This window comes from Aeromonas sp. R6-1 (assembly GCF_040908165.1).
Taxonomy (GTDB): Bacteria; Pseudomonadota; Gammaproteobacteria; order Enterobacterales; family Aeromonadaceae; genus Aeromonas; species Aeromonas caviae.
In genome coordinates this window covers 1-57,101 of sequence record NZ_JBFODF010000039.1, presented here as the reverse complement: position 1 = coordinate 57,101, position 57,101 = coordinate 1, and the positions used below count along the sequence as shown (strand labels likewise).

54 protein-coding genes (1 of these 54 running past the window's edge) are annotated in these 57,101 nt (G+C 60.9%); 31 read left to right on the top strand and 23 right to left on the bottom strand.

Features of this window, described 5'->3' with window-relative positions; all coding sequences use genetic code 11:
• Both gltB and AB5Y68_RS11760 read left to right on the top strand, forming a co-directional pair.
• Positions 1-3,650, top strand: the 3' portion of a protein-coding gene (gene gltB, locus AB5Y68_RS11765; protein WP_039040370.1) for a glutamate synthase large subunit. The gene continues 808 nt to the left of window position 1, outside the view; the window shows 3,650 of its 4,458 coding nt (coding positions 809-4,458); the start codon falls outside the window, past its left edge; it ends in the stop codon at positions 3,648-3,650.
• Positions 3,651-3,662: 12 nt separating this feature from the next.
• Positions 3,663-5,078, top strand: coding sequence for an FAD-dependent oxidoreductase (locus tag AB5Y68_RS11760; protein ID WP_039040371.1), 1,416 nt, complete (start codon positions 3,663-3,665; stop codon positions 5,076-5,078).
• Positions 5,079-5,160: 82 nt separating this feature from the next.
• Here AB5Y68_RS11760 and AB5Y68_RS11755 read toward each other — a convergent pair whose 3' ends face one another.
• Positions 5,161-5,739 carry an O-methyltransferase gene (locus AB5Y68_RS11755; RefSeq protein WP_039040372.1) on the bottom strand — a complete coding sequence of 193 codons (579 nt, stop codon included), beginning with the start codon at positions 5,737-5,739 and terminating at the stop codon, positions 5,161-5,163.
• A 61-nt stretch (positions 5,740-5,800) separates the two neighbouring features.
• Here AB5Y68_RS11755 and AB5Y68_RS11750 point away from each other — a divergent pair, with 61 nt between their 5' ends.
• Positions 5,801-5,995, top strand: a complete 195-nt coding sequence (locus tag AB5Y68_RS11750) for a hypothetical protein (RefSeq protein WP_039040373.1) — start codon at positions 5,801-5,803, stop codon at positions 5,993-5,995.
• Here the strand turns inward: AB5Y68_RS11750 and AB5Y68_RS11745 are convergent.
• The 5 genes from AB5Y68_RS11745 to AB5Y68_RS11725 all read right to left on the bottom strand — a co-directional run bounded on the left by AB5Y68_RS11745 (position 5,992) and on the right by AB5Y68_RS11725 (position 10,703).
• Entirely contained in the window at positions 5,992-6,423 is a 432-nt protein-coding gene (locus AB5Y68_RS11745) for a hypothetical protein (protein WP_039040374.1), read from the bottom strand. The genes AB5Y68_RS11750 and AB5Y68_RS11745 overlap by 4 nt on opposite strands.
• Positions 6,424-6,466: 43 nt before the next feature.
• Positions 6,467-7,507 carry a M35 family metallo-endopeptidase gene (locus tag AB5Y68_RS11740; RefSeq protein ID WP_029314738.1) on the bottom strand — a complete coding sequence of 347 codons (1,041 nt, stop codon included), beginning with the start codon at positions 7,505-7,507 and terminating at the stop codon, positions 6,467-6,469.
• A 253-nt stretch (positions 7,508-7,760) separates the two neighbouring features.
• A complete protein-coding gene (locus AB5Y68_RS11735) occupies positions 7,761-8,396 on the bottom strand; it encodes a DUF2913 family protein (protein ID WP_039040375.1) in 636 nt (211 codons plus the stop codon).
• A gap of 115 nt (positions 8,397-8,511) precedes the next feature.
• Entirely contained in the window at positions 8,512-9,807 is a 1,296-nt protein-coding gene (locus AB5Y68_RS11730) for a DEAD/DEAH box helicase (RefSeq protein ID WP_039040376.1), read from the bottom strand.
• A gap of 245 nt (positions 9,808-10,052) precedes the next feature.
• Complete coding sequence (locus tag AB5Y68_RS11725) at positions 10,053-10,703, bottom strand: DedA family protein (protein ID WP_039040377.1); 651 nt, start codon at positions 10,701-10,703, stop codon at positions 10,053-10,055.
• A 332-nt stretch (positions 10,704-11,035) separates the two neighbouring features.
• Here AB5Y68_RS11725 and AB5Y68_RS11720 point away from each other — a divergent pair, with 332 nt between their 5' ends.
• The 3 genes from AB5Y68_RS11720 (at position 11,036) to AB5Y68_RS11710 (ending at position 13,425) form a co-directional block, all read left to right on the top strand.
• A complete protein-coding gene (locus tag AB5Y68_RS11720; protein WP_039040378.1) occupies positions 11,036-12,004 on the top strand; it encodes an autotransporter domain-containing protein in 969 nt (322 codons plus the stop codon).
• A gap of 242 nt (positions 12,005-12,246) precedes the next feature.
• Positions 12,247-13,104, top strand: a complete 858-nt coding sequence (locus tag AB5Y68_RS11715) for a nuclease-related domain-containing protein (protein WP_039040379.1) — start codon at positions 12,247-12,249, stop codon at positions 13,102-13,104.
• Between the two features lie 81 nt (positions 13,105-13,185).
• Positions 13,186-13,425 carry a hypothetical protein gene (locus tag AB5Y68_RS11710; protein ID WP_052224769.1) on the top strand — a complete coding sequence of 80 codons (240 nt, stop codon included), beginning with the start codon at positions 13,186-13,188 and terminating at the stop codon, positions 13,423-13,425.
• 67 nt (positions 13,426-13,492) lie between these two features.
• Here the strand turns inward: AB5Y68_RS11710 and AB5Y68_RS11705 are convergent, their stop codons facing one another.
• From AB5Y68_RS11705 to dapB, 6 genes are all read right to left on the bottom strand, one after another.
• Positions 13,493-14,656: a DUF1615 domain-containing protein gene (locus tag AB5Y68_RS11705; RefSeq protein ID WP_052258860.1), complete on the bottom strand. Its 1,164-nt coding sequence runs from the start codon at positions 14,654-14,656 to the stop codon at positions 13,493-13,495.
• A gap of 145 nt (positions 14,657-14,801) precedes the next feature.
• A complete protein-coding gene (locus tag AB5Y68_RS11700; RefSeq protein ID WP_052130408.1) occupies positions 14,802-15,707 on the bottom strand; it encodes a GGDEF domain-containing protein in 906 nt (301 codons plus the stop codon).
• A 244-nt stretch (positions 15,708-15,951) separates the two neighbouring features.
• Positions 15,952-17,610 (bottom strand): 2-isopropylmalate synthase, encoded by a 1,659-nt coding sequence (gene leuA, locus AB5Y68_RS11695; protein WP_010675187.1) that lies wholly within the window; start codon positions 17,608-17,610, stop codon positions 15,952-15,954.
• A 503-nt stretch (positions 17,611-18,113) separates the two neighbouring features.
• On the bottom strand, positions 18,114-21,338 hold the full coding sequence (gene carB, locus AB5Y68_RS11690) for a carbamoyl-phosphate synthase large subunit (RefSeq protein ID WP_010675188.1): 3,225 nt from the start codon (positions 21,336-21,338) through the stop codon (positions 18,114-18,116).
• 16 nt (positions 21,339-21,354) lie between these two features.
• A complete protein-coding gene (carA, locus tag AB5Y68_RS11685; protein ID WP_010675189.1) occupies positions 21,355-22,491 on the bottom strand; it encodes a glutamine-hydrolyzing carbamoyl-phosphate synthase small subunit in 1,137 nt (378 codons plus the stop codon).
• Positions 22,492-23,150: 659 nt separating this feature from the next.
• Positions 23,151-23,963: a 4-hydroxy-tetrahydrodipicolinate reductase gene (dapB, locus tag AB5Y68_RS11680; RefSeq protein WP_039040392.1), complete on the bottom strand. Its 813-nt coding sequence runs from the start codon at positions 23,961-23,963 to the stop codon at positions 23,151-23,153.
• Between the two features lie 316 nt (positions 23,964-24,279).
• Between dapB and AB5Y68_RS11675 the strand changes: the two genes are divergently transcribed.
• The 4 genes from AB5Y68_RS11675 to serA all read left to right on the top strand — a co-directional run bounded on the left by AB5Y68_RS11675 (position 24,280) and on the right by serA (position 28,621).
• A complete protein-coding gene (locus AB5Y68_RS11675) occupies positions 24,280-25,626 on the top strand; it encodes a Na+/H+ antiporter NhaC family protein (protein WP_039040381.1) in 1,347 nt (448 codons plus the stop codon).
• A 104-nt stretch (positions 25,627-25,730) separates the two neighbouring features.
• Positions 25,731-26,327, top strand: a complete 597-nt coding sequence (locus AB5Y68_RS11670; protein ID WP_039040382.1) for a 5-formyltetrahydrofolate cyclo-ligase — start codon at positions 25,731-25,733, stop codon at positions 26,325-26,327.
• Positions 26,328-26,469: 142 nt separating this feature from the next.
• Positions 26,470-27,123: a ribose-5-phosphate isomerase RpiA gene (gene rpiA, locus AB5Y68_RS11665; protein ID WP_039040383.1), complete on the top strand. Its 654-nt coding sequence runs from the start codon at positions 26,470-26,472 to the stop codon at positions 27,121-27,123.
• A 265-nt stretch (positions 27,124-27,388) separates the two neighbouring features.
• Positions 27,389-28,621 carry a phosphoglycerate dehydrogenase gene (serA, locus tag AB5Y68_RS11660; protein WP_039040384.1) on the top strand — a complete coding sequence of 411 codons (1,233 nt, stop codon included), beginning with the start codon at positions 27,389-27,391 and terminating at the stop codon, positions 28,619-28,621.
• 78 nt (positions 28,622-28,699) lie between these two features.
• On the opposite strand, the gene AB5Y68_RS11655 is transcribed toward serA, so the two are convergent.
• Complete coding sequence (locus AB5Y68_RS11655; RefSeq protein ID WP_039040385.1) at positions 28,700-29,080, bottom strand: diacylglycerol kinase; 381 nt, start codon at positions 29,078-29,080, stop codon at positions 28,700-28,702.
• Positions 29,081-29,221: 141 nt separating this feature from the next.
• On the opposite strand from AB5Y68_RS11655, the gene AB5Y68_RS11650 reads away from it, so the two are divergent.
• Positions 29,222-30,289 carry a 3-deoxy-7-phosphoheptulonate synthase gene (locus tag AB5Y68_RS11650; RefSeq protein WP_041213104.1) on the top strand — a complete coding sequence of 356 codons (1,068 nt, stop codon included), beginning with the start codon at positions 29,222-29,224 and terminating at the stop codon, positions 30,287-30,289.
• Positions 30,290-30,529: 240 nt separating this feature from the next.
• Here the strand turns inward: AB5Y68_RS11650 and AB5Y68_RS11645 are convergent, their stop codons facing one another.
• The 3 genes from AB5Y68_RS11645 to AB5Y68_RS11635 form a co-directional block, all read right to left on the bottom strand.
• The gene (locus tag AB5Y68_RS11645; protein WP_039041214.1) at positions 30,530-31,303 is read right to left on the bottom strand and encodes an ATP-binding cassette domain-containing protein; all 774 of its coding nucleotides are present in this window, start codon (positions 31,301-31,303) and stop codon (positions 30,530-30,532) included.
• Entirely contained in the window at positions 31,290-32,297 is a 1,008-nt protein-coding gene (gene btuC, locus AB5Y68_RS11640; RefSeq protein ID WP_039041213.1) for a vitamin B12 ABC transporter permease BtuC, read from the bottom strand. The genes AB5Y68_RS11645 and btuC overlap by 14 nt, the downstream gene beginning before the upstream one ends.
• A 75-nt stretch (positions 32,298-32,372) precedes the next feature.
• Entirely contained in the window at positions 32,373-33,104 is a 732-nt protein-coding gene (locus AB5Y68_RS11635) for an ABC transporter substrate-binding protein (protein ID WP_039041212.1), read from the bottom strand.
• Positions 33,105-33,216: 112 nt separating this feature from the next.
• Between AB5Y68_RS11635 and AB5Y68_RS11630 the strand changes: the two genes are divergently transcribed.
• Together AB5Y68_RS11630 and tapW are read left to right on the top strand one after the other, a co-directional pair.
• Positions 33,217-33,573, top strand: a complete 357-nt coding sequence (locus AB5Y68_RS11630; RefSeq protein WP_010675200.1) for a DMT family protein — start codon at positions 33,217-33,219, stop codon at positions 33,571-33,573.
• Positions 33,574-33,629: 56 nt separating this feature from the next.
• Positions 33,630-34,766: a type IVa pilus ATPase TapW gene (gene tapW / locus AB5Y68_RS11625; RefSeq protein ID WP_039041211.1), complete on the top strand. Its 1,137-nt coding sequence runs from the start codon at positions 33,630-33,632 to the stop codon at positions 34,764-34,766.
• A gap of 61 nt (positions 34,767-34,827) precedes the next feature.
• Here tapW and AB5Y68_RS11620 read toward each other — a convergent pair whose 3' ends face one another.
• From AB5Y68_RS11620 to AB5Y68_RS11610, 3 genes are read right to left on the bottom strand one after another with little or no spacing between them, the layout of a single operon-like run.
• Complete coding sequence (locus AB5Y68_RS11620; RefSeq protein WP_039041210.1) at positions 34,828-35,070, bottom strand: FeoC-like transcriptional regulator; 243 nt, start codon at positions 35,068-35,070, stop codon at positions 34,828-34,830.
• 46 nt (positions 35,071-35,116) lie between these two features.
• Positions 35,117-37,387, bottom strand: a complete 2,271-nt coding sequence (feoB, locus tag AB5Y68_RS11615; protein WP_039041209.1) for a Fe(2+) transporter permease subunit FeoB — start codon at positions 37,385-37,387, stop codon at positions 35,117-35,119.
• Positions 37,384-37,611 (bottom strand): FeoA family protein, encoded by a 228-nt coding sequence (locus AB5Y68_RS11610; RefSeq protein ID WP_010675204.1) that lies wholly within the window; start codon positions 37,609-37,611, stop codon positions 37,384-37,386. Before AB5Y68_RS11610 ends, feoB begins: the two co-directional genes overlap by 4 nt.
• A gap of 119 nt (positions 37,612-37,730) precedes the next feature.
• Between AB5Y68_RS11610 and AB5Y68_RS11605 the strand changes: the two genes are divergently transcribed.
• The 7 genes from AB5Y68_RS11605 (at position 37,731) to AB5Y68_RS11575 (ending at position 42,991) form a co-directional block, all read left to right on the top strand.
• On the top strand, positions 37,731-38,060 hold the full coding sequence (locus AB5Y68_RS11605; protein WP_039041208.1) for a translation initiation factor: 330 nt from the start codon (positions 37,731-37,733) through the stop codon (positions 38,058-38,060).
• 253 nt (positions 38,061-38,313) lie between these two features.
• Positions 38,314-38,871, top strand: coding sequence for a TMEM165/GDT1 family protein (locus AB5Y68_RS11600; protein WP_010675206.1), 558 nt, complete (start codon positions 38,314-38,316; stop codon positions 38,869-38,871).
• A 217-nt stretch (positions 38,872-39,088) separates the two neighbouring features.
• A complete protein-coding gene (locus tag AB5Y68_RS11595; protein ID WP_039041207.1) occupies positions 39,089-40,027 on the top strand; it encodes a DUF2157 domain-containing protein in 939 nt (312 codons plus the stop codon).
• Positions 40,020-41,027, top strand: coding sequence for a DUF4401 domain-containing protein (locus tag AB5Y68_RS11590; RefSeq protein ID WP_039041206.1), 1,008 nt, complete (start codon positions 40,020-40,022; stop codon positions 41,025-41,027). The genes AB5Y68_RS11595 and AB5Y68_RS11590 overlap by 8 nt, the downstream gene beginning before the upstream one ends.
• A complete protein-coding gene (locus tag AB5Y68_RS11585) occupies positions 41,024-41,518 on the top strand; it encodes a GDYXXLXY domain-containing protein (RefSeq protein WP_039041205.1) in 495 nt (164 codons plus the stop codon). The genes AB5Y68_RS11590 and AB5Y68_RS11585 overlap by 4 nt, the downstream gene beginning before the upstream one ends.
• Before the next feature lie 191 nt (positions 41,519-41,709).
• On the top strand, positions 41,710-42,432 hold the full coding sequence (locus tag AB5Y68_RS11580; protein ID WP_039041220.1) for an ABC transporter substrate-binding protein: 723 nt from the start codon (positions 41,710-41,712) through the stop codon (positions 42,430-42,432).
• A gap of 280 nt (positions 42,433-42,712) precedes the next feature.
• Complete coding sequence (locus AB5Y68_RS11575; RefSeq protein ID WP_029314742.1) at positions 42,713-42,991, top strand: hypothetical protein; 279 nt, start codon at positions 42,713-42,715, stop codon at positions 42,989-42,991.
• 102 nt (positions 42,992-43,093) lie between these two features.
• Here the strand turns inward: AB5Y68_RS11575 and AB5Y68_RS11570 are convergent, their stop codons facing one another.
• Positions 43,094-43,381: a hypothetical protein gene (locus tag AB5Y68_RS11570; protein ID WP_039041204.1), complete on the bottom strand. Its 288-nt coding sequence runs from the start codon at positions 43,379-43,381 to the stop codon at positions 43,094-43,096.
• Positions 43,382-43,467: 86 nt separating this feature from the next.
• Entirely contained in the window at positions 43,468-44,526 is a 1,059-nt protein-coding gene (locus AB5Y68_RS11565) for a sensor domain-containing diguanylate cyclase (RefSeq protein WP_052258922.1), read from the bottom strand.
• Positions 44,527-45,443: 917 nt separating this feature from the next.
• Here AB5Y68_RS11565 and AB5Y68_RS11560 point away from each other — a divergent pair.
• The 4 genes from AB5Y68_RS11560 (at position 45,444) to AB5Y68_RS11545 (ending at position 49,988) form a co-directional block, all read left to right on the top strand.
• Positions 45,444-46,094, top strand: a complete 651-nt coding sequence (locus AB5Y68_RS11560) for a hypothetical protein (protein ID WP_039041203.1) — start codon at positions 45,444-45,446, stop codon at positions 46,092-46,094.
• A 476-nt stretch (positions 46,095-46,570) separates the two neighbouring features.
• Positions 46,571-47,743, top strand: coding sequence for an ABC-three component system protein (locus AB5Y68_RS11555; RefSeq protein ID WP_368207164.1), 1,173 nt, complete (start codon positions 46,571-46,573; stop codon positions 47,741-47,743).
• 18 nt (positions 47,744-47,761) lie between these two features.
• The gene (locus AB5Y68_RS11550) at positions 47,762-48,181 is read left to right on the top strand and encodes a three component ABC system middle component (protein ID WP_368207173.1); all 420 of its coding nucleotides are present in this window, start codon (positions 47,762-47,764) and stop codon (positions 48,179-48,181) included.
• 1 nt (position 48,182) lies between these two features.
• Complete coding sequence (locus tag AB5Y68_RS11545; RefSeq protein WP_039041202.1) at positions 48,183-49,988, top strand: DUF3732 domain-containing protein; 1,806 nt, start codon at positions 48,183-48,185, stop codon at positions 49,986-49,988.
• Positions 49,989-50,074: 86 nt separating this feature from the next.
• Here the strand turns inward: AB5Y68_RS11545 and AB5Y68_RS11540 are convergent, their stop codons facing one another.
• Positions 50,075-50,689 (bottom strand): hypothetical protein, encoded by a 615-nt coding sequence (locus AB5Y68_RS11540; protein WP_039041201.1) that lies wholly within the window; start codon positions 50,687-50,689, stop codon positions 50,075-50,077.
• Positions 50,690-50,784: 95 nt separating this feature from the next.
• On the opposite strand from AB5Y68_RS11540, the gene AB5Y68_RS11535 reads away from it, so the two are divergent.
• On the top strand, positions 50,785-51,144 hold the full coding sequence (locus tag AB5Y68_RS11535) for a lysozyme inhibitor LprI family protein (RefSeq protein WP_039041200.1): 360 nt from the start codon (positions 50,785-50,787) through the stop codon (positions 51,142-51,144).
• Positions 51,145-51,379: 235 nt separating this feature from the next.
• Here the strand turns inward: AB5Y68_RS11535 and cysS are convergent, their stop codons facing one another.
• Entirely contained in the window at positions 51,380-52,756 is a 1,377-nt protein-coding gene (cysS, locus tag AB5Y68_RS11530; RefSeq protein WP_039041199.1) for a cysteine--tRNA ligase, read from the bottom strand.
• A gap of 191 nt (positions 52,757-52,947) precedes the next feature.
• Here cysS and AB5Y68_RS11525 point away from each other — a divergent pair, with 191 nt between their 5' ends.
• The 6 genes from AB5Y68_RS11525 (at position 52,948) to AB5Y68_RS11500 (ending at position 57,065) form a co-directional block, all read left to right on the top strand.
• Complete coding sequence (locus AB5Y68_RS11525; protein WP_039041198.1) at positions 52,948-53,445, top strand: peptidylprolyl isomerase; 498 nt, start codon at positions 52,948-52,950, stop codon at positions 53,443-53,445.
• Positions 53,435-54,121, top strand: a complete 687-nt coding sequence (locus AB5Y68_RS11520; protein WP_080770103.1) for a DUF4269 domain-containing protein — start codon at positions 53,435-53,437, stop codon at positions 54,119-54,121. The genes AB5Y68_RS11525 and AB5Y68_RS11520 overlap by 11 nt, the downstream gene beginning before the upstream one ends.
• 13 nt (positions 54,122-54,134) lie before the next feature.
• Entirely contained in the window at positions 54,135-54,860 is a 726-nt protein-coding gene (gene lpxH / locus AB5Y68_RS11515; protein WP_039041197.1) for a UDP-2,3-diacylglucosamine diphosphatase, read from the top strand.
• A 128-nt stretch (positions 54,861-54,988) separates the two neighbouring features.
• Entirely contained in the window at positions 54,989-55,237 is a 249-nt protein-coding gene (locus AB5Y68_RS11510; protein ID WP_010675223.1) for a GlsB/YeaQ/YmgE family stress response membrane protein, read from the top strand.
• Positions 55,238-55,394: 157 nt separating this feature from the next.
• Entirely contained in the window at positions 55,395-56,030 is a 636-nt protein-coding gene (locus AB5Y68_RS11505; RefSeq protein ID WP_039041196.1) for a TetR/AcrR family transcriptional regulator, read from the top strand.
• Between the two features lie 51 nt (positions 56,031-56,081).
• Positions 56,082-57,065, top strand: a complete 984-nt coding sequence (locus AB5Y68_RS11500) for an MDR family oxidoreductase (protein WP_039041195.1) — start codon at positions 56,082-56,084, stop codon at positions 57,063-57,065.
• Positions 57,066-57,101 lie beyond the last annotated feature (36 nt).

Sequence of the window (57,101 nt, the reverse complement as noted above, 5' to 3'; positions counted from 1 at the left end):
CCCCCTTCGTCAACACCACGGGGTCGGACTCCTCCAGCCTCGACAACATGCTGGATCTCTTCCTGGCCGGCGGCATGGACCTGTTCCGTGCCATGCGCCTGCTGATCCCGCCTGCGTGGCAGAAGCACCCGAACATGGATGACGACCTGCGCGCCTTCTACGACTTCAACTCCATGCACATGGAGCCCTGGGACGGCCCGGCCGGCATCGTCATGACCGACGGTCGCTACGCCACCTGCGCACTCGACAGAAACGGTCTGCGTCCGGCACGTTACGTCATCACCAAGGACAAGTTCATCACGCTGGCCTCCGAAGTGGGCACCTGGGACTACACCCCGGACGAAGTGCTGGAGAAGGGCCGTGTCGGCCCGGGGGAGCTGTTCGTGGTCGATACCAGCAACGGCAAGATCTGGACCAGCTTCGAGATCGATGACGATCTCAAGAGCCGTCACACCTACAAGCAGTGGATGGACAAGCACTGCAAGCGCCTGGTGCCCTTCGAGCAGATGGACGATGCCAGCACGGGATCGCGGGAATTCCCGGATGACCGGCTCAAGACTTACCAGAAGCTGTTCGGCTACTCCTTTGAAGAGCTGGATCAGGTGATCCGCGTGCTCGGCGAGAATGGCCAGGAGGCGGTGGGCTCCATGGGGGATGACACCCCGATGGCGGTGCTCTCCTCCAGCCAGCGCACCCTGTACGACTACTTCCGCCAGATGTTCGCCCAGGTGACCAACCCGCCCATCGATCCCCTGCGGGAAAATCACGTCATGTCCCTGGCCACCTGTATCGGCCGCGAACAGAACGTGTTCAACGAGACCTTCGGTCACGCCCACCGGGTGCTGTTCCAGTCGCCGATCCTGCTCTACTCCGACTTCCATCAGTTGCTGGCCCTGGAAGGGGAGCACTACCGCCATGCGGTGCTGAGCCTCAACTACCTGCCCGAAGAGGGGCTGCAAGCCGCCCTCGAGCGTCTCTGCCACGAGGCAGCTGAAGCGGCCCGCAGCGGCGCCGTCCTGCTGGTCCTGTCAGACCGGGACATCAGCCCGGATACCCTGCCCATCCCGGCCGCCATGGCGGTGGGGGCGGTGCAGCGTACCCTGGTGGACAACAACCTGCGCTGCGACGCCAATATCCTGGTGGAGACCGCGAGCGTGCGCGACCCGCACCACTTCGCCGTGCTGCTGGGCTTTGGCGCTACCGCCATCTACCCCTATCTCGCCTACGAGACCCTCGCCAAGCAGGTAGAAGAAGGCGTGCTCAAGATGAGCCTGCGCCAGGCCATGCTCAACTACCGCAACGGCATCAACAAGGGCCTCTACAAGGTGATGTCCAAGATGGGCATCAGCACGGTGGCAAGCTACCGCTGCTCCCAGCTGTTCGAAGCCGTCGGCCTCTCCAGGGCCGTGGTCGAACTCTGCTTCCGCGGCGTATCGAGCCGCATCCAGGGTGCCGACTTTGCCGACATCCAGCAGGATCAGATCAATCTGTCCCGTCTGGCCTGGCTCGGCCGCAAGCCGCTGACCCAGGGCGGCCTCTTGAAATTCGTCCACGGTGGCGAGTACCACACCTACAACCCGGACGTGGTGCAGACCCTGCAAGTGGCAGTGCGCTCCGGCAACTACGCCGATTACAAGGAGTATGCCCGTCTGGTGAACGAGCGGCCGGTCGCCACCTTGCGGGATCTGCTGTCGATCAAACAGGGCACCACCCCGGTTGCGCTGGATCAGGTGGAGCCAGCCGCTAGGCTGTTCCCCCGCTTCGACTCCGCGGCCATGTCCATCGGCGCCCTCGGCCCTGAAGCCCACGAGGCCCTGGCCATCGCCATGAACCGCCTCGGCGGTCAGAGCAACTCCGGCGAAGGCGGTGAAGATCCCAAGCGTTTTGGTACCGAGAAGAACTCTCGCATCAAACAGGTGGCTTCCGGTCGCTTTGGCGTCACCCCGCACTACCTGATGAACGCGGACGTGGTGCAGATAAAAGTCGCCCAGGGCGCCAAGCCCGGCGAAGGGGGCCAGCTGCCCGGTGACAAGGTCACCGCGCAAATCGCCCAGCTGCGCTACTCCGTGCCCGGCGTGACCCTGATCTCCCCGCCGCCGCACCACGACATCTACTCCATCGAGGATCTGGCCCAGCTCATCTTCGACATCAAGCAGATCAACCCGAACTGCCTGGTGTCGGTGAAACTGGTGTCCGAACCTGGCGTCGGCACCATCGCCTGTGGCGTGGCCAAGGCTTATGCGGACTTCATCACCGTCTCCGGCTACGACGGCGGCACCGGCGCAAGCCCGCTCACCTCGGTCAAATACGCCGGCTCTCCCTGGGAGCTGGGCCTGGCCGAAACCCAACAGGCGCTGGTGGCCAACGGCCTGCGCCACAAGGTGCGTCTGCAGGTGGATGGCGGTCTCAAGACCGGTCTGGACATCATCAAGGCGGCCATCCTCGGCGCCGAGAGCTTTGGCTTCGGTACCGGCCCCATGGTGGCGCTCGGTTGCAAATACCTGCGTATCTGCCACCTGAACAACTGCGCCACCGGCGTCGCCACCCAGGATGAGAAGCTGCGCCGCGAACACTTCACCGGCCTGCCGGAGATGGTGATGAACTACTTCAAGTTCATCGCCGAGGAGACGCGCGAGCTGATGGCCGAGCTTGGCGTCACCCAGCTCACCGACCTCATCGGTCGTACCGACCTGCTGGAAGCCCTGCCCGGCCTCACCGCCCGTCAGGCCAAGCTGGACTTGTCCGGCATCCTGGCGGCCCCGGTTGCACCGGCAGGCTCCAGTCTGTTCAGCCAGCAGCACAACCCCACCTTCGACAAGGGGCCCTTGAACCTCAAGATGGTGGAAGACCTGCTGGACGCGGTGGAAAACATGAGTGGCGGCGAGTTCCGCTACGACATCCGCAACACCGACCGCTCCGTGGGTGCGCGTCTGTCCGGCGAAATCGTCAAGCGCCACGGCAACCAGGGCATGGCGGCCGATCCGGTCAAGGTGCACTTCAACGGCACCGCCGGCCAGAGCTTCGGCGTCTGGAACGCCGGTGGCCTTGAGATGATCCTCACCGGGGATGCCAACGACTATGTGGGCAAGGGGATGACCGGCGGCAAGCTGGTGATCAAACCCCACGTCGGCGTGGCGTTCAAATCCCACGAGGCGGCCATCATCGGCAACACCTGCCTCTATGGCGCCACCGGCGGCAAGCTCTATGCCGCAGGGACCGCCGGCGAGCGGTTCGCGGTGCGCAACTCAGGGGCCTTGGCGGTGGTCGAGGGGATTGGCGACAACGGCTGTGAATACATGACAGGCGGCATCGTCACCGTGCTCGGCAAGACCGGTGTCAACTTCGCGGCGGGCATGACAGGCGGTTTCGCCTACGTGCTCGACGAGTGCGGCAACTTTGCCAAGCGCACCAACCCCGAGCTGGTCGAACTGCTGGAGGTGGCGGATCTGGCCATCCACCAGGAGCACCTGCGCGGTATCATCACGGCGCACCTCAACGAGACAGGCAGCTCGCGTGCCGAGGAGATCCTGGCCAACTTCGACTCCTATGTGCCCAAGTTCAGGCTGATCAAACCCAAGTCCAGCGACGTCAAATCGCTGCTTGGCCACACCAGCCGTTCCAGTGCAGAACTCAGAATCCAGGCGCAATAAGGAGGGAACCCTATGAGCCAGAACGTATTCCAGTTTATCGATGTCCAGCGGGTCGACCCGCCCAAGAAGCCGCTCAAGATCCGCAAGATCCAGTTCGTGGAGATCTACGAGCCCTTCAACCAGGCCCAGGTCGGCATGCAGGCTGATCGCTGCCTCGACTGCGGCAACCCCTATTGCGAGTGGAAGTGCCCGGTACACAACTACATCCCCAACTGGCTGAAGCTGGCCAACGAGGGACGCATTCTGGAGGCGGTGGAGCTCTCCCACCAGACCAACAGCCTGCCGGAGGTGTGTGGCCGCGTCTGCCCGCAAGACAGACTGTGTGAGGGTGCCTGCACCCTCAACGACAGATTCGGCGCCGTGACCATCGGCAACATCGAAAAATACATCACCGACAAGGCGTTCGAGATGGGCTGGCGCCCGGATCTCTCCAAGGTGGTCAAGACCGGCAAGCGGGTCGCCGTCATTGGCGCGGGCCCCGCGGGCCTTGCCTGTGCCGACGTGCTGGCACGCAATGGCGTCACCCCTGTGGTGTTCGACAAGTACCCGGAGATCGGCGGCCTGCTCACCTTCGGCATCCCCTCCTTCAAGCTGGAGAAAGAGGTGATGCAGCGCCGCCGCGAGATCTTCGAGGGGATGGGAGTGGAGTTTCGTCTCGAGACCGAAGTGGGCCGTGACGTCACCTTCGCCGATCTGCTCGGTGAGTTCGATGCGGTCTTCCTCGGGGTCGGCACCTACAAGTACATGAAGGGCGGCTTTGCCAACGAAGAGGCGCCGGGGGTCTACGACGCCCTGCCCTACCTCATCTCCAACGCCAACCGGCTGCTGGGCTTTGAGAAGGCGCAAGCCGATTACATCGACTTCGCCGGCAAGCAGGTAGTGGTGCTGGGGGGCGGCGACACCGCCATGGACTGCGTGCGCACCGCCATCCGCCAGGGGGCCGATCGGGTGATCTGCGCCTACCGCCGGGATGCCGAGAACATGCCAGGCTCCAAGCGGGAGGTGAAAAACGCCCAGGAGGAAGGGGTGGAATTCATGTTCAACCTGCAACCTGTCGGGGTCGAACTGGACGCCCACGGCCGCACCTGCGGCATCAAGGTGGTGAGCACCGAGCTCGGCGCCCCCGATGCCAATGGCCGCCGCAATCCGGTAGTCATTGAAGGCTCCGAGCAGGTGCTGCCCGCCGATGCGGTGGTGATGGCGTTCGGCTTCCAGCCCAACCCCCAGCCCTGGATGGCAGAGCACGGCGTCGAGCTCGACGGCCGGGATCGCATCAAGGCGCCCGAGAAGGCCGAGTACGCCTTCCAGACCAGCAACCCCAAGGTGTTCGCCGGTGGTGACGCGGTGCGCGGCTCGGATCTGGTGGTGACCGCCATTTATGAGGGTCGCAAGGCGGCCGAAGGGATCATGGACTACCTAGCCGTGTGATCTGCCGTCGCAACCACGCTGTCATGCAAACAGCCCCGCTCGTGCGGGGCTGTTTTTTTATGCCTGGCTTTGGTGGTGCGCTCTAGCACCGCACCACCAGCCACTCCCCCTTGCCCACCGGCACCAGGGAAGTCAGGAAATCGGGGTCACGCCGCACCTGTGCCATCCACTCCCTCATCTCGTCCTCATGGGAGATGGCATTGTCCACCACTAGCAGGCCACGAGGGGCAAGCAGGCGCTGGATCTCTGGCCACCAGGCCTGGTAATGGCGGCGATCGGAGTCCAGAAAAATGAGCTGATAGCCCGCCGTCGGCAGGCAGGGCAACAGGCTGCCGGCATCCCCCGCCAACTGCTCAATCCAGGGAGTGAGCCCGGCCCGCTCAAAGTTGGTCGCCGCCATGGTCCGTTTGCCCTCGTCCAGCTCGATGGTGGTGACCCGGCCCCCCAGCCGTTTCACTGCCTCGGCCAGCCAGAGGGTGGAGTAACCGTTGGAGGTGCCGATCTCCAGCACAGCCTGCGCCCCCCTCGTCTGCACCAGCACCGCCAGCAGTTCGCCGGTGTCGCGGGTAATGTTGAGCATCTTGCTGCCACGGGAGTGTTGCGCGCCGTCATTCTGCTCGCCAAAGCGCTCCAGCTCCCGTTTCAGTTGTTCCAGTGCCATGTCTCCTCCTTGACGGTGTAAACGAGTCGGCCCGGTGCATGGCATGGCTGGACCGCCCCTCATGTTCATCATTTTGCTATCGACCCACTCGGTGGCCCATCCCCTGCGTCATCCGGATAAAGACAACACCCTGGCTCACCATGTGATCACGCTGGTGCACTGCTGCTGGCGGGAAAGCCAATCGTCACGCGGTCTGGCGGGGGCCCCCCGCGCCGTCGGGCAGCTGGATACCAAGGGCAAGCCGCAGATCGCCTAGGGGGCCACCCGGGTAAAGTCGATGGCGGGGCAGCTGGGCGCCACGCCCTTGGTGAGCGTCAGGGGCTGGGCACGATAGCTGAGCCGGTAGCGGCCCGGTTGGGACAGATCGTAGGCCTGCGCCAGATCCGCATCGGCCTGGCTCTGCTCCCCCGCCCCCAGGTGCAAGAAGTCGCCGTCCCCGGGGGTACCTCGCTTGGCAAGCGGCCCTCGATAGTCCAGCGGCTGCCCATCGCGGGTCAGGTCGATGACATCGGCAAACCACCCCTCGAAGGGGGTGAACCAGGTCAATACCTCGAGGGGCGTCTCCCCCCGGTTGGTCAGGGTCATCACCAGGGGCAGGGGTTCGTTCACCCCGCTCTCTGCGCTGACCGACAGCTCGCACTGCAAGGGCGCCAGTGCCAGGGTGGTGAGCAAGAGTGTCATCATGGTGCCTCCGTCAAAAAGGGGCCATCCGGCCCCTGTTTGCAACTCAATTTTCGCTCGGGGTATTCTCGGCGAAATATTCGTGGTTGTCGGCATTGTTCAGGGCCTTCTGGGGATCCGTGCTCGCCAGATTGCGCGCATTGGCCTGACCGTATCCCAGATCGTCGGTGCCCGCCACCACGTTGAAGTGGCTCAACTCGTGGACAATGGTGCCGGCGCGGGAATCGGTCCCGGTGACCGGCGCTGTCCAGAAGCTCTTGCACAGATAGACCTTGTAGGGCTGGTCCGGATAGACATAGGCAAAGTAGCTCTGCTTGCAACCGCAGTCGAAGGTGAGCGGCTTGTTGTCGATGGCATCCTTGATCTTGCTGAAGTTGGTCTCGGCCTGGTTCCAGCGGGTGGCGTCATAGGCGCCAAACCAGCTGCGGTAGCGCTGCCCATTCGGCTTGTCCACCGCGAGGTAGCTGCTGGAGTTGTTGGCGATGCCACTCGCGGCATCGAGCGCCGCCAGGATGTCGCTCTTCTGGGTGTTGGTGCAACGGCCGCTGAAGCTGACCGAGGCGCTCACCGCCTGGGGCTCGGCCACCGCAGCCTTGGCCAGTACCCGATCGTCGCTCACCCCGTCCACCCAGAGGGTCACGGCATTGGACTCGCTCGCCTGGGCCTGTTTGGCCTTGGCCGCTTTCCCCTCCTGCGCCACGGTCGGCAGCAGGTAACGGATGCTGTACTGGCCCTGGGCGCTCATGTCGTAGAGACCGGAGACCTCCGCCTGCACTGTCAGGCTCTGGCCCGCCTTGAGCAGTTGGTAGTCCTTGTCACTCGGTGCGGCCCGTTTGATCAGGGCCCCTTCGTAATCCACCGGCTGGCCGTCACGCTCCACCTGGAACAGGGGAGCATCCTCGCTACCCGGCAGTTGCCATTTGAGCAGACGAACCGGCTTCTCCCCGGTGTTGGTCAGGGTCAGGTTGACGCGCACATCGTCTGTGCTGCCCTCCACCAGGGTGAGCCGGGCATCGAGTCCGGCGGCGCAGAGCGGGGACGCCAGCACGCCGGCCAGCAACAGGGCAATTGGAGTCGCTTTCATCATGTTTCCTCATTCATTGAGTGTCGCCTTGTCAGGCGGTCTGCTTCCTTTAAGGCCCTCTTTGGGGCCCATCTACCCTAGAGCAGAAGCACCACCCCACCATCCCTCCATATGGGGGACGCCCCCCATCAGAGGGGGAGCCCCTTGGCTGCGACAAAGATTGCCCGCCCGGCCCGGGCGTGCAGGCAACCCCGTGGGGTGCATTTGCCATAAAAAAACCCGGCGCAGGGCCGGGTGACGGGATGAGAAGGCGGGATCAGGAGGCCAGCAGCGCCAGGGCCGGCTGCGCGTTGCCCGGCATCAGCCGATAGGCCTTGTGGTGCTTGACCAAGGTGGTTTTCTTGTTGCCCTGGCTCAGCAGCAGGCCCCGGGCAAATGCCGCCTCGGCCAGTACCTGCTCGTCCCCGCGCACATAGAGGGTGAGGGGCTTGACCAGCTCACCCCCCTCGATATGACCCTGATACTCGCTGGCCGAGATGATCAGGCTGGATTGCCCCTGGCTCAGCAGCCGCTGCCGGGTGTTCAGTTCGCTGTCGGTGAACACCAGCCAGCCCGCCCCCTCCAGCGCCAAAAGCAGATCGGCCAGGCGCGCCCCCAGCTGTACCGGCTCATACATGGCACGCTCATACTGGCGCTGCACCCGCTCAAGCAGCCCCTTGAGATCGGCCCCCGCCCCCAGCGTCCGCCCCAGTTGCACCCAGGTCTTGAGATCCTCCATCACCAGCCGGGAGAAGCGTTTTTCCTTGAGAGAATCCGCCATCCAGGTACAGAGAAAGTGGCTCTCCTGAGCGGGGGTGCGTTTGCCCGTTTTCTGGGCGGCGGTGCGCTCCAGCTCCGCCAGGCTCTGGCGGGCCATCTCGAGCAGGGCCTGATTGTAAGCAGGAAGGGTCATCTCGGATCCTCTGAAACGGGGCGGCCAAGGGGCCGCGTCATCGACAGCACAAAGGCGCCAGTGGCGCCTTTGGAGAGTAAACGCCCCTCCCCGACCGGGAGGGTGCGACGTTGCCTTATTTCGGCTGACGGGGCTTCTTGGCCGCCGCCAGACGCTTGAGGCGCTGACCTTGCAGTTTCGCCTCGGCCATGGCCTGGGCGGCGGCATTGTCTTCACGCTGCGGGCGCTTGCCGAAGCGGCGGCGCTCCTGCAACTGCTTGATGAGGTCGTCACGGCTGCTCACCTCGTAACCCGGCACCATGATGCGGCGGATCTTCTGGCCGATGAGGGCCTCGATCTCCAGCAGGGTGCGCTCCTCCTCGCGACTGACGAAGGAGATGGCCATGCCGCTCTTGCCAGCGCGACCGGTTCGGCCGATACGGTGCACGTAATCTTCCGCGAGGAACGGCAGATCATAGTTGACCACGTATTCCAGGCTCGGAATGTCCAGGCCGCGGGCGGCCACCTCGGTGGCCACCAGCACCCGCAGCTTGCCTTCGGTGAATTCACGCAAGGCGCGGCGACGGCTCCCCTGGGCCTTGTCACCGTGCACCACGGCAGATTTGATGCCGTCGAGGTTGAGCTCCTCCACCAGTTCATCGCAGCTCTCGCGGGTGCTGGCAAACACCAGCACCTGCTGCCAGTTCTGCTTGCCGATAAGCTCGGAGAGCAGCTCGCGTTTGCGCTTCTGTTCCACCGGATAAACGGTGTGGCTCACGGTGTCGGCGGTGGAGTTCTGCTTGTCGACGGCCACCACCTGGGGTTTGTCCAGCATGAGGTTGGCCAGCTTTTTCACCGCCTCGGAGAAGGTGGCGGAGAAGAGCAGGTTCTGGCGAGTCTTGTTGACCGCCTGCAGGATCTGCTGCACATCGGCGCTAAAGCCCATGTCGAGGATGCGATCCGCCTCGTCCAGCACCAGAGTCTCGACCCCGGAGAGGCTCAGGTTGCAGGCGGTGAGGTGCTCGAGCAGACGGCCAGGGGTGGCCACTATGATGTGTGCGCCCGCTTTGAGCTTCTTGGCCTGCACATCCTGTTTGCCGCCACCCACGATGGTGAGGGTAGTGATATCAAGATACTTGGCGAAATCGTTGATATTGCTCGCCACCTGGGCCGCCAGCTCGCGGGTCGGGGTCAGGATCAGCACGCGGGCATTGGAAGGCTGCACCGGTGCCGGGTTGTCTACCATGCGTTGCAGGATGGGCAACGCAAAGGCGGCGGTCTTGCCGGTACCGGTCTGGGCACTGGCCAGCACATCGCGGCCACGGCGAATGGCCGGGATGGCCTGGCTCTGCACAGGGGTCATCTCCTGATAACCGCAATCTGAGATGGCGCGCAAAATCTCGGGGGCAAAATCGAACGATTCAAATCTCATGTTGGGTTCCTGTGTTCCAGCGGAGCTGTAGTTGGCGTGGATGGCCTGGACCGGCGTGTGGCCTGGCATCGGCGAGGCATGAAGCCAAGGACGGCTGGGTCTGACATCAGATCAGAAGATGAGCCGGAAAATGGCGGGCGCGAAGTGTAACAGATAGGCGGCAGGAATACCGCCTCAAATGGCCTGTATTTTTTCGGGAGCTGCGCCCGCCAGACGCAGCAGCAGGCGCAGCCCGGGCAGTGAGATCAGCGCACCCGCTTGCTCGGACGCTTGAGCAGCCGCATGCCGATGGCCGCCACCGCGATGACGAACAACCCGAAAGAGGTGACAAGCAGGCACTTGGTCAGCAGCTCCTGATGATGGGCAAAGACCGGGGTCGCCATCACCATCTTGCCGGCCATGCTCAGCACCAGGGACCAGAGGAAGGCGCTGGCAAAACTCGCCACTGCCACCCGCAGCAGGTGCAGGCGGGAGACTCCCATCAACATGGGGGTCAACACTCTCACGAAGGGGATGAAACGGGAGACGAACATGGCCCAGAAGCCGTAACGATCCAGCAGCCGGGAGGCCCTGGGCAGGCTCCCTTCCGGGATCATCCGCTCCACATGGCCCATGAAACGGGTGCCATGCAGTGCCTGCCCTTGCCAGTAGGCGAGCACGCTCCCTATCCCGGCCGCGAGCGGCAGATAGAGCAAGGTCACCTCGGGCCCCAGCACCCCCATGCCCACCAGACCGCCCGCCAGCAGCACAAGGCTGTCACCGGGCAGGGGCAGAAAGACGAAGCTCGATTCAAGGAAGAGGATCACCACCAGACAGGTGACGAGCAGACCGATTGCCTGCATTTGTATAAGCTGATCAAAATCCTGATGCCATATGGCAAGCAGCATGTCCTGCATCTGGTGTGACTCCCATCAACGTAATGCGCATTCGTCATGATGACCCGAAGGCCCCGTCTGGTAATCCATCCCTGCTACCACCCCAATGTTCGTATGGGAGGCCTCTTATACACCCGGGGAACTGAACAATAAATTAATGTCTGTGATTTCTGCCCAGCGGTTCACCCTTCTCGCCCCCCCTGCCCCCGCCAAAGCGAGGGCAGCTTGGCCCATCAGACCAGTGTGCATGCCCCCAAAACAGGACGGGCCTGCCCTTGCCAGGCTGCCAAGCCAGATGAAACCCGTTACAGTGTGAACATGCCCCAATGGACGGGGTACTCATGGAGCCAGGTATGGCAAGACAGCTCTCTTCTCACACACTTTCCTTGCTGGCGGTGCTTGCCGGCGTCTCTGCCGGTCTTGTGACAAAGGCCCGTGCCAGCGACGAGAGCCTGGTGCAACAGCGCGCCAACGCCGTCGTCTCCCTGATGAGCTACGCCGTGGTGCCGGATATCACCGCCAGCAACCTTGATATCGGCAGCGGCACCAACGACACCTCCGCCCTCACCATCACCCAGCTCGGGGGTGGCGCCACCCTGAGCGAGGATGTTCCCCTCTATCTGGAGGGCACCCTGGGCTACAGCCGCTACGATCCCCAGTTCGTGTTCACCGATGGCAACGAGACCCGCACCATTCCCACCAAATGGAACAGCCTGAGCGCCACCGGCGGCATCGGCTGGGATGTCGGCGTCCACCGGGATCGCTTTGGTGGCAATCTGGTGCTGCGGCCCATCGCCAATGTCACCCTGGGCACGGTGGCCAGCGACCTTCGCATCGGGGCCGCCCTGCTCGAGCACAGGAGCGGCCAGAATCTGGACTTCCTCGACGGCGGCACCCTCAATGTCTATGGCCTCGGCGGCTCATTGATGCTGGACTATGAGCTCTTCTCCGCCGCCCAGGACATCGATGCCGAGCTGCGCTACTCCTACCAGCATCTGCAAAGCTTCACCGGCACCGCCGAGAGCGTCAGCGGTCAGGCCGATGCGGAAAACCTCGGGCTTTACCTGCGCCGCCGCGCCCCCCTGTGGGACTGGACCCTGCTGGACAGGCCCCTTCGCTACGTGCTGGAAGGGGCCAGAACCGAATACCTGGGGCAGCAACGGGGGCTGCTCGGTTTCAACAGCCTCAACTCCCTGGGACTTGGCCTCGAACTCGACAGCAGCAAGTACGACATCTTCATCACCCGCACCCGGCTGGTGGCCCGCTATATGTTCAGCAACAGTACCAGCGGCTACTCCATCGGACTGGCGATGAGTTTTTAGCCCTCTCACGCCATTGGCCTTCTCTGCCTGTACGCCATGGTGGATGCCCCTCTGGAGCCAAAATTGCGTGATGTACCGCCCAGTTGATAAAGATTGTTCTTCGTTCCTGCACACCACTCACTACAGTCATGCTTTGTCGCCCACTCAACTCCATCTGGCACCAGTGGGCCCCATGTTCATTGCCAGCCAACAGGACTGGCTAGTAGCGCCGGATATGGCTTCGACAGCCGAGGAGGAATGAGATGGATGTGACCAGTCTGCTGGCACCGTTGCTGACCAAACTCTGGTTTGTGTTCCCCTTGCTGTTGCTGGCCGCGATAGTCAAAAGCCCCTGGTTCAAAGGGATGGTCGGGGAGTGGTTTCTCAATCTTTGCCTCGGGCTCTTTCTCGACAAACGGGAATATCACCTGCTCAAGGATGTGACCCTGCCGATTTCTCAGGGCACTACCCAGATAGATCATGTGATTGTTTCGCGGTTTGGCCTGTTCGTGATCGAAACAAAAAACATGAAAGGATGGATATTCGGCAATCCGGCCCATAAAAGCTGGACTCAGCAGATATATCGCCGCAGACACCACTTTCAAAACCCGCTGCATCAAAATCATCTGCACGTCATGACCCTGAAGGCCCTGTTGGGCCTAGCGGATCAGCAACTGCACTCAGTGATTTACTTTATTGGCGACTGTACTTTCAAGACGCCAATGCCGGACAACGTCATGAACCGTGGATTGATCCGATATATCAAGGAGAAGACCACACAGGTATTGACCCCTGCAGACATCATCCAGGTGGTCAAGACCATCCAGCAAACACGATTGACTCCCAACTGGCAGACCCACAGACAACATGTTGCACAACTAAAGGCGCGCCACCTGGCGCCCTCACGAAAATCACCCTCTGCTACCCTTCTGGCTGACAACACGACTGCCTCCTCTCGCATCCTGCCTGCTCCCACGGAGCAGAGTCCTGCATGCCCCCGATGTGGCAACCTTATGGTATTGCGTACCGCCAGCCGAGGGGAGCATAAAGGCACCCAGTTTTGGGGATGCAGCGGATATCCAAAATGCAGGGGGATGACATCATTCAAAATTACACGCTAGAAAAATAACCGCGGTACAGACCTGGCAACCATGGGGCCATAATCACAAACCCAGATAACCTCTATTCAAAGGAATTGATGAATGAGCATAAAAAAAATATCGGTAACAATGGTGATCGCCAGCATGAGTATATTGCTGACATCCTGCGCATCTGACCCGCAGCCAACATGGAGAAAAGAGGGCGTGTCACACGATGACACTCTCACTGCATTGTCTCAATGCAAATATGAGATCCGTCTGAACAATATCTCTGATGAGGAAAAAAACGAAGTCATCACCGATTGTATGCAGGCCAAGGGGTATCGCTGGAGAGCCTATTAATGACTTGAGCCGGTTGTCATTAATCATGGCAACCGGCTGTTATATTTCTTACTGACCAAACGCCTCATCACTTAATTGTCGCCATCTTCCGTACGCAGGATTGCTCCCTGTCATCCACCCGCTTGGCAAACCAGGCGGTGGTGAGGTTGCGGGTGATCTTGGGGCTCTTTAGCTGGATGCCGGGCAGGATGGCGCGGGGTTGCCGTGTCCCGGCCTGTTTGTCGGCCAGGGCGAAGACCCTGTGGTAGAGATCGCTTTTGGCAAAGTCGCTGCTGGCCCCGAGCTTGAGGCTCTGGTGAATGGCCTGCTTGCTCATGTTGACGCGGCTGGCGATGCTGTGGACCGCGAGTTCGGTCTTGCCGGGCAAATCCGAGTCGTAGCGGATGAGATCCCCGTCCAGGGCCAGGGGCTTGCCACTCACCCGGCTTACCGCCGCCTGGAAGGCCGCATTGCGGCTCGCGTACCAGCCCGCATTGAAGTCGGCGAAGCGATAGAGGGTATCCGGGTAGTCGGCGGGATAGCCGAAGATGTGTTTGGTGCCAAACCAGATGCCGCCGCGACGAGTGAACACCTCGTGGCGAATGGACTCCTTCACGGGATAGGGGTAGCCACGGGCGTTGGCTTCGGCAAAGGCGACGCTCACCTGCATGGGGCCGCCGGTGCGTACCGGGTTGAGATTGCCAAAGAGCTGCTTGCCCATGGGGACGCTGCCTATCATGTCTTCGAAGATCTCGCTCATCTCCCGCTCGGTGCGAAGTTTGTCGATGCGCTCGGCATAGCTCTTGCCGGTGGGGGATTGGATGGAGAGGGCCGTGCGCACCATGAACTCGGGGATGAGCAGCTTGCCGGCCCGGGCATTGATCTCCTTCCAGGCAATCTTGTTGAGGTTGGGCACCACGGGGTCCGCCTGATAGGTCGCCTCCTGCTCAGCCACCGCCAGCACGCTGCAGACGTTGTGATCGCTCACCGTCAGCCCCTGGGTGGTGAGCGCCGTCACCACGTCATTGGCCCAGCCCGGCTTGTCCACCACGTTGCGCGGCAGGAAGCGCACGATGCGGCTCTTCATGTCGGCCGGTTTTTGCGGCTGCATCGCCTTGGGAATGGGGCGCCCCGCCGGCGTCGCCGGGCTGGTCGGGGCGGGAGGCTCGCTGGCACAACCCGACAGCAGGGCAAGGGAAAGCAGTGACAACCAGCGCCAATGGGCATCAAACAAGGAGTGAGAGGGGATCATGAAGGCTTCCTGAAGAGCGGGACCTGCCCCTCATCGCGAATGAGAGGGCTCGAATGCATGGAGGCGGACATTGTAGGGAACAAGTCTGACAAGATGAAGGCGGATGAACCTGCTGGCCCGCTGGCTGCGGCATCCCCTGGCGCCATCACGCCAGCTCCACCCGATTGCGTCCCAGATGCTTGGCCTGATAGAGGGCGAGATCGGTGCGCTGGAGCAGGGCATCCACCCCCTCCCCGCTCTGGCTGATACCCAGGGCAAGGCTCACGGTGAATCTTACCCCGTCACCTGAGACCAGCTCTTCGGTCGCGCACCTTATCTGCTCCGCCAGCGCACGGGCCTTGTCGCCCGTCATGCCGGGCAGCCAGATGGCAAACTCCTCTCCCCCAAGGCGCGCCACCACCCCATCCAATGGGCAGAGCTGGCGCAGCAGGGTGCTGAATTCACGCAGCACATTGTCGCCGATGGCGTGGCCATAGCGATCGTTGATCAGCTTGAAGTGATCGAGATCCAGCAGCAGGAGCGGCGTCCCCTCCTCTCCGTGCGCCTCCAGCACGGCGCGAAACGCCCGGCGATTGGAGAGCCCGGTCAGCTCGTCTGACATGGCGAGGGAGGAGAGCCGCATCTGGGTGCCATACATCTGCTGCACCATCAGCAGCACACCCCAGGCCGAGGCCAGCATGCCGATCGTGCGCAGGCTGTCTTCCACCGTGGAGAGCCACCAGGGCTGGAAATAGACCTCATCCATCAGATCGATGACGCCGGAGACGAGCCAGAGGGTCAGCCCGCCGGTGAGGGAGAGATAGGTTCTCAAGGTGATCTGGGCACACTGCACCACCCAGAACATGAACAGCAGGGTCAGCACGTTGAGCGCTTCGGCCAGAGCCCCGACGGTATAGAGGTTGTGCTCTGCCAGGGGATCAAAGCTGACCCCGGCCAGGATCCCCGTCAGCAGCAGCAGACAGGGCAGGCTCACCAGCGCGAGACGACGGCAGGGAGGAAGCGAGAAGAACCGGGCGGGGTGAACGGATAACCTGAGGGGAGTCTTCATCATGTTTTGGGCTCCAAGCGCGTATGTCTTCTATCCCGAATGGCAGCCGTTGGCTGCCATCGCCAGCGAACCCCGACGGCATTCCTGGTGGCAAATCACTGATATTGTGGGCCGATTTTTCCATAAAAAACAATCCCCTCACCATATGGGTCAGGGGATTGTTGCAACGGGGACGGCGCGATCTGCCGTGACATCGGGGTGGGCGGCCCTTCCCTGCTCGCCCTCACGGCGAGCGGGCCGTGCAGCCTCAGGCGCTCTGGCGCAGGGCCTGATGCTGGGCGGCGCCGTTGATCACCGCCTGCAGGGAGGCGTTGACCACGTCGCGACCGACGGCGACGCCACACATCCGGGTGCCCTCGACGCTCAGCAGCACATAGGCGGCGGCGCGGGATTCGGTGCCGGCGGTGAGCGCATGCTCGGAGTAATCCAGCACATCGATGTGCATGCCGGTCTGACGCTGCCAGCCGTTGACCAGGGCCGTGATGGCACCCTCCCCTTCACCGCACAGTTGCAGGGTGCCGTGGGGGGTCTGCAACTCCAGGCGCAGGCTCTCCTGACTGTCATGACCGAGCTGGAAGCGCCCGATGCGATAGCCGTGGGCCGGCTCAAGATAGTGCTGCTCGAACAGGGTGCGGATCTGCTCCGGGCTGATTTCGCTGCTGCTCGCCTCAGCCTCGGCCTGCACCCGGCGGCTGAAGTCGATTTGCAGCCAGCGCGGCAGTTGCAGACCGAGGTCACGCTCCAGCAGATAGGTCACCCCTCCCTTGCCGGACTGGCTGTTGATGCGGATCACCGCCTCGTAGCTGCGACCAAGATCGGCAGGGTCGATGGGCAGGTAAGCCACGTCCCAGTAGTGATCCGGTTTTTCTGCCGCGAGAGACTTGCGGATGGCGTCCTGGTGGCTGCCGGAAAACGCCGTGTAGACCAGCTCGCCGGCATAGGGGTGGCGCGGGTGCAGGGCAATCTGGGTGCAGGCCCCCACGGTGGCGACGATGGCATCCATGTCAGACAGGTCCAGCTCGGGGTCAATCCCCTGGCTGTAGAGGTTCATGGCCATGGTGACGATGTCCATGTTGCCGGTGCGCTCCCCGTTGCCGAGCAGGGTGCCCTCGATGCGATCCGCCCCCGCCAGCACCGCCAGCTCGGCGGCGGCCACCCCGCAGCCTCTGTCGTTGTGGGTGTGGATGGAGATGCTCACCTCGGATCGCGCCTTGAGGTGTCGGCAGAACCACTCCACCTGATCCGCAAACACGTTGGGGGTGCTCACCTCCACCGTGGCGGGGAGGTTCAGGATCATGGGACGGGCAGCGGCACGCCACTCGTCGATGACGGCGTCACACACCTCGACGGCGAACTCCACCTCGGTACTGCTGAAACTCTCCGGGGAATACTGGAAACTCCACTCGGTGTCCGGATTGCGGGCCGCATACTCCCGCACCCAGCGCGCCCCCTGCACGGCGATGGCCTTGACCCCGTCCTTGCCTGAGTTGAACACATAGTTGCGCTGGGTCGGGTTGACCGAGTTGTAGACGTGGACGATGGCCCGCTTCGCCCCCTTGAGGGCCTCGAAGGTGCGGGCGATCAGATCTTCCCGGGCCTGCACCAGCACCTGGATGGTGACGTCATCGGGGATGAGGTTGCGCTCGATGAGTTCGCGCACAAAATCGAAGTCGGGCTGGGAGGCCGCCGGGAAACCCACCTCGATGTGCTTGAAGCCGATGTGGGTCATCAGCGCCCACATTTGCAGCTTCTGGGCCACCGTCATGGGCTCGACCAGCGCCTGGTTGCCATCGCGCAGGTCCACGGCGCACCAGAGCGGTGCCCGCTCCAGTACCCGGTTGGGCCACTGGCGATCCGCCAGGTTGATCACGGGGGCACGGCGGTATTTGCGATGATCGAAGCTCATATTCAGATTCCCTTGACGGATGGGCGAGGCGCCGGACGACCGGGCCGACAGGCGGGTGGGGCAAGGAGGGGAAGCGGGTTGGTGCGGTAACACCGTCCCTGACGAGTCGCGCGGCGGTAACCCCGCGACCGGTTTTCCTGCGGCCCCCGTCGGTCACCGGGGCCGGCCACGGCAGCCGGATCGGGCTGCGGGCGCTGATCCTCTCGCACGCCACCTTTTGGTGTGTCGGCGCAGACGACCTTGTTTGTATGAGCACCCAGTATAGGGATATCGTGGGGGCGAGAGATTGCGAAGATTGCACCCCACCGAGCCAATTGAGCAATGTTGATGCAGTGAATGTCCAATAACGGGGTGAGTCTCACCATCCCTGATGGATTATTCGCCATCTCACCCATCTTCCTTGAAGGCGTTTCCCCGGAAGTGGCAGGGCACAGGCAATAAAAAACCCCGCCGTTGCTGGCGGGGTTTGCGTGCATCGAGCGGGCAGCGTGCTGCCGGAGCTCTTAGCGGTTGTTCACCTTCTCGTGCAGCTCCTGCACCGAGTTCACATTGGCGGTGGCATCGACACTGATGGCCATGCAGGTGGCGAAGGCCGCGTGCAGCGTGGTGGTGTAGGCCACCTTGTGCTGCAGGGCGCCACGGCGCAGCTGCTTGGAGTCCTCGATGGCCTGACGACCCTCGGCGGTGTTGACGATGTAGGTGTACTCGCCATTCTTGATGCGATCCAGAATGTGCGGACGACCCTCGTGCACCTTATTGACCAGACGCGGGTTGATGCTCGCCTCGCCCAGAGTCACGGCGGTGCCGTGGGTGGCGTCGAGGTCATAGCCCAGCTCCAGCAGCTTGGCGGCCAGGTTGACCACCCGCTCCTTGTCGCCGTGGCGAACGGACAAGAGGGCGCGACCTTCGCTCGGTACCTGGTGACCGGCACCCAGCTGCGCCTTGGCATAGGCCTCGGCGAAGCTGCTGCCCACCCCCATGACTTCACCGGTGGAGCGCATTTCCGGCCCCAGCAGCGGGTCCACACCCGGGAACTTGGCGAACGGCAGTACCACTTCCTTCACCGAGTAGTAGGGCGGGATGATCTCGGTGGTGAAGCCCTGTTCTTTCAGGCTCTGACCGGCCATGACGCGGGCGGCAATCTTGGCCAGCGGGGCACCGGTGGCCTTGGAGACGAAGGGCACGGTACGGGCGGCACGGGGGTTCACCTCGATGAGGTAAATCTCGTTGTCTTTCACCGCGAACTGCACGTTCATCAAGCCCACCACGCCGAGTTCCAGCGCCAGCTTGCGCACCTGCTCGCGCATCTCGTCCTGAATGGCCTTGGACAGGGTGTAGGGCGGCAGGGAGCAGGCGGAGTCACCGGAGTGGATACCGGCCTGTTCGATGTGCTCCATGATGCCGCCGATGACCACGTCAACGCCGTCGCAGATGGCGTCCACGTCCACCTCGGTGGCGTCGTCCAGGAAGCGGTCCAGCAGCACCGGCGACTCGTTGGAGACGCTCACTGCCTCGGCGAAGTAGCGGCGCAGGTCCTGCTCGTCATAGACGATTTCCATGGCGCGGCCACCCAGCACGTAGGAGGGGCGAACCACCAGCGGATAGGTGATGCGCGTGGCCAGTTGCACGGCCTGCTCCAGGGCGGTGACGGTGCCGTTTTCCGGCTGCTTGAGCCCCAGGCGCTCGACGGCGGACTGGAAGCGCTCGCGATCTTCCGCGCGGTCGATGGCATCCGGGCTGGTACCAATCACCGGCACGCCGTTGGCTTCCAATGCCCGCGCCAGTTTCAGTGGAGTCTGGCCGCCGTACTGGACGATGACGCCCTTGGGCTGCTCGACCCGCACGATTTCCAGCACATCTTCCAGGGTCACCGGCTCGAAGTAGAGACGGTCCGAGGTGTCGTAGTCGGTGGAGACGGTTTCCGGGTTGCAGTTGACCATGATGGTCTCGTAACCGTCTTCGCGCAGGGCCAGGGCCGCGTGTACGCAGCAGTAGTCGAACTCGATGCCCTGACCGATACGGTTCGGGCCGCCACCGATGACCATGATCTTGTCGCGGTTGGTGGGGTTGGCCTCGCACTCCTCGTCGTAGCTGGAGTACATGTAGGCGGTGTTGGTAGCGAACTCGGCCGCGCAGGTATCGACCCGCTTGTAGACCGGGAAGATGTTGTGGCGGGCACGCAATTTACGCACTTCCCCTTCGGCCACGCCGAGGATCTTGGCCAGACGGGCGTCGGCAAAGCCCTTGCGCTTGAGGGCGCGCAGGAAGTCGGCGTCGAGACCGGCCATGCCGCGCTCTTTCACCTGCTCTTCCAGTTTCACCAGCTCTTCAATCTGCACCAGGAACCAGGGGTCAATCTTGGTCAGCTTGAACACGCCGTCCATGGAGAGGCCGGCGCGGAAGGCGTCGGCGATGTAGAAGATGCGCTCGGCACCGGCATCCTGCAGCTCGTGACGGATGCGGGTCAGGGAGTCGGGGGCGTTCAGGTCAACCATGGGATCGAAGCCGGTCTTGCCGGTCTCGAGGCCACGCAGGGCCTTGTGCAGGGACTCCTGGAAGTTGCGGCCGATGGCCATTACTTCGCCGACGGACTTCATCTGGGTGGTCAGACGGTCGTTGGCGCCAGCAAACTTCTCAAAGTTGAAGCGCGGCACCTTGGTCACCACGTAGTCGATGGCCGGCTCGAAGGAGGCCGGGGTGCGACCGCCGGTGATGTCGTTCATCAGCTCGTCCAGGGTGTAACCGATGGCGAGCTTGGCGGCGATCTTGGCGATGGGGAAGCCGGTCGCCTTGGAGGCCAGCGCAGAGGAGCGCGACACCCGCGGGTTCATCTCGATGATGACCATGCGGCCGTCTTTGGGGTTGATGCCGAACTGGACGTTGGAACCGCCGGTCTCGACGCCGATCTCGCGCAGCACCGCCATGGAGGCGTTGCGCATGATCTGGTACTCCTTGTCGGTCAGCGTCTGGGCTGGCGCGACCGTGATGGAGTCACCGGTGTGGATGCCCATGGGGTCGAAGTTTTCGATGGCGCAGACGATGATGCAGTTGTCGTTGCGATCCCGCACCACTTCCATCTCGTACTCTTTCCAGCCGATGAGCGACTCGTCGATGAGCAGCTCCTTGGTCGGGGAGAGATCCAGACCGCGCTCGCAGATCTCCACGAACTCTTCGGTGTTGTAGGCGATGCCGCCGCCCGAGCCACCCATGGTAAAGGAGGGACGGATGATGCAGGGGAAGCCTACCATCTGCTGCACGCCCCAGGCCTCTTCCATGTTGTGGGCGATGCCGGCACGGGGGCACTCGAGACCGATGCTGCGCATGGCCTTGTCAAAGCGGGAGCGATCCTCGGCCTTGTCGATGGCGTCGGCGGTGGCGCCGATCATCTCGACACCGAACTCCTTGAGCACGCCATGCTGCTCCAGCGCCAGGGCGCAGTTCAGCGCAGTCTGACCACCCATGGTGGGCAGGATGGCGTCCGGGCGCTCTTTCTTGATGATCTCGCGCACCACTTCCCAGGTGATGGGCTCGATGTAGGTGGCGTCGGCCATCTCCGGGTCGGTCATGATGGTGGCCGGGTTGGAGTTCACCAGGATGACGCGGTAGCCCTCTTCTTTCAGGGCCTTGCACGCCTGGGCGCCGGAGTAGTCGAATTCGCAGGCCTGACCGATGACGATGGGGCCGGCGCCGAGGATCAGGATGCTCTGTAGGTCGTTACGTTTTGGCATGGCTCTCTTTATCCTCTTAGGCGCGATACTGCTTAATCAATTCAATAAAGTGGTCGAACAGACCGGCACAATCGTGCGGGCCCGGGCTCGCTTCGGGGTGACCCTGGAAGCTGAAGGCCGGACGGTCGGTGCGATGGATGCCCTGGAGCGACCCATCGAACAGGGAGACGTGGGTGGCACGCAGGCACTCGGGCAGGGTCTGCTCGTCCACTGCAAAGCCGTGGTTCTGGGCGGTGATCATCACGGTGTTGTCGTCCAGACTCTTCACCGGGTGGTTGGCACCGTGGTGGCCGAACTTCATCTTGATGGTCTTGGCGCCGGAGGCCAGGCCCAGCAACTGGTGGCCCAGGCAGATACCGAACACAGGGGTGCTGGTATCAAGGAAAGCCTTGATAGCTTCGATGGCGTAGTCGCACGGCTCGGGGTCGCCGGGGCCGTTGGAGAGGAAGATGCCATCCGGGTTCATCGCCAGTACCTCGGCGGCCGGGGTCTTGGCCGGCACCACGGTCAGGCGGCAGCCACGGTCCACCAGCATGCGCAGGATGTTGCGCTTCACGCCGAAGTCGTAGGCCACCACGTGGTATTTCAGCTCATCGGCCGCCGGGGTGACGTGACCCTTGCCGAGCTGCCAGCTGCCTTCAGTCCAGCTGTAGGATTCGCTCACGGTCACTTCCTTGGCCAGGTCCATCCCCTTCAAACCGGGGAAGGCGCGGGCCTGTTCGAGGGCATGGGCTTCATCGAGCTGCTTGCCGGCCAGGATGCAACCGGCCTGGGCGCCTTTTTCACGCAGGATGCGGGTCAGCTTGCGGGTGTCGATGTCGGCGATGCCAACGATGTTGTGAGACTTGAGGTAATCGGAGAGGGATTGCTGATTGCGGAAGTTGGAGGCCAGTATCGGAAGGTCCCGGATGATGAGGCCCTGAGCATGGACCTGACTGGACTCTTCATCTTCGCTGTTGGTGCCGGTGTTGCCTATATGGGGGTAAGTGAGGGTAACGATCTGACGGGAATAGGAGGGATCTGTGAGGATTTCCTGATAACCCGTCATCGACGTGTTGAAAACCACTTCACCAACGGAACATCCCTCGGCGCCTATCGACACGCCTTTGAACACAGTTCCATCTTCCAGCACTAGCAATGCAGTGTGATTCAAGACAACCTCCAGTTATTTAGCTTTAAATTCAGCAATTTACCTGGGTGTTGCGGGCTCGGTTCCGGTCTTTGACAGGACTCGAACCCGGCAGATTTCTGGCAAATTGGGCGCATTCTACTTAAAAACGATCTCATTTCAACGTCTTTTCTCGTTTGAAATGCATCTAAATTCAATAAACAAGCAACATTACCCATTATCTATGCACTCACTCGCTTTGCAACCCCCTCTTCAAAAAGAAAAGCCAAACACAGACCACAAAGCGGCACCCGACGCCATGCAACGCACAAAAATCCATATTTATCACTTAATAAACAGCAAGATAGAAAATTAAAAAACAAACAACACAACAGCAAAAACACCATTTGAAGCCAGAAAAGTGAACGCAAAGAATAGAAAACGTTTTTCCTAGATTGCATTTTTAGTCTATTTCACATCAGGGCAAAATGCCCCCCGCAGGGGAATATTGAGACCCAAACCCGTTACCCCTTGATGACATTTTTGTCGCAAGAGGGTGGCAGGCTTGTAAGAATGGCAGGATTTAGCGAGGTTCACTCAAAAAGCGATGATTAAGGCTCATTTCTACAAAAAAGTGACAAAAAACCCCGGCGGACCGGGGTTTGGCAACCAGTACGAGAGTCTGCACTCCCCCTGAAGACGGTTTATTTCAGACCGAGCACATCCTGCATGTCATAGAGACCAGCCCCTTGCTGGCCGAGCCACTTGCCCGCCCGCACTGCACCGTTGGCGAAGGTCAGACGGCTGGAAGCCTTGTGGCTGATCTCGACCCGCTCGCCGATGTCGGCGAACATGACGGTGTGCTCCCCCACCAGATCGCCGGCGCGGATGGTGGCAAAGCCGATGGTGTTGCGATCCCGCTCACCGGTGATCCCCTCACGGCCATAGACGGCGCACTCTTTCAGATCCCGGCCCAGGGTTTTCGCCACCACTTCCCCCATGGAGAGCGCGGTGCCGGACGGTGCATCCACCTTGTGTCTGTGGTGCCCCTCGATGATCTCGATGTCGGTGTACTCCCCCATCACCCTGGCCGCCTGCTCCAACAGCTTGAACACCAGGTTGACCCCGACCGAGTAGTTGGAGGCGAAGACGATGCCGATCTGCTTGCCCGCCTCGTGCAGGGCCGCCTTGCCCGCCTCGTTAAAGCCGGTGGTGCCGATCACCATCCGCTTGCCATGCGCCAGTGCAAAGGCGAGGTTCGCCAGGGTCACCTCGGGGCGGGTGAAGTCGATGATGAGATCGAATTCGTCCTTCACCTTCTCCAGACTGTCGCTGATGATGACGCCAAGGCGCCCCAGGCCGTTGAGTTCACCCGCATCCAGACCGATCACGGCAGAGCCCGGTCGTTCCAGCGCCGCTCCCACCACCACGCCCTCGGCGTTGGCGATAGCCTCCAGCAACACCTTGCCCATACGACCATTACAGCCCATCACGGCCACACGGATCGGATTGTCCATCTCCACCCTCTCATCTCTTTATTATGGAAAGAGACCGTTTTACCAGCCCGCGTCCCCTTTGAAAAGCCCGATCTGGCCCGCCAAACCACCCCGACATTTAAACGATAAATTCAATAAAAACAGAATAAATAACGAAATAACCAGACAAGTCAGAATCACGAAGCAAAAAGCCCTATCCATCTGGACGGCTATCTTGACCCGGGCGGGCCGACTCACTACTGTTGGCCCCCCATGGTGGCAGGATGCCCGCCCTGTGCCCGCCCTGGAGGCGCCACAGGCAACGACAGGAGGTCATTGTTCAAGTTTCGAGGAACACATGATCCAGACCCAACCCCGTGCCAGAGCCCTGCTGCCCCTTCTGGTCTTTCTTGCCCTCTTCATCGGTACCGGTACCTGGCTGACCCTGCAGGGGGTCGAGTTCGCCTTCTACCAGCTCCCCGCCCCCGTTGCCGCCCTGCCCGCCGTCATGCTGGCCCTGCTGATGGGACGCGAGGGGTTCAACAAGAACCTCGAGACCTTCTTCAAGGGGGTGGGCGAGAGCAACATCATGGCCATGTGCCTCATCTATTTGCTGGCGGGCGCCTTCGCCACCGTGGCCAAGGCCACCGGCGGGGTGGATGCCACGGTCGCCCTCGGCCTCTCCCTCATTCCGGGCTGGTGCCTGCTGCCGGGGCTCTTCCTCATCTCTGCCTTCATTGCCACCGCCATGGGTACCTCCATGGGCACCATCGGCGCCGTGGCACCGGTGGCGCTGGGCGTCGCCCAGGCCGCCGGCATCGATCCGATGCTGATGGCGGGGACCATCCTCTCCGGCGCCATGTTCGGGGACAATCTCTCCATCATCTCAGACACCACCATCGCCGCCACCCGCAGCCAGGGCTGCGAGATGAAGGACAAGTTTCGCGAGAACATCAAGATTGCCGCCCCCGCCGCCGTGCTGGTGATCCTGCTCTATCTGGTGCTGGGCTCCACCGGTGAAGCGCCGGCCCCCACCGCCGAGGCGGACTTGCTCAAGGTCGCCCCCTATCTGCTGATCCTGGTGCTGGCCCTCTCTGGCATGAACGTCTTCATGGTACTGGGGCTCGGCATCCTGGCGGCCGGTGGCGTGGGGCTGCTTGGCAGCTACTCTCTCGGCCAGTTCAGCAAGGACATCTATCAGGGCTTTACCAGCATGCAGGAGATCTTCCTGCTCTCCATGCTCATCGGCGGTCTGGGTGCCCTGATGGAACGCCAGGGGGGGCTCGCCTGGATAAGTGAGCGCATCGCCGCCCTGATTGCCCGCTTCACCCGCCACCACGATGGCGAACAGAACGAGAAGGCGGCCGAGCTCGGCATCGCCGGCGTGGTGAGCCTCACCAACCTGTGCACCGCCAACAACACCGTGGCCATCATAGTCGCGAGCAAGGTGGCCAGGGATCTGGCGGACCATCACGGGGTCACCCCGCGCCGCGCCGCCTCCATGCTGGACATCTTCTCCTGCGTGGTACAGGGGCTCATCCCCTGGGGCGCCCAGGCGCTGCTGCTGGGTTCCATCTTCGCCCTCTCGCCGATCCTGGTCGTGAGCATGAGCTTCTACCCCATGGCGCTGGCCCTGGCCGCCATCGTGGCCGTCTTCCTCAAGCACCAGATGGGGGCAGTGGCTCCCGCCCCCCACCGTTCCTGACGCCCGACCTCAGGGGCCGCCCGGCTGGCGGCCCCGCCATCGGCTTTTCATCCCGTCGGCCCCTTGCTAAGGTAGCGCCAGCCCACCTTTGCCCAGGAGTCCCCATGCCGGATACCCAACCCGAACGCCAGAACCTGCGCCAGCTCATTCGCCAGCGCAGAAAAAGCCTGAGCCAGGCCGAGCAGCAGGCGGCGGCCCAACAGCTGGTCGAACGCTTCCAGGAACACCCCGGCATCCTCGCGGCCAGGCGCATCGCCCTCTATCTGGCCAACGACGGGGAGCTCGATCCCCTGCCCGCCATCCACTGGCTGTGGGCCCGGCAAAAGGAGGTCTACCTGCCGGTGCTACACCCCTTCACCCCGGGTCACCTGCTCTTCTTGCGCTACACCGCCACCACCCCCATGACCCGCAACCGCTACGGCATCGCCGAGCCCGAGCTCGACGTGCAGCAGGTGCTGCCCCACAGCATGCTGGACATCATCTGCACCCCGCTGGTGGCCTTCGATGAGGCTGGCAACCGCCTCGGCATGGGGGGCGGCTACTACGATCGCACCCTCGCCTGCTGGCACGAGCACCAGCTCGGCCCAAGACCCCTGGGGCTCGCCCACGACTGCCAGCAGGTGGATGCCGTCCCCCGGGAGCAGTGGGACGTGCCGCTCCCCCAGATCATCACCCCCAGCCGCAGCTGGCACTTTGCCTGATCAGACGGGGCGCCCCCTTCGGTTCAATAAACAGGCAAACGATTTACATCTTGGGGATTTTTGCGCCGGAACGTGAGCACCATGGTCGCTCTGGGGGGGATGCTTGGATATAATGCGCCCGCTTTTTCCATAAGGATCCATCATGACTCAAGATGAAATGAAGAAGGCGGCCGGTTGGGCTGCGCTCAAATACGTGGTACCCGGCACCATCGTCGGGGTGGGCACCGGCTCTACCGTCAATCACTTCATCGACGCACTGGCGACCATGAAAGACCAGATCAAGGGCGCGGTGTCGAGCTCCATCGCCTCCACCGAGCGCCTCAAGGGTCTCGGCATCCCGGTGTTTGACCTCAACGACATCGATGCCCTCTCCGTCTACGTGGATGGCGCCGACGAGATCAACGCCAGCCGCGACATGATCAAGGGGGGCGGCGCCGCCCTGACCCGCGAGAAGATCGTCGCCGCCGTGGCCGACCAGTTCATCTGCATCATCGACAATACCAAGACCGTCGACGTGCTGGGCACCTTCCCCCTGCCGGTGGAAGTGATCCCCATGGCCCGCGAATACGTGGCCCGCGAGATCCGCGCCCTTGGCGGCAACCCGGTGTGGCGTGAAGGGGTGGTGACCGACAACGGCAACATCATCCTGGACGTCAAGGGCATGGCCATCACCGATGCCAAGGCTCTTGAAACCCGCCTCAACAGCATCGTGGGCGTGGTCACCAACGGCCTGTTCGCCCACCGTGGCGCCGACGTTGTGCTGATCGGCACCCCCGAGGGTGTGATCACCAACTAAGGCCCGCTCCCCGGACCTCTCCCTCCGGGCAAGCCCCCGCCCAGGTCAGTCAATCTGACTGCCCCAAATGGACAACGGCGCCTCATGGCGCCGTTTCTGGTTATCCCTCAATGGCTTGTAGCAGCACATCTGCAACAATCGTTGATAACTTCAAAGAATTTGACTTTCGTCACAAATATTCCCTCTCCCAAACGTTTTTGCTACTTTACGGTTTTCTTCACACTGCAAGCCTGAACGCATTTTTCAAAACAATAGAGGGAACGTCATGACAGCCAAGTTTTCGCTGGACAAGGATAAGATCAAGGTACTGCTGCTGGAGGGAGTCCATCCCAACACGGTGGAGACCTTTCGGGCAGCCGGCTACACCAATGTGGAATATCTGAAGACGTCCCTGTCGGAAGAGGAGTTGATCGAGCGCATTCGTGACGTGCATTTCGTGGGCCTGCGTTCACGCACCCAGATCACCGAGAAGGTGCTGGATGCTGCCACCAAGCTGGTGGCCATCGGCTGCTTCTGCATCGGCACCAACCAGGTCTCCCTCGACGCCGCTCACGTGCGCGGCATCCCCGTCTTCAACGCCCCCTTCTCCAACACCCGCTCCGTGGCCGAACTGGTACTGGGGGAGATCCTGCTGCTGCTGCGCGGCATTCCCGAGAAGAACGCCAAGTGCCATCGCGGCGTCTGGGAGAAGCTGGCCAACCGCAGCGTCGAAGCCCGCGGCAAGAAGCTCGGCATCATCGGCTACGGCCACATCGGCACCCAGCTTGGCATCATCGCCGAGATGATCGGCATGAAGGTCTATTACTACGACATCGAGAACAAGCTCTCCCTTGGCAACGCCATCCAGGTGCCGAACCTGGTGGAGCTGCTCAACATGTCTGACGTCATCAGCCTGCACGTACCGGAAACCGCCTCCACCAAGGATCTCATCGGTGCAGAGCAACTGCGCATGATGAAACCGGGCGCCATCTTCATCAACGCCTCCCGCGGCACCGTGGTGGACATCGACGCCCTGGCCGACGTCATCAAGAGCGGCCACCTCTCCGGCGCCGCCATCGACGTCTTCCCGGTGGAGCCCAAGTCCAACGACGAGGAGTTCCTCACCCCGCTGCGCGGCCTGGACAACGTGATCCTGACCCCCCACATCGGCGGCTCCACCCAGGAAGCCCAGGAGAACATCGGTCTGGAAGTGGCCAACAAGCTGGTCAAATACTCCGACAACGGCTCCACCCTCTCCGCGGTCAACTTCCCGGAAGTCTCCCTGCCCGGCCACAAGGGCTCCAGCCGCCTGCTGCACATTCACCGCAACCAGCCCGGCGTGATGAACCAGATCAACCAGATCTTCGCCGACGAGGGGATCAACATCGCCGGTCAGTACCTGCAGACCAGCAGCGAGATCGGTTACGTAGTCATCGACGTCGAAACCGAGCACAGCGAGAAGGCCCTGGCCCGTCTCAAAGAGATCAATGGCACCATCCGTGCCCGGATCCTGCACTGATAAGCCCTTATCTGCGCAGTAAAAAGCCCGTCGTGATGACGGGCTTTTTTATGTCAGAAGAAAGCTTGCTCTCGCAACCTACCACCAGCCCAGCAGGTTGCGGCCCACCAGGGCGCCCCACACCAGGGCATTGAGGGCCAGGGCGATGAAGACGGCGGCGGAGCCCAGATCCTTGGCGCGGCCCGAGAGTTCGTGATGCTCGGAGCCGATGCGATCCACTACCGCCTCCACGGCGGAGTTGAGTACCTCGACGATCACCACCAGCCAGCTGATACAGACGAGCAGCAGGATCTCGTTGAGGGAGTCACCTATCCAGAATGCCAGCGGCATCAGCAGCAGGATGAGCAGCAGCTCCTGGCGGAAGGCGGCCTCGTTGATCCAGGCCGATTTGAGACCTTTCATGCTGTAACCGGTTGCGTTGATGATGCGGGTGATCCCGGTCGCGCCTGGCTTTGCCACGATAACTACCTCATTTGAAATGGCTTTTGGGTTCACATCCTATCAGAGCCGCCCAAGGTTTCCATCGGGTGACTTTTGCTTTATTTTATTCCCTTGCATTTTGGCATCCCGCCCACCTTATCCACTCGAGAATTGAGTCGTATGTCCATTCACACCGATGAATTGCGCACCCGTCGCCTGGAGGCCCTGATCACCCCCAGCGAGCTGGCGCACGCCTTCCCGTTAACCGACACCATCGCCCAGAACCTGCTGGATGCCCGCCGCCAAGTGGAAGCCATTCTGTCCGGTGAGGATCAGCGCCTGCTGGTCATCGTCGGCCCCTGCTCCATCCACGATCCCGCCGCCGCCCACGAATACGCTCTGCGTCTGAACACCCTGCGTGAAGAGTACAAAGAGAGCCTGTGCATCGTGATGCGCACCTACTTCGAGAAGCCACGTACCATCGTCGGCTGGAAGGGGCTCATCAATGATCCGCGCCTGGACGGCAGTTTCGACGTCAATGAAGGGCTCAAACTGGCCCGCAAACTGCTGGTGGACATCAACGAGACCGGCATGCCCACCGCCACCGAGTTCCTCGACATGGTGACCGGCCAGTACATCAGCGATCTCATCACCTGGGGCGCCATCGGCGCGCGCACCACCGAGTCCCAGGTTCACCGGGAGATGGCCTCCGCCCTCTCCTGCCCGGTGGGGTTCAAGAACGGCACCGACGGCAACACCCGCATCGCCATCGATGCGGTGCGCGCCGCCCGTCACAGCCACATCTTCTACTCCCCGGACAAGGACGGCAAGATGACCATCTACCGCACCGCCGGCAACCCCTACGGCCACGTGATCCTGCGCGGCGGCCACAGGCCCAACTACGACACCGCCAGCATCGACGAGGCGTGCGAGGCTCTGGCCCAGGTGGGCCTGCCTGAGCGCCTGGTGGTGGACTTCAGCCACGGCAACAGCATGAAGGATCACCGCCGCCAACTGCTGGTGGCCCAGGATATCTGCGATCAGCTGCGCCGCGGCCGCACCGGCATCGCCGGCATCATGGCCGAGAGCTTCCTGGTGGAAGGGCGTCAGGACGTGGAGAACGGCTGTGCCGCCACCTTCGGCCAGAGCATCACCGATGCCTGTCTGTCGTGGAGTGACACCGAAACCCTGCTGGCCATGCTGGCAGAAGCCGCCCAGGTGCGGCTGGAGAAAACCCGCCAGGGTTAACGGCTGCGCCATCATCCTTCGGCCAGAGCATCACCGATGCCTGTCTGTCGTGGAGTGACACCGAAACCCTGCTGGCCATGCTGGCAGAAGCCGCCCAGGTGCGGCTGGACAAGCTGGGCTGAACAGCGAATAAAAGCAAAGGGGCCAGTATTCCTGATACTGGCCCCTTATTCTTGCAGGCGGCCGATTACGCTTCGCTAATCGCCCCTACAAACGCTATCTCTCCTCTGCGCCCCGTTCTCAAAGACTCGGCATAAACCAGGTGCGGCCGGCCGCCTCGATACGATCGGTACGGATCTGGAACACCCGCTCCAGCAGCGCCTCGTCGATGATCCCGACGTCCCCTTCCCCCACCACGCGGCCCTGTTGCAGGCAGAGCACGCGATCCGCCCAGTCGATGGCCAGATTGATGTCGTGGATGGCCACCACCACCAGCAATCCCTGCGCGGCCAGTTGCTTGAGCAGTCGCAGCAGCGCCATCTGGTGATGCAGATCCAGCCCCGCCAGGGGTTCGTCCAGCAGCAGCACCCGCCCGGTCGGATTGAGGCTTGGCCACAGTTGCAGCAGGGTGCGGGCGATCAGCACCCGCTGCTGCTCCCCCCCGGACAAGCGGCTGAAGTCCCGTGCCAGCAGAGGAGCCAGTTCCAGGGCGTCGCACACATCCGCTACCGCCTGCGCCTGGGCATCGGGGCCCCCCTCCTCCAGCCCCAGGCTCAGCACCTGGAACACCGGGATGTGGAACAGCTGGGGCTGGCGCTGGGGCAGCATGGCGCGCCGCATTGCAAGCTCGGGCCAGCTCAGGGTCGTGATGGCCTCTCCCCCCAGCAAGACGGCGCCATCGGCGGGCAGCAGGCCCGCCAGGGCCCCGAGCAGGGAGGACTTGCCGCTGCCGTTGGGGCCGAGCAGGGCCACCAGCTGACCACCGGACCAGGCCAGATCCAGGGGGGCGAGGCGATGGGGGATGGCCAGGGCGCGGGCCTCCAGCCGCCAGGGGGCGGGATCAGCGGGACACATCGGCATCTTGCCTCAGCAGCAGATAGATAAAGAGCGGGGCGCCCACCGAGGCGGTGATGACCCCGATGGGCAGTTCACCGGCGTGCAGCGCCGAGCGGGCCACCAGATCGGCCCCGAGCAGCAGGGCGCCGCCCCCCAGCGCCGAGGCGGGCAGCAGGAAGCGCTGATCGCTGCCACCGCACAGGCGCAGCAGGTGAGGCACCACCAGGCCGACGAAGCCGATGACGCCGCACAGGGAGACCGCCACCCCGGTGAGCAGACAGACCGCCAGCACCAGGCGTACCCGCATGCTGTCCACGTTCAGCCCCATAAGGCGGGCCTGGGTCTCCCCCAGCAGCAGTTGTTGCAGTGCCCGCCCCTGCCAGCAGAGCCAGCCGAGGGTGAGGGGCAGCACCAGCCACCACCAGGCGAGCTGCTGGCTGCCGTAGGCGAGGCTGCCCATCATCCAGAACATGAATTCCCGCAAGGCGCCGTCGTCGGCGAAATACATCAGCCAGGTCATGGCCGCATTGGTGAGGATGCCGATGGCGACCCCGAACAGCAGCAGCCGCCCATGGCCGAGCCGTGCCCGGCGTGCGAGACGGATGAGCAGCATGGTCACCACCAGGGCACCGCCAAAGGCCGCCAGCGACAGCCCCCAGCCCGGCAGATAGAGCCCGAGCCCCTTGGCCACCGCCATCGCCACCATGGCGGCGAGGCCAGCGCCGCTCGAGACGCCGAGCAGGCCGGGTTCCGCCACCGGGTTGTGCAGCATCACCTGGAGCACGGCACCGCCGCAGGCAAGGGAGGCCCCCGCCAGCAGGGCCAGCAGGGCGCGCGGCAGGCGCAGCTCCAGCAGGATGCGCAGCTCCAGATCCCCCAGCGGCTGCCAGGGCAGCAGCACGAACTCCCCGAGGGCGAGGGAGAGCAGGAACAGGGCCAGGGTCAGCAACGACAGCAGGAGCAGCCAGCGGCGCTGCCAGCGCTGCTGGCGACGGATGAGAGCGAGATACACGGGATCCCCAAGAAGCGAGGCCCGCCGGGGGGCAGGCAGGAAAGCTGCATGATAACAGCGCGTTACCACCCAAGGTCAAGGCTGGTAGGGCTTGGCCAGCGCCGCTATCTCGCCGCTCTCCACCATGGCTTGCAACGCCTGCGCCAGCTTGGGGCCCAGCTCATGGTGGGGTGAGTGCTTGCTCATCCCGAGGTAGAGCACCACCGGGTTGGGGGGCTGGAAGGGCGCCTTGACGAGGCCGGCGTCGTTGCGCTGGCTCAGGGCGTAATCCACCTGGCAGTCGGTCCCTATCATCAGGGGCAGGTGGCCCCGCTCCACCATGCGCTGCAACTGGTCTTCGGTGGGGACCCCGTGCTTGTCGAGCTGGGTGTCGCCATCAAAGGGGGGGAAGTAGGCGGAGTTGAGCACATAGCCTATCTCGCGGCCCCGCAGATCCTCGTAGCGCCTGAGGCCGGCCACGGCGGCGGGCTTGCCATAGAAGGCAGGCCGGCACTGGTAATAGGACGGCTGCAGGTAGTCGATGAAAGCGGCCCGCTCCTCGGTGTGAGCCAGCCCTATCATCAGATCCGCCTGACCGGTCTGCATCTGTTTGAGTGCCCGTCCCCAGGGCACCCGTTTGAGGGTGAGCACAATGCCGCTGCGTGCCTGCAACTGGCGCAGAATGTCGATATCCAGCCCCTGGAAGTCGTCGTTCTCTGCCAGCATGCGAAACGGCGGCCAGACATCGGTGGCCACCGTCAGGGTCGGCGCACCTTGCGCCCAGCAGGCAAACAACAGACAAAGCGCACCCCAGCTTGTCTTGCCCATCCAGCTTTCGCCTTCTTTTGTTACATCCTTGTGAGCTAAAAATACCCTCAAGCACCACTTATGAAAACCCATGGAGTCGAGATAAAATGCATTGATTTAAAAGGAGAACCTAATGAACCCCATCATGACCAGTATCGGCCTGCTCATCTGCAGCAACGTCTTCATGACGTTTGCCTGGTACGCCCATCTCAAGAGCATGAATCACAAACCCTGGATCATCGCCGCCCTGGTGAGCTGGGGGATAGCCCTGTTCGAATACCTGTTGCAGGTGCCCGCCAACCGCATCGGCCACACCGTGCTCTCCGTCGGCCAGCTCAAGATCCTGCAGGAGGTGATCACCCTCACCGTGTTCGTTCCCTTCTCCATCTTCTATCTGAAAGAAGATCTGAAGTGGGACTACCTCTGGGCGGGTCTGTGCATCCTGGGCGCGGTCTTTTTTGTGTTCCGCGAAAAACTGACCGGCGCCTGAGGCTGTACACTCAAGCCATTCATCATCCCCCAGCCCTTTGAGCGACGAGGCCCCTCATGGAATTGAGAGACATGCTGCAGATCCTGGCCAAACAGGACGGTTCCGATCTCTATCTCTCCACCGGCGCCCCCCCCTGCGCCAAGTTCAACGGCGCCCTGCGCCCCCTCACCCAGGAGCCCCTGGGGCCGGGCGAGGTGGCCCGCATCGCCTACGACATCATGGATCTCGAGCAGAAACAGCAGTTCGAGAAAGAGCTGGAGATGAACCTCGCCATCTCCCTGCCCCAGATAGGCCGTTTTCGGGTCAACATCTTCAAGCAGCGCAATGAAGTCTCCCTGGTGGCGCGCAACATCAAGACCGAGATCCCCCGCTTCGAGGATCTCAAACTCCCTCCGGTGCTCCTCGACACCATCATGGAGAAGCGGGGTCTGGTGCTCTTCGTCGGCGGCACGGGGTCCGGCAAGTCCACGTCGCTCGCGGCCCTCATCGATCATCGCAACCGCAACAGCGGCGGCCACATCATCACCATCGAGGATCCGGTGGAGTTCGTCCATCGCCACCAGAAGAGCATCATCAACCAGCGGGAGGTGGGGGTGGATACCCGCAGCTTCCACGCGGCCCTGAAGAACACCCTGCGCCAGGCGCCGGACGTCATCCTCATCGGTGAAATCCGCGATCGGGAGACCATGGAGCATGCCCTCGCCTTCTCGGAAACCGGGCATCTGGCCATCTCCACCCTGCACGCCAACAACGCCAACCAGGCGCTGGATCGCATCATCAACTTCTTCCCGGAAGAGCGCAGACCCCAGCTGCTCAACGACCTTGGCAACAACCTCAAGGCCTTTGTCTCCCAGCGGCTGGTGAAGACCACGGACGGCGGGCGCCGGGCGGCGGTGGAGGTGATGCTCGGAACCCACACGGTGCGCGATCTCATCAAGCGCGGCGAGTTTGGCGGCCTCAAGGAGATCATGGAAAAATCCAGGGCCCTTGGCATGGTGACCTTCGACAGTACTCTGTTCGATCTGGTGGTCGAGGGGGTGATCGGCGAGGAGGAGGCGGTGAAGAACGCGGACTCCCAGAACAACCTGCGCCTCAAGATCAAACTCTGGCGGGAGAAGGGTCAGATAGGCAACAGCGCGGCGGCGAGCGGCTGGAGCCTGGAGCCCACCAAGGACGAGGGCGACCTCTTCTGAGACGGGCCCGGCGGCCACGAAAAAGGGAACCCTTGGGTTCCCTTTTGCATATGGGCAGGCATCACCCCTTCTGGACCAGCCCTATCTGGCCGGGCTCGCACCACTCGAACGTCACCTCTTCGTGCTTGCCGCAGCAGGAGCCGCCACACAGGCGGCTCTCCCGCTTGGCGACGCGCCCCTTGCGCATCCAGACCCCGAGCATGGCCTCTACCGCATCCTCGGAGGTGTGGAAGTGGCGGGCCAGCGCCCGCCGGCTCACCTTCTTGTGCAGGGCCAGATAGTCCCCCAGTTCACGCAGGATCACAGAATACCCTCCCTCTCGGCGCACTCGCCCCTGACCATGAGCCCCTTCACAGGGTCACCACCTTGCGGGCGACGATGTCGCCGTGACGACGCCCCAGCCACCAGAGCAGCACCAGGGAGAGCAGATAGCTCAGGCTCCAGACCAGGCTCTGCGCCGGGTGGGCGGCGAAGGTCGCCAGTTGATAGAAGAGGGTGGCGCACAGGAAGGCGACGTAGTTGCACCAGGCGGCGGTGAACAGGGCCCACTGGCGACCGGTCTCTCGCACCAGAGCCCCCATGGCGGCGGCGCAGGGCATGTAGAGCAGCACGAACAGCAGGTATGCAAAGGCTCCGGCCACGCCGTCGAAGTGGGTCTGCATGTTGCCGTAGGTGGAGGTGTCCACCTCCTGGGCCTCGGCTGCCGCCTGCTTGTCCTCCAGATCCCCCACCTTGATCCCCATGGGATCGGCGGGGTCGATGTCCGCCAGGTTGGCGGGAATGGTGGCCAGCGCCGCTTTCAGGCTGCCCAGCAGGGAGTATTCACTCTCCTCCTCATCACCGGCGCCGCCGGCGTAGAGGCTGTTGAGGGTAGCGACCACCGCCTCCTTGGCAAAGATGCCGGTGAGGATGCCCACCGTGGCCTGCCAGTTGTCGTCCCGCACACCTATGGGATGCAGCACCGGGGTCACGGACTGGCTCAGCTTGCTCAGCACCGAGTTCTCCTGAGCCTGGTTGCCGAAGCTGCCGTCGGTCCCGAGGGAGTTGAGCACGCTCAGCACCGCCACCATCAGGACAATGGTTTTGCCCGCGCCGAAGATGAAGCCCTTGAGTTTCTGCCAGGTGCGCAGCCCCACGTCCACCGGACGGGGCCACTCGTAATCGGGCATCTCCATCACCATGGAGTCGCTCTTGCCCGGCAGCAGGGTGCTGCGCAGGAAGAGGCCGGTGAGCACCGCCACCAGGATGCCGAACAGATAGAGACCGAACACCAGATTCTGCCCCGACTCGGGGAAGAAGGCCACCGCGAACAGGGCGTAGACCGGCAGACGGGCACCGCAGGACATGAAGGGTGCCATGGCCGAGGTCATCAGCCGCTCGCGCTCCGACCCCAGGGTGCGAGTCGCCATCACCGCGGGCACGGTGCAGCCAAAACCCATCAGCATGGGGACGAAGGCCTTGCCGGGCAGACCGAGGCGACGCATCAGGGCATCCACCACGAAGGCGGCGCGAGCCAGATAGCCGGAGCTCTCCAGCACCGCGAGGAAGAGAAAGAGGCAGCCCACCACGGGGATGAAGGTCGCCACCGTCTGCAAACCGGCACCCACGCCGTCCGCGAGCACGGCTCCCAGCCAGTCGGGGGCACTCATCAGCCCCAGCAGGTGGTGCACTCCGTCCACGAACAGGGCCCCCCCGAGGATGTCGAAAAAGTCGATGAAGGCGCTGCCCACCTTGATGGCGAACATGAACATCAGGTACATCACCAGCAGGAAGAAGGGGATGCCCACCCAGCGGTTGAGCAGCACCCTGTCCAGCCGTTCGCTCTGGGCGACGGTGAGCTTGTCCTGATGACGGCACGCCTGTTGGCACCAGTGGTGGATATGGCCGTAGCGCAAATCAGCGAGTTGCAGGTCGATGTCCTGGGCGTGGTGGGCGCGACTCACCACGTTGTCGGCCGCCGCCTGCTGCCCCGCCGCCAGGGTCTCCTGCATGGCAATGTCTTCCTCCAGCAGGCGCAGGGCGCGGCCACGGCGATGCAGATGATGGGGGGCGAGCAGGGTCTCCAGCTCGGCGATGTCCCCCTCGAGGGGCTGACCGTAGTCGAGCACCAGGGCGGGCTGGGACTGACCGATAAACTGGTGGATCCCCTCTTTGAAGGCCGCCACCTGCTGGCGATTGTGGGCCGAGAGCGACACCACGGGGCACCCCAGCGCCTTGGCGAGCAAGGCCTCGTCGATGGTGATGCGCCGCTTTTGCAGCAGATCCATCTTGTTGAGCACCACCACCATGGGCAGCCCCAGCTCCCGCAGTTGCAGGGTGAGGTAGAGGGAGCGCTCCAGGTTGGCGGCATCGATGACGTTGAGCAGCAGATCCGGCTGCTGGCGCTGGACGAAGCGGCTGGCGATCTGCTCGTCCAGGCTCGCCTCCTGGTTGGCCAGGGCATAGATGCCGGGCAGGTCCACCAGGGTGTATTCCTGCCCGCGGGCAGCAAAGGCCCCCATTTTCTTGTCGACGGTGACCCCGCTCCAGTTCCCCACCTGCTGGCGGGAGCCGGTCAGGGCGTTGAACAGGGAGGTCTTGCCGCTGTTGGGATTGCCCACTGTGACCAGGTTGTAGCTCATACCGGCTCCACCTCGATTTGCTGGGCCAGACTCCGCTGCATGGAGAGGCAGATGCCCTGGCACTGGATCTGGAGCGGGTCTCCCAGGGGGGCGGCCCGCAGATAGAGGATCTCGGTCTGGGGCAGCAGCCCCATCACCATCAGCTTGCGCCGCAAGGCGCGGCCAAGGTGGTTCATGTGCGTGATGCGAGCGCTCTGTCCCGGCGACAGCTCTGTGAGTACCATGACGGGCTCCTGAAGTTAAACAAGAATAATTCGCTTTTAATGGGGGGATTATAAGCTGTGCCCTCAACATTTATTTGCGTAAAATCAAACTCCGCTTAGCTAACCGACAAAGTATTGCCATGAGTCACGACAACAACAGCCGCCTGGTCTACAGCACGGACGGCGGCATGATCAAGGAATCCGCCCCCGCCCAGCACGCCTCCCCCTTCCCCGCCGACGGGGTCGTGCGCATCCGCCGCGAGACCAAGGGACGCAAGGGGGCCGGGGTCATCAGCATCCACGGCGTTCCCGCCGACCAGCAGAAGGCCCTCGCTACCCTGCTCAAGAAGAAGTGCGGTACCGGCGGCGGTCTCAAGGAGGGGATCATCGAGATCCAGGGGGACAAACGGGACCTTATCAAGGCCGAACTGGAGAAGGCCGGCTTTCAGGTCAAACTGGTGGGGGGATAATTCCCCATCCCGCGCCTTGCCTCACCGGGGGTTTTTCCCTAGAATGCCCGCTCCCATCGAGGGGGAGTAGTCTCGCCACGGACCCGTTTCGTGCGCGATCCTGATCAACATACTTGGTGCCAACTCACCATGGTCAGGGTGATCCGGGCAATGCCGGATTTGACAAGACCTTTGACGGGCCAGTGCCAAAACCGGGGACGGATGGCGCAGGCTTGTCTTTGGTTTATAACAATTCCGTCCCCCGGTCATTTTTATGGAAGCCTTGTTAACCTCCACCATCAGCGTTGCCATCGCCGAGATCGGCGACAAGACACAGCTGCTGGCCCTGTTGCTCATCTGTCGTTTTCGCAAACCCTGGCCCATCATCGCCGGCATGCTGGCTGCCACCCTGCTCAACCACGCGGGGGCCGCCTGGATAGGGGAATTCATCAGTCGCTGGATGGATCCCAAGGTGATGACCTGGCTGGTCGCTGGCGCCTTCATCGCCATGGCCGCCTGGATCCTGGTGCCGGACAAGATGGACGATGAAGAGAGTTCCCTGGACAAGTACGGCCCCTTCATGGCCACCTTCGTGCTCTTCTTCATCGCCGAGATCGGTGACAAGACCCAGATAGCCACCGTGCTGCTGGCAGCCAAGTACGACTCCCTGATCCAGGTGATCACCGGCACCACCCTCGGCATGATGCTGGCCAACGTGCCCGTGGTGCTGCTCGGCAAGCTCGGGGCCGACAAGCTCCCCCTCAAGGGGATCCGCATTGCCTGCGCCATCCTCTTTGCGGGGCTTGGCATCTCCACCCTGATCTTCGCCTGACCTCCATACAAGCCGGCGGGGGATCAGCGTGAGCACTGATCGCCACCGCCGCCCCGGATGTCCTTCAGGCCCCCTCCTCACGGCGGGGGCCTTTTTAGTACAAAGACATGGCCCCGTGCCGCGACCTGTGTCGCAGCGCCGACGGCGCCCCTGCCCCGAGACGCGGCGCCGTGCCATAATGCCTTATCTTTCAGGCATCACGGCTTCAGGAGCCCCCATGCACCTCACCTCACGACAGACCCTGCTCGACTGGGTCAGGCGCGGCCGCCTGCCACGGGCCTCGCTGCCTGCCGCCCTGGCACTGTGCGATCTGCCCCCCGGCCCTGCCCGCTGGCAGTGGCTGTTCGACAGGCTGCTGCTCTGGCTCGGCTGCCTCTGCCTTGGCGCCGGCCTCGTCTTCTTCGTCGCCTTCAACTGGCAGGCCCTGGGGCGCCTCTCACGTCTCGCCCTGCTGGAGCTGCCGTTGCTCACCATGCTCCTGGTGCTCTGGCGCAAACCCATGAGTGATACCCCGCGCCAGGCCCTGCTGCTGGCCCTGGCCCTCAACCTCGGCGCCCTGCTCGCCCTGGTGGGCCAGACCTACCAGACCGGCGCCGACCCCTGGCAGCTCTTCGCCACCTGGGCCCTGATGCTGCTGCCGCTGGCGGCCCTTGGCAGAAGCCCGCTGCTCTGGACCCTGGCCTGGCTGCTCGGTCAGCTCGCCCTGGTGCTCTACTGGCGGCTCGGCCTTCTCGATCTCTTCTTCTCCTTCAACGAGGAGGCCCTCGGCTGGTGCCTGACCCTGCTCAACGCCGCCCTCTGGGGTCTGCTCATCCTGGTGCCCGCCCGCTACGCCCTGATGCCCTCCTGGCTCGCGGGGCTGGCCGCGGGGCTCGGCATCACCCTGCTTACCCTGCTGGCCCTGTTCGATGCCGCCTCTCCCTGGGTCTGGCCTGCCTGGCTCGCCTGGCTCGGCGCTGCCTACCTGCGCTGGCACCACAGGTTCATCGCCGGGCTCGCCATGGGGTGCCTGAGCCTCATCGCCGTGATCCTCGCGGCCCTTGGCAAGTGGATGGAGCCGGACATGAACGGCTTCTTGCTGCTGGCCCTCATCGCCATCGGCCTGTCGGTGATGGCCAGCCGCTGGCTGCAACAACAACGGAGGCAGCATGTCTGATCTCACCCCCTGGGAGCGCCTGCGTGCTGCCCAACTTGTGGAAGGGGATGCTCCCCGGGATGAACAGCCCCATTGGTCGGGCCGTTTTCTGCTCGGCATGGTGGGCTGGATAGCCGCCCTCTTCCTGCTCTTCTTCCTCTTCATGGCCTTCGAGCAGCTGACCCGCGACCCCAACAACGCCCTCACCATGGGGATGGTGCTGATGGCCGCCGCCCTCGGTCTCAACCGCATGGCGACCCGCAGCGATCTCTGGGATCAGTTCGTGCTGGCGCTGGCGCTGGCGGCAGATGCCTGGCTGCTCTACGGCCTGCTGGACAGGCTCGATCTGAACGTCGCGTGGCTCTGGTTCGGTCTGACCGCCTTCTCCCTCGGGGTGGCCGCCCTGTTCGAGCACTGGCTGATCAGGCTGTTCCACAGCTTCGCCGCCGCCATCCTGCTCACCCTCGCCCTCGCCTGCCTCGGCATGCACCTGCTGGCCCTGCCGCTGGTGATGGGCGCCGTCGCCCTGTGCTGGCTGCAGGCGGAGCGCGATCCCGCCCGCCATCTGCTCTATGAATCCCTCACCCTGGGGCTGGCACTCTCCCTGCTGGTGCTGGGACGGCTGCACCACCCCCTGTGGGAGGGAGGCACCAGCGTGCTCAATGAGCTCGGCAGCTCCCGCCTGCCTCTCTGGCTCAATCCCCTGCTCTGCGCCGCCCTGCTGCTCGCGGTCATGGTTCGCCTCAGGCTGCCGCTGCGCTACGGGCTGCCGCTGGTGGTGATCAGCGCCATCATTCCCGGCATGGGGGCTGGCGCCCTGGTGCTGGTGCTCGGCTTCTACGCCGGCAGCCTGGCCCTGATGACCCTGGCAGGCCTCCTGCTGCTCGGCTTTGGCTCCCTCTATTACTACGATCTGGGGCTGACCCTGATGACCAAGTCCTGGCTGCTGCTGGGCTCGGGGGCCCTGCTGCTCGGTACCCGTCAGTGGCTCAAGCACCTTCACAACGGGAGCCCCTCATGAGACGCCTCGCCTTTTTGCTGACCGGTCTTGCCCTGCTCGCCGGCATCAACGCCGCCGTCTGGCGCTTCGAGCACGCCATGAGCCAGGGGGAGGTGGTGCTGATCGAGCTGGCACCGGTCGACCCCCGCTCCCTGATGCAGGGGGACTACATGCGCCTGAACTACGCCCTCGCCCGCCAGCTGGCGGGCCGCCAGGCCGCCATCGGCCCCCACACCCTGGTCGTTCGCCTGGATGAACATCAGGTGGTGCACTGGGTAGAAGAGGGCAAGCCCGAGGCCCCTGGCCCGGGGGAGCGCCTGCTCAAGGTGCGCCAGCGCGACGGCCAGTGGTTTATCGGGCCTGACGCCTTCTTCTTCGAAGAGGGCACGGGAGATCAATATGAGTCGGCCCGCTACGGCGAGTTTCGTCTGCAAGAGGATGGCAGCACCCTGCTGGTGGGGCTGAGGGACGAGGCGTTCACCCCCCTGGGTCACACCCGCCCGGCCTGGTGAAAAGGGGGCGCCGACACGGTTGTGAGTGGCGAGAGAATGACGGCCCCCGGCGGATAACGTCTTCGCCGGGTGGCGAAACGCCGTGACTTGGCAACACTTGAAACTGGGCACTCGGCAGCAGGACGGTCAGGATGAACATAGACGTTGCAGTCCCCCTTCGCAGACTGGTCGCCTGCGCCGCCCTCGCGGCCATGGTCTGGGGCACTCCCGTGACCCAGGCCAGCCCGGCGCTCGCCAGCCTGCACTACCTCACCGAAGAGTACAAACCCTACAACTTCACCGGGGAGGATGGCGCCCCGACCGGCTTTGCCATCGACCTGCTGCACCTGGTGTGGCAAAAGACCGGCACCCCTGTCCAGCCCGTCAGCATCCTCCCCTGGGCCAGGGGCTACTACCTGCTGACCCAGAAACCCAATGTGGTGCTCTTCTCCACCGCCCGCACCGAGGCGCGCAATCCCCTGTTCAAGTGGGCCTGCCCCATCGGCTATGCCGAGATAGTGCTGATGGGGCTCGCCAGTCGCCCCCTGACCTTGACCCGCCTGGAAGATGCCCAGCGCTACACCATAGGCGCCGTGCGATCCGATGTGGGGGAGCAACTGCTGCTCAACGCCGGCTTCGACGAGCAGAAGATCATGACCGCCAACCGCCTCTCCCAGGCCCTGCGCATGCTCACCTCGGGCCGGGTCGAGCTGATCTCCAGCAACAAGTCCACCCTGCTGGATCTCATCAAGACCCAGCAGCTGGATCCCGCCCAGTTCGAGGTGCGCTGGATGTTGAGCTCCGAGCAGTACTGCTTCGCCTTCAGCCACCCGGTGGACGATGCCCTGGTCAGGGAGTTCCAGATCGGCCTGACCCAGGTGCTGGCCAGCAGCGACTTCCAGCAGCTCCAGCACAAATACTTCCCCTCCCCCTGACCCCTTCCCCCGCCGGGGCCGCCAAGGCCCCGGCCCGCCTTTGAGCCAGCGCACGAAACCCGTTTAATGTTCGCCACTTGCAACGACAAGGGGTGACGCAGACCGTCCTGGGTCCGTAATATAGGGTGCAGGAGCCTGTTGGCCCCTTTTTCACGGCAAGGGGCAGGGCGCACGCTGGCAGCGACAGTCAGGGGCGGCAGCGTGCCCGCTGGTCGCCTTCATCGGGCAGCGCCGCGCTCACGCCCTTCCCCGCCATCTCTCCGATCTCTTGGGAACACACATGCACAACACAGCGAAATGGTTGATGAGTCTCTCGGTCTGCGCCCTTCTGATGGCCTGCGGCGGTGACAAGACCACCGGCAAGGCCTGTCTCGGGTCAAACAACGACACCCTGGTGGAGGGGATGCAGGACAAATGCAAGGCGGGGGACATTGTCGCCACCAAGCACCCGGCCTATTTCTGCGATTTCAACTACGCGGTCACCTTCAACAGCTACAACTCCGCGATTTGCGTCTACTCAGGTGGTCTGAAACCGGAGAGAACCACGGAAAAATCATGACTGGCGACCCATTTCCCCCGTCTGACACGAAGAGGGCGGCAGAATATGTGGTCAATGCCCGGGCGGCGGTACCGCCCAGGCCATCCGGGGGCGGCTTCGCCCCTATTTCACCCGCATCAGACGGTGATGCTGCCCGGCGCACTCGAGCTGGAGCACCTGGGATCGGGCCATGGCCTCCACCCTGGCCAGCATCTCGGCGCTGTAGCCTTTGCGGCGCATCCATTGCAAGGGCTCCTCGAAGCCCCCTTCGTTGACCACGAAGGTATCTGTGTAGGACTCCTTGACGATGCTGACCACCCAGATGCGCTGCTGAAACTCGCAGAGTCCGGCCACCAGGGTGGCCGCTCGCCCGGCAAGGGCGCGCACACGGCGGGCAAGAAGATGAACCATGGTATGGGCTCCGAACCGATAAAAGGGATAACAGACTGGCACCCGGGTGGACGCGCCACCCTGTGCCCTCTCAACCCGCCCCGCTGCTATCGCGGGGCAGACACCTGACTGGAAGGGGGCGGGTTACCGCCCTCCCCTGCGGCCCGGCGCTGGCGCTTGACCACATACATGCTCGCATCGGCCCGGTTCAGCGCCTCCTCGACGCTGACCTCGGCCGGCATCACGGCCACCGCCCCCACGCTGGCACCGGGATAGTGGACCACCTTGTCCCCCACCGGCAGTGACAGCACGCTGTGCTCGAACAGGCGCTGGCGAAACGCCGCCACCGCCCCGTCCAGCGTGTCGGCGCCCGGGAAAGGCCCCATGCCCACGGCCACGAACTCGTCCCCCCCAAAGCGGGCCAGCAGATCGCCGCCGCGCAGGGTCTCGCTCAGTTGCCGCGCCATGGCGGTGAGCAGCCTGTCCCCCGCCTCGTGGCCATGCTCGTCGTTGATGGCCTTGAAGCCATCGAGATCCACAAAGGCGATGAGCACCGGATGCCCCGCCCGCTCCGACAGGGAGAACAAGCGGGTGAGCTCCAGCATCAGGGCGCGGCGATTGGGAAGCCCGGTGAGGGGGTCGGAGAGGGCCAGGCGCGAGAGCTCGTCATTGGCCTGCTGCAATTGCCGCAGCAGTTGCTCCCGCTCCACCTGTTCGGCAATCAGGTGCGCGAAGAAGGCGATGAGCTGCTGCGCCCCCGCCACCGCGGGCTTTTGTTCGGTACTGGCGCCGCACAGGGTGCCATAGAGGGAACCGGTGGAGGTGCGCACCGGGCTGCTCAGATAGGAGCGAATGCCGAGCTCGCTGGCCGCCTGGGAGTCCCCCCACAGAGCGGCGACGTCATCGGTGTAGCCAATCTCATCGTCGATGGCACGGCGACACAGGGTATCGCTCCACTCCACCGTCATCCCCTCGGGGATCTGCAGCCCGGCCGCATTGCGGGCAAACAGAACATGCTGGCTGCTTTGCCCGAGGTCAATCTCGGTGAGATAGGTCGACTCCAGCCCGGTCACCGACTCCAGCATCTCCAGCAAAGGGCGGGTCAGGCTCTCCAGATCCCGCGCCTTGATCACCTGCTCCGAGAGCGCCAGCAATAACTTGTCCATGCCTACCTCCACAACTGCGTGCATGTAATGGGCGACCACCTTAGCCAACTCGGGGCGGGCCCGACAAGCGGGAGACCGCGATTGACCGGGGGAAAGATCGATTTGTTCACATTTTGGCATAACCGGCCCCCAAGCGGCGTCGCCATGCGGAACACAGGGACACAACCCTGCCCTCGCCCCTGGGTGCCGGGTCGATTCCCGCCGCGTATTCGCCCACGGTAATCATCCCCTCTCCCCTTGGGGGAGAGGGTCAAGGTGAGGGGTCACTAGCCTGATTGGCATGGCTTCGCCATGCAGGACACGAGGACTTCGTCCTCGACGGGGTTTCGCCCGCCCTTCGGGCTTGGGCGAGTGACTTTTCTTTGCGTGGCCAAAGAAAAGTCACCAAAAGAAAGGCCACCCCCACTTGTTCGCCCTCCTGCGTCGGGTTCCCTCGGTTCAGGCAAAAGGTCTGGCGGAACGACGCAGACGGTACATCCCTGTACCGCCTGCGTCTGCGCCGTCGTCCATGACGGCGCTCCTGACCTTGTGCCCTCACCTCGGCGAACAACAGGGGGGCAACACCCAACCCGCAGCACCGAAGCCAGTTAATTGACCATGACCTTGTGTTTACGGGGTCAGGGTCGGGAGGGCTGTTCTCTCAGAGCCAACCCCTCGCCCACCCCATGGCGAGACCAGATTGTCGCACCTATGCAACAGACCTCATCAAGATGGTTGCATAGGTGAAAAAATCATGGCGGATATAACGGCAAGCAGTGCCCATCCCTATCGGGAAACGGTTTTATATTGAAGGCCCGATAGTGAATGCTTTTAAGTGATGATGATATTATTTCTCGAACGTCCGATTACGCTTCGCTAATCGAACCTACAGCCTGAACCATATATTAATTTTAAGAGACTAATCTTTCGGGATTTATATGAGCAATAAACTAATTGAAAACCTGAAGTCATTTAACCGTAAAGAGCGCTTTTACTTGGTCGGTCAAATGCTAGGGAACCCCGAGTTTCGCATGGATGACAAACAGCTTGATAAAATATCAGCGCTAATCGGTATAAAAATTCCCAGAGAATATTTTTCTGCAATGGATTATCACCTTGACTGGATTTATACCAGCTTGTTTCTCACCCAAGAGCATGATGAAAGACCATTTCCACGCAACTTCATCGATAATAATAAAAAGATAGATTTGCAAATATCAGGCACTCAAGAGGATGTCGACTTTCTTCTTGCCTTTGTTGACCACGAAAACATAACCCATATTGTGATGATTGAGGCTAAAGGTGATAGTTACTTTAGCAATAGTCAGCTAGATAGCAAAAATAAACGATTTAAGGCTATTTTTGGTGACGAAACCACATGGCCAAATGTAAGACCTCACTTCATAATTTGCAGTCCTAAAAAGCCACAAAAGATAAACGTAGAAGAGCCAGCCTACTTTATATTTAAAAACTCTAAATTACCTTGGCTTGAACTTGATATGGGAGAAGGGAAAAATAAGATTACTCGATGTGATGATGAAGGTGAACCATATAATAATGGTGAGTATTGGACTGTTGAAAATCGATGATGGTGTTTCACCGCCCACGTGATCGGCGTCCTGCCTCGCGGCCTGGACAAACGAGCTCACCCCGGCGAACAACAGAGGGCAACAGCCAGCCCGCAGCACCGAGGCCAGTTAACAGGCGTAGGGTGCAACAAGCGCAGCGCATTGCACCGCGGTAACACTCCCCAGCCTATTCGGGGCAAAGATCGGGCGGGTTGTTAGCTCAGAGTCAGTCCCTCGCCCACCCCATGGAGAGAGCAGATTGTCGCACCTATGCAACAAGCGCCATCGACATGGTTGCATAGGTGAAAAAATCATGGCGGGTATAACGGCAAGCGGTGCCCATCCCTATCGGGAAACGGTTTTATATTGAAGGCCCGATAGTAAGTATTTCACCGTAATAACACCCTATTTTTCGAACGTCCGATTACGCTTTGTTAATCGAATATACGGCCCTAAAGCCATAATACATATAGACATTATTGATATAGGATGAACCAGTGAACAATACATTGGCAGACAAAACAGAACTTGGTTTTGAATATCAAGATCTTGTCTTTCTTAAATATTTACTGAATATGAAGCCATCTGAAAAAGTTGGTCTTGAAGTGATTGATGATATACATATTGACTCAGTCTCTAACACACTTGACTTAATTCAAGTAAAACACTCAGTCAATAACAAAAACCTTTCTGAAAAAGATATTGATTTCTGGAAAACATTGTACAACTGGAATGAATTAATTCACGATGACAATCAGTATAAAGATAAAAACATAAAATTCATTATTTTTACAAGTAAAGGTGTCAGTAATCAACCATTAATGTTAGAACTAAAAAAGGAAAATAAGAATACAGACCTTATTCTTAAGGGCATAAATAGGATATGTCATGAAGTAGAACTATCCGAACAAAAGAAAGATCCTACAAAAAGTCCAAACCCAATTTATAAGTACACAAGACCATTATCCTTATTACCTCAAGATGACTTACGATTCATCATCAGTCGACTTTATATTGAAGAAGACAATGACACCATCATGAATGATATTGATAGCGCACTATCCTATTATGCCGTCCCCAAACAAAAAATAAACTCTATACGAGATCACCTTCTAGGCTCAATAAAAACATTCAAGTTTGAAAAAGTGTTGTCAGGACAAAAAGTAGAAATAAGCTATGAAGAATTTCGAACAGGGTATATAAATTTCAATCTCCTTCTACAAGAAATAAGAACTCCAAACATCAATATACAAAGATTTTATAGTTATGAAGTGCCTGAAAACATTTCATTTGTTAAAGGGATTTATGCGTCACAATTAAAAGATATCGATATCACTGAAGAAGATATTAAAAATTACGGAATTTCATATATCCGCTCTTACTGTTTTATTAGAGAACTGATAGATAATGGCGAAATGCTCGAATTTGAAAACAGTGATTTAGATAGCGAGCTAAAAGCAAAATGGAGAAAGATATTTAGAAAAAATCAATACAGCAGTCAATCTGAATTAGAACGTTCACGCTCTATTCTATTCGAATCTATGGATATAGACTCAAATATAAGATCTACAACCTTACCCACTGATATATCCAATGGAAAACTAATTGAGCTATCTGATAAACCAGAAATAGGGTGGCAGGAAAATTGGGAATCAAAATATGGCCATTGACAACATCCTTAAAAATGAATTACTTGGCAGCTTTTTTTAATTGAACTTCTAAAAGCCACGGAAAATAATAAGCTCTCCATATCAAAAGCGGCGCTGTCACTTACGCTCACCTATAACAATAAAACTAGAGAGTTACTGAAAAGAAAGAGAAATATTAAAAGCCTACAAGATTTCATCCTTTCTAACCCGAATGCTTTCTATGACTTCACTCTTATATATCGAGATGAAATAACAAGAGCTGTCAATACAATAATAATGTGCCACGAATTAGAGTGCATTAATATTAAATCTGGTTTTCTCTATCTATATAAACCATTAAAAATAAGAAAAACAAACAATGGCCATCTATATAAAGAGTATATGACCAGCGCACTTAATATTTCTCAATTTATTTATCAAGATGAAAGTGAATTATATCAACTCCTAGGTGTTATTTAATATGAGCAACATTCAACTCGAAAATATAATTCTCTGGCAACGTGATGGTTCAATACGAAACTTAGAATTTAAGAAAAATAAAGTAAACGTCATAACAGGCGATCCTGGGAAAGGGAAGTCATCAATTCTTTTTATTGTAGACTATTGTTTACTGTCATCCTCTTCGAAAGGAATATCCAAAACAAACATTGACTCCAATGTATATTGGTACGGTATTAGGATAAATATTCTTGGCACTACAGTAACTATTGCCAGAGGGGCTATTGGAACCTCTGGTGAAAACAGCATATATTATAATGACCATGGGAAAATTCCGTCACAACCGATTGAAAATATTAAAATGGCTAACCTCAAGGGACTACTAAACAGGTTATTTGGCATTGATCCTAATCTAACAATTCCATATGGAGGAAGAAATATCAAGGCAGGCCAAAGAGTCTCATTTAGAAATTTTTTATCATTTTGCTATCAGGATCAAAATACCGTCACTTCGCCTAGTTATTTATTTATAAAGCCAGAAGATGAACGCTTTCAAGAAACCATTCAAAGAGTCTATCGGATGGGCTTAGGTGTTGAGGATGCGAAAACATCAGTGGCTAAAAGCACTCTCGCTCAGCTGAGGAAAAAAGAAAGTGAAATAGAACAAAAGAAAGCATCTTATGAGAAGAATCAATTTATATTTTCTGATGAAATAAAAACCCTTGCTTATGAGGCTGAGCACCTAGGATTACTAAGCACACAGGATAAAGATGTACCATCCCTCTTTCATGAGCTTTCAGAAATAACTACAAAAGCAGTTTTAAATGGTAATGATGAGACCTCCTTTATCGATTTAAAGTCTCAATTATATCTTTTAAAGTCAAAACAAAAGAAATACATTTCATTTTTAGAAAAAACCAATTTAAATAATAGAGAGAAAATCGAGGATGCATTACTTCCTACAGCCAACATCGTTAAACATAATATCTTTGACTCAAATATTGCTACAGCAGTAGTTGAGGAGTTACACTCGCAGCTCTTAAAGATAAGAAATGATATTAATAAAAATAATGTAGCTCCCTTTATCATTGAGCTTCAAGCAGAAATAGAACAAAACAACAAACTCATAGAGGAAATTGAGGATAAGATATTAGCTATATCTCCTATTAAAATTAGAAATGCAAAAGACTTTTATCTCTTCATTGGTCGCTTAGAAGAACGATTGAAACGTCTAGGCAAACAAGAACATAATGATTTCGAAAACCAACTAAAAACGATTAAAAAGAAGATAAAAGATGTCCAGTCTTCGATAAAGACAGATGTTAAGTATCAAGTTTCAGAAAAGAAACTAAACGAGTTCATAAATCAACATCTATCAAAAATGAAGCTAAAGGGATACGAAGGATTTACAGCTTTCTATAATGAAAAAGAGCGGGTTATTAATTTATTTAATGAGCTAGATAACAATTTTGAATTCATGCCTGACATTGGAAGCGCTTCAAATTACATGTATATTCACCTTGCTTTTTTCATGGCTTACCATCACGTTGCAAGATTGAATAATACAAAATGGCTACCATCTTTTCTTATAATAGATCAACCAAGCTCACCATACCTGTCAAGCAATGACAAACATGCTGTTGATACAATTAGTTTAAATGCTGCATTACAAGAGCTTAATGATTTCGTAAGCGAAATGAATCAATTAGGTGGTTTTCAAATCATCCTTCTTGAACACATTAAAGAAGAGGATTGGAAATCCTTACAGCTTGAAAACTTCACTTTGGTAGATAAAGAGTTTAGGGGCGACCATGGATTAATAATCTGAGTCGACTGCCTTATTCAAAAAACCGCAGCCTTGAGCTGCGGTTTTTATTTCTATTCCCCAAACACTTTTTCACTCAGGCTAAAAAACTATTTCCCCAACCCCTTGCACTGCTCTCCCCCGGCGGCGGGATAGGCGGTGAGCGTCTCATAGAGGGCGGCGCGCAGGCTGCCGGATTGGCAGAAGTCGCAGCTGCCGCCAGCGTCGATGTCGGTGATGCGGGCGCCTTGCGGCCCGTCCAGTACCAGATAGGTGCTGACAAAACGGTAGGTGCCGCTGGGGGCGTCGAGCGGGGTGCCCGGCTCGCCAAAGGTGAAGCGCACCTTGACCTCGCTGCGATCCCGGCTGCCGGCGATGGCGCGTGACGAGAGTATCTCAGAGCCCAGCAGGTGATCCCAGGCATTGGGCAGGAAGGGGTTGCCCTCGACGAAGGGGGGCTTCTCGTCCGGGGCTTCGCGGGCGGCTATTTCGCGCGCCTTGGAGGCGGCATTGAGCAGGCAGAGCAGCTCGGGGGAGACGATGTTGGGCAACGCACCGCCCAGGTCTGCCTGATAGAGGCCGCTCGGTTTGACCTCGCGCTCCCAGTCGAGAAACTGGGCCACCTTGGCGCGTACTTGGGCCTGCATATCGGGGGCAGTGGCGGCCACAGACAGCCCGGACGCCAGCAGAGGCAGGGCCAGAAACGGCATCCAGTTCAACTTCATGACGTCATCTCCTTGTTATTCTTGAAAAACAGAACCACCATCGGGCCGGTTTATGCCGTATATTGGCCCTCTCCCTACCACAAAGGAACTGCCTCTTGAGACCCTATCCCGCCCTGTTGCTCTTGCTGGCAACCACTGCCGTTCAGGCCGAACAGGATTGTACTGCGCCGGTGACACAAACCGACATGAACATCTGTGCGTTTCAGGATTACCAGCGAGCCGATGCCAAGCTCAATGCCGCCTATAAAAAGCGGGTTGCCTCCCTGGAGAAGGCACAGCTGGAGAGGCTGAGAACCGCGCAACGGGCCTGGATCACCTTTCGCGATGCCCAGTGCAGCTACGAGGCCGGCGTCTATGAAGGGGGATCAATGGCGCCCATGGTCCACAGCAGTTGTCTCACCCAGTTGACCGAGGCGCGCACCAAAGACCTGAACACACTGCCGGACCAGCCATGATCAGAGGCGCCAACCAGGTCAGGTAGGAACTGGGGACAAGTAACAGACGGCTTGCAGGCACTCCGGTGAGTAATGATGCGAGCCCCCTCACCCTTGCCCTCTCCCCAAGGGGCGAGGGGATCAGACCGCAGGATGCCGAGGCTTCGGCAGGCCACAAACAAAAACCGCAGCCCAAGGGCTGCGGTTTTTTATTGGCTCAACCTGTTGGCCTAGGCGCCAACAAGGCCAACCTGCCTTAGGCACGGCGCCAGCTGGTCTTGCCGGCGCTGTCTTCCAGCACGATACCCATCTCGGTGAGACGGGCTCTAGCGGCATCGGCAGCGGCCCAGTTCTTGTCGGCGCGGGCCTGATTGCGCTCGGCGATCAGGCGTTCGATCTCGGCAACCTCTTCGTCCGCCTCGTCACCCTTCAAGAAAGCATCCGGATCCTGTTGCAGGATGCCGAGCACGGCACCCAGCTCCCGCAGACGGGCACCGAGGCCGGCGGCGACAGCGATGTCTTCGGCTTTCTGGCGGTTGATCTCGCGCACCAGGTCGAACAGGGCGGAGTAGGCTTCCGGGGTGTTGAAGTCGTCGTCCATCGCCTCCTTGAAGCGAGCCACCTGCTCGTCACCACCGGCGGCGGCCGCCGCCGGCAGATCGCGCAGGGCGGTGTACATGCGCTCCAGGGCGGCGCGGGCCTGCTTGAGGTTGTCTTCCGAGTAGTTGAGCTGGCTGCGGTAGTGACCGGACATCAGGAAGTAACGGACGGTTTCGGCGTCATAGTGGGCCAGCACATCGCGGATGGTGAAGAAGTTGCCAAGGGATTTGGACATCTTCTCTTTATCCACCATCACCATGCCGCTGTGCATCCAGGTGTTGACGTAGTCGCCGCCGTGGGCGCAGCAGGACTGGGCAATCTCGTTCTCGTGGTGGGGGAACTGCAGATCCGAGCCGCCGCCGTGGATGTCGAAGTGGTTGCCAAGGTGCTTGGAGTTCATGGCGGAGCACTCGATGTGCCAGCCAGGACGGCCCGGGCCCCAGGGGCTGTCCCAAGTCGGCTCACCGGGCTTGGACATCTTCCACAGCACGAAGTCGAGCGGATTGCGCTTGGCATCCACCACGTCGACCCGGGCGCCGGCCTGCAGCTGCTCCAGATCCTGGCCCGAGAGCTTGCCGTAGTCGGCGTAGGACTCGACGATGAACATCACATCGCCGTTGTCCGCCACGTAGGCGTGCCCTTTTTCCAGCAGGGTTTCAACCAGAGCGATGATCTCGCCGATGTGCTGGGTGGCGCGGGGTTCGATGTCCGGACGCACCATACCGAGGGCGTCGAAATCCTGGTGCATGTCGCCGATGAGGCGCTCGGTGAGATCGTCACAGGTCACGTGCGTTTCGGCGGCGCGCTTGATGATCTTGTCGTCCACGTCGGTGACGTTGCGCACATAGGTGAGGTCGTATCCTGCATAACGCAGGTAGCGAGCGACGACGTCGAAGGCGACGAAGGTACGGCCATGGCCGATATGACAGTGATCATAGATAGTGACGCCACACACATACATGCCCACCTTGCCCGGGTGGATAGGTTTGAATTCTTCTTTTTGACGAGTGAGTGTGTTGTATATCTTCAGCATCTTATGACCACTGCCTGTGAGTAAAATGGCCTGCCATTCTAACCGCATCCGGTATAGAAAACGAGGCAGAAAAAGCCCCCTCTCCCCCCTGCCATCTATGCCGCAGGGCCTTGATGGGCTAGAATTGCCACCACTTTATGCCATACACCTGCGGACACCTTGCTGCCCGCGTCAAAATGAAAGGACAACTCATGGTTACTCTGCACACCAACCACGGCGACATCACCCTGACCCTGAACGCGGAAAAAGCCCCGGAGACCGTGGCCAACTTCCTGCAATACTGCCGTGACGGTCACTACGACAACACCATCTTCCACCGCGTCATCGACGGCTTCATGATCCAGGGCGGCGGCTATGCCCCGGGCTTCGAAGAGAAAGAGACCCGCGCTCCCATCAAGAACGAGGCAGCCAACGGTCTGTCCAACAAGATCGGCACCATCGCCATGGCTCGCACCATGGAGCCGCACTCCGCCAGCGCCCAGTTCTTCATCAACGTGAACAACAACGACTTCCTGGACTTCAAGTCCGCCACCACCCAGGGCTTCGGCTACTGCGTGTTCGGTGAAGTGACCGCCGGCATGGACGTGGTCAACAAGATCAAGGGTGTGAAGACCGGCAACTACGGCCGCATGCACCAGGACGTGCCGACCGAAGACGTCGTGATCACCAAGGTGACCCTTGCCGAGTAATCCCTGCCGGCCAGGCTCTGATACCACTGCGGCCCCGGCCGCAGTTTTTCCATCTGCCGCCCCCAACTGGCGCCGCCTCGACTATCTGGCCCAGGGCAACGAACGTCAGCGCTCGGCCCACGCCCTGCTGAGCGGCGGCCTGTGGGATGAGCTTGGCCCCCTGTGCAACGATCTGGCCCTGGTGAGCACGATCGCCATCGGGCTGGATAGGCCCGGCAGCGATCTCGACATCCTCTGCCAGCATCCGGATCCGGCCTTCCTTGCCGCGACGCTGGCAGCACAAGGCTGGCAGGTGCGAAGCAAGGGCGAACAGGTCTGGATCGCCGAGCAGCGACGCCACGGGCCAGATGGCCAGTGCTGGCCAGTCGAGCTCTACCTCACCCCTGATCCTCTCGAGGCGTGTCATGGCTGGCGCCACCTCAGCCTGATGGCCGCCCTGCTTGAGCGCTTTGGCGCCCCCTTCCACCGGGAAGTGCTGCGCCTGCGTTTTGATGAAGGGCTCAAGGGGGAAGCGGCCATGTGCCGCCTGCTGGGCCTGTCCGGCGACCCTTACGAGGCGTTGCTGACCCTGGAGGGCGTCAACCTTGCGGGGCTCTGCTGCCCTTCCCTCCCCCACCCGCTCGACGAGCAAGGTCACAGGCCTTGTCCGCACCCAGGCGGGACTCTCTTACCATGATGCCCAGGAACTCATGAGCACCCTCTTTATCAGTGACATTCACCTCAGCCAAGGCAGGCCCGACATGACGGCGGCCCTGGTGCGCTTTCTGGCCGAAGACGCGCCCGGGGCCGACGCCCTCTATGTGCTGGGGGATCTGTTCGAATTCTGGATTGGGGACGACGACCCCAACCCGCTCCACCGCAAGGTGGCCGATGCTTTTCTCGCCCTGAGCCAGCAAGGGGTGCCCCTCTATTTCATTCACGGCAACCGCGACTTCCTCTTGGGGCGTCAGTTTGCCAAACGGGCCGGCATGACCCTGCTCGGCGACCCCTGCGTCATCGAGCTGTACGGCGAGCGGGTGCTGCTGAGCCACGGGGATCTGCTCTGCACCCGGGACGAGGGCTACCAGAAGTTTCGCCGCATCACACAACTCAAATGGCTACGCTGGCTCTTCCTGCGCCTGCCGCTCTCGCGCCGCCAGGCCATCGCCCACAAGATGCGCGGCCAGAGCCAGATGGAGAATGCCCACAAGAGCCAGATCATCATGGACGTGACTCCGGAGGCGGTGGACGACATGCTGCGCCAGCACGGCTGCCGCCTGATGATCCACGGCCACACCCACAGGCCCGCCATCCACGACTTCACCCTGGATGGGCGTGCGGCGCGGCGCATCGTGCTGGGAGACTGGTTCGAGCAGGGGTCGGTGCTGGTGTGCTCCCCCGCCGGGCAGCGCCTCGACACCCGCGCGCTCGGCTGAAGTCCTCTGCCTGCCATGGTCATGAGCGAGTCTCATATGACCGTTTCTGACTCACGACGTGCTGCGGCGGGATACAAGCAGGATCCCTGCATATACTCTGGTTCTCTGCACACAACGAGGAGATGACCATGGGATTTCTTACTTGGGTGGTACTGGGGCTGATCGTCGGCATCCTGGCCAAATGGATCATGCCGGGCAAGGATGGCGGCGGTTTCTTCATGACGGTGATCCTGGGGGTGGTCGGCGCCATGGTGGGGGGCTATGTCAGCACCCTGCTTGGGATGGGAACGGTCACCGGCTTCAACCTACCGAGCATCATCATCGCCACCGTTGGCGCCCTGATCGTGCTGTTTGTCTACAACAAGCTGCGCAGTTGAGGCGCAGCCACCCATCGATGCGAGGGCGCCACTGGCGCCCTCGCTGTTTTCTGCCCCGCTGGCTCCAGCTTGTCTCGACTACCCGATCTCATCCACTCGTTTCGTCCGTTCGATGCCGCGCTTGCATCATTTCTAGTTGAGGCGTCTAATAAGCCCCATGCAAGCCAATGACCCCCTGCCCCGCCGCCCTCGCGGCCGCCCTGCCCAGCACGGGCACACCTATGCCGACACCCGGGATCTGTTGATCCGCCGGGGCATGGAGCTGCTGACCGAACAGGGCATCGCCGCCACCTCCATCGAGCGGGTGTTGCAGTCGACCGGGATCCCCAAGGGCTCCTTCTATCACTACTTCGCCACCAAGCACGACTTCACTCTGGCGGTCATGGATGCCTATCACCACTACTTCTGCCGCAAGCTGACGCGCTATCTGGAGGATGAGAGCCTGCCCCCCCTGGCCCGTCTTGTTGCCTTCGTCGACAGCGCCTGCCGGGGCATGACCCGGTTTGCGTTCCAGCGGGGCTGCCTCGTGGGCAACCTGGGTCAGGAGGTGGTGCAGCTCTCCCCCGAGCTGCGCCTGCGCCTCGAGCAGATCCTCCTCGACTGGGAGGCGCTGCTTGCCCGCTGCCTGAGGGACGCGGTGACGGCGGGGGAGCTGCCCCCTGATTGTGACTGCCCTGCCCTCGCCCATCAGTTCTGGATCGGCTGGGAAGGGGCCGTGCTGCGCGCACGCCTGGTGGGCGATACCGAGCCAATGCTCTCTTTTCTCAATTTTTTCATGAAGTTAGCAAAGTGATTTTTTACGAAGATTAATAGTCAGTCAGTCCAATTAATGGGAGTAGACAAGATGTTCAACGGTATTCTGATCGAGAAAGACGAGGCGGGTTATCGCGCCAGCTACCAGAGCCTCTCCGAGGAGATATTGCCTGCCGGGGATGTGACCGTGGCGGTAGAGTGGTCTTCCCTCAACTACAAGGATGGCCTGGCCCTCACCGGCGCCTCCCCTGTGGTACGCCGCTTCCCTCTGATCCCCGGTATCGACTTTGCCGGTACCGTGCTGGAGAGCCAGCATCCCGACTGGCACCCCGGCGACAAGGTGGTGCTCAACGGATGGGGCGTGGGCGAGACCCACAGCGGCGGGCTGGCGGAGCGGGCACGGGTCCGGGGCGACTGGCTGGTTGCCCTGCCTGAGCGTTTCCAGCCCCGGGACGCCATGGCCATCGGCACCGCAGGGTACACCGCCATGCTCTGCGTGATGGCGTTGGAGAAGCACGGCATCACCCCCGGTGACGGTGACATTCTGGTGACGGGCGCCAACGGTGGTGTGGGCAGCGTGGCGATCACCCTCCTGGCCAAGCTGGGCTATCGGGTCGTGGCCGCCACCGGGCGGCTGCACGAGGCCGACTATCTGACGTCCCTCGGCGCCGCCGAGGTGATCGATCGCGCCGAACTGGCCACGCCGGGACGCCCGCTGGGCAAGGAACGCTGGGCCGGCGTCATCGACACCGTCGGCAGCCACACCCTGGCCAATGCCTGCGCCACTACCCGCTACGGCGGCGCCGTGGCCGCCTGCGGTCTCGCGGGAGGGATGGACTTCCCCTCCACCGTCATGCCCTTCATCCTGCGCGGCGTCACCCTTTATGGCATCGACAGCGTGATGGCACCGCGCCCGCTGCGCCAGCAGGCCTGGGCCCGACTGGCCGAGGATCTCGACCTGACTCGCCTCAACCTCCTCACCCGGGAAGTGCCCCTCTCCCAGGTCGTGACCCTGGGGAATGCCTTCTTGGCAGGCCAGGTGCGCGGCCGGATCCTGGTCAATGCCCAGGGGTGATGACTGACGCGATATGAGCCGGCTCGCCTGACCAGG

Coding starts and splice junctions, on each gene's coding strand:
- AB5Y68_RS11745 (WP_039040374.1), bottom strand. CDS start 6,423: ATGATGACACTCTTGCTCACCACCCTGGCACTGGCGCCCTTGCAGTGC.
- tapW (WP_039041211.1), top strand. CDS start 33,630: ATGGAATTGAGAGACATGCTGCAGATCCTGGCCAAACAGGACGGTTCC.
- AB5Y68_RS11735 (WP_039040375.1), bottom strand. CDS start 8,396: ATGACCCTTCCTGCTTACAATCAGGCCCTGCTCGAGATGGCCCGCCAG.
- lpxH (WP_039041197.1), top strand. CDS start 54,135: ATGAGCACCCTCTTTATCAGTGACATTCACCTCAGCCAAGGCAGGCCC.
- cysS (WP_039041199.1), bottom strand. CDS start 52,756: ATGCTGAAGATATACAACACACTCACTCGTCAAAAAGAAGAATTCAAA.
- AB5Y68_RS11585 (WP_039041205.1), top strand. CDS start 41,024: ATGAGACGCCTCGCCTTTTTGCTGACCGGTCTTGCCCTGCTCGCCGGC.
- serA (WP_039040384.1), top strand. CDS start 27,389: ATGACAGCCAAGTTTTCGCTGGACAAGGATAAGATCAAGGTACTGCTG.
- AB5Y68_RS11725 (WP_039040377.1), bottom strand. CDS start 10,703: ATGCAGGACATGCTGCTTGCCATATGGCATCAGGATTTTGATCAGCTT.
- dapB (WP_039040392.1), bottom strand. CDS start 23,963: ATGGACAATCCGATCCGTGTGGCCGTGATGGGCTGTAATGGTCGTATG.
- AB5Y68_RS11500 (WP_039041195.1), top strand. CDS start 56,082: ATGTTCAACGGTATTCTGATCGAGAAAGACGAGGCGGGTTATCGCGCC.
- AB5Y68_RS11670 (WP_039040382.1), top strand. CDS start 25,731: ATGCCGGATACCCAACCCGAACGCCAGAACCTGCGCCAGCTCATTCGC.
- AB5Y68_RS11675 (WP_039040381.1), top strand. CDS start 24,280: ATGATCCAGACCCAACCCCGTGCCAGAGCCCTGCTGCCCCTTCTGGTC.
- AB5Y68_RS11595 (WP_039041207.1), top strand. CDS start 39,089: ATGCACCTCACCTCACGACAGACCCTGCTCGACTGGGTCAGGCGCGGC.
- AB5Y68_RS11590 (WP_039041206.1), top strand. CDS start 40,020: ATGTCTGATCTCACCCCCTGGGAGCGCCTGCGTGCTGCCCAACTTGTG.
- AB5Y68_RS11540 (WP_039041201.1), bottom strand. CDS start 50,689: ATGAAGTTGAACTGGATGCCGTTTCTGGCCCTGCCTCTGCTGGCGTCC.
- AB5Y68_RS11610 (WP_010675204.1), bottom strand. CDS start 37,611: ATGGTACTCACAGAGCTGTCGCCGGGACAGAGCGCTCGCATCACGCAC.
- carB (WP_010675188.1), bottom strand. CDS start 21,338: ATGCCAAAACGTAACGACCTACAGAGCATCCTGATCCTCGGCGCCGGC.
- AB5Y68_RS11580 (WP_039041220.1), top strand. CDS start 41,710: ATGGTCTGGGGCACTCCCGTGACCCAGGCCAGCCCGGCGCTCGCCAGC.
- rpiA (WP_039040383.1), top strand. CDS start 26,470: ATGACTCAAGATGAAATGAAGAAGGCGGCCGGTTGGGCTGCGCTCAAA.
- AB5Y68_RS11605 (WP_039041208.1), top strand. CDS start 37,731: ATGAGTCACGACAACAACAGCCGCCTGGTCTACAGCACGGACGGCGGC.
- AB5Y68_RS11505 (WP_039041196.1), top strand. CDS start 55,395: ATGCAAGCCAATGACCCCCTGCCCCGCCGCCCTCGCGGCCGCCCTGCC.
- AB5Y68_RS11570 (WP_039041204.1), bottom strand. CDS start 43,381: ATGGTTCATCTTCTTGCCCGCCGTGTGCGCGCCCTTGCCGGGCGAGCG.
- AB5Y68_RS11575 (WP_029314742.1), top strand. CDS start 42,713: ATGCACAACACAGCGAAATGGTTGATGAGTCTCTCGGTCTGCGCCCTT.
- AB5Y68_RS11705 (WP_052258860.1), bottom strand. CDS start 14,656: ATGATCCCCTCTCACTCCTTGTTTGATGCCCATTGGCGCTGGTTGTCA.
- AB5Y68_RS11730 (WP_039040376.1), bottom strand. CDS start 9,807: ATGAGATTTGAATCGTTCGATTTTGCCCCCGAGATTTTGCGCGCCATC.
- AB5Y68_RS11700 (WP_052130408.1), bottom strand. CDS start 15,707: ATGATGAAGACTCCCCTCAGGTTATCCGTTCACCCCGCCCGGTTCTTC.
- AB5Y68_RS11560 (WP_039041203.1), top strand. CDS start 45,444: ATGAGCAATAAACTAATTGAAAACCTGAAGTCATTTAACCGTAAAGAG.
- AB5Y68_RS11510 (WP_010675223.1), top strand. CDS start 54,989: ATGGGATTTCTTACTTGGGTGGTACTGGGGCTGATCGTCGGCATCCTG.
- AB5Y68_RS11750 (WP_039040373.1), top strand. CDS start 5,801: ATGTTCATCATTTTGCTATCGACCCACTCGGTGGCCCATCCCCTGCGT.
- feoB (WP_039041209.1), bottom strand. CDS start 37,387: ATGAGCTACAACCTGGTCACAGTGGGCAATCCCAACAGCGGCAAGACC.
- AB5Y68_RS11755 (WP_039040372.1), bottom strand. CDS start 5,739: ATGGCACTGGAACAACTGAAACGGGAGCTGGAGCGCTTTGGCGAGCAG.
- AB5Y68_RS11760 (WP_039040371.1), top strand. CDS start 3,663: ATGAGCCAGAACGTATTCCAGTTTATCGATGTCCAGCGGGTCGACCCG.
- AB5Y68_RS11715 (WP_039040379.1), top strand. CDS start 12,247: ATGGATGTGACCAGTCTGCTGGCACCGTTGCTGACCAAACTCTGGTTT.
- leuA (WP_010675187.1), bottom strand. CDS start 17,610: ATGAGCTTCGATCATCGCAAATACCGCCGTGCCCCCGTGATCAACCTG.
- AB5Y68_RS11565 (WP_052258922.1), bottom strand. CDS start 44,526: ATGGACAAGTTATTGCTGGCGCTCTCGGAGCAGGTGATCAAGGCGCGG.
- AB5Y68_RS11740 (WP_029314738.1), bottom strand. CDS start 7,507: ATGATGAAAGCGACTCCAATTGCCCTGTTGCTGGCCGGCGTGCTGGCG.
- AB5Y68_RS11630 (WP_010675200.1), top strand. CDS start 33,217: ATGAACCCCATCATGACCAGTATCGGCCTGCTCATCTGCAGCAACGTC.
- AB5Y68_RS11525 (WP_039041198.1), top strand. CDS start 52,948: ATGGTTACTCTGCACACCAACCACGGCGACATCACCCTGACCCTGAAC.
- AB5Y68_RS11645 (WP_039041214.1), bottom strand. CDS start 31,303: ATGTGTCCCGCTGATCCCGCCCCCTGGCGGCTGGAGGCCCGCGCCCTG.
- AB5Y68_RS11600 (WP_010675206.1), top strand. CDS start 38,314: ATGGAAGCCTTGTTAACCTCCACCATCAGCGTTGCCATCGCCGAGATC.
- AB5Y68_RS11720 (WP_039040378.1), top strand. CDS start 11,036: ATGGCAAGACAGCTCTCTTCTCACACACTTTCCTTGCTGGCGGTGCTT.
- AB5Y68_RS11635 (WP_039041212.1), bottom strand. CDS start 33,104: ATGGGCAAGACAAGCTGGGGTGCGCTTTGTCTGTTGTTTGCCTGCTGG.
- AB5Y68_RS11710 (WP_052224769.1), top strand. CDS start 13,186: ATGAGCATAAAAAAAATATCGGTAACAATGGTGATCGCCAGCATGAGT.
- AB5Y68_RS11650 (WP_041213104.1), top strand. CDS start 29,222: ATGTCCATTCACACCGATGAATTGCGCACCCGTCGCCTGGAGGCCCTG.
- AB5Y68_RS11545 (WP_039041202.1), top strand. CDS start 48,183: ATGAGCAACATTCAACTCGAAAATATAATTCTCTGGCAACGTGATGGT.